The sequence below is a fragment of the Sphaerisporangium rufum genome (assembly GCF_016863395.1).
Classification (GTDB): Bacteria; Actinomycetota; Actinomycetes; order Streptosporangiales; family Streptosporangiaceae; genus Sphaerisporangium; species Sphaerisporangium rufum.
Map to the genome: position 1 here is coordinate 1 of NZ_BOOU01000080.1, position 56,587 is coordinate 56,587.

Consider the following 56,587-nt stretch of genomic DNA (forward strand, 5'->3'; position numbering starts at 1 on the left):
GCGCGCGGGCCGCGCACCGGCGGCGGCACCCCGGCGCCGGGGCCCCAGCCGGCCGGCACGCCCGGCGGCAGGGTCTTGCGGCGGCTCGGCGACCCCTGGCCGGACTCGCCCGGCTCCTTGGCCCCCGGCCACGGCCGGGCGACCCGCGCGGCGAGCACGAAGTCCTTGCGCAGCGGGTGGCCCTCGAAGCCGTCCGGCAGCAGCAGCGGGACGAGGTTCGGGTGGCCCGCGAAGACCACGCCGAACATCTCGAAGGTCTCCCGCTCGTGCCAGTCGGCCCCCCGGTACAGGCCGGTGGCGGTGGGCAGCCGGGGGTCGGCGCGCGGCACCCGGGTGCGGGCCAGCAGGTGCCGGCGCCGCGCCGGGTCGAACAGGTGCGCCACCACCTGGAACCCCTCCGGCGGGTCGTCCACCCCGGTCAGCCAGTCGAAGAAGGCGAAGCCGAGCTCGTCGCGGGCGAAGGCGAGCATGTCGAGCCAGCGGGCCGCCACGACGTCCACGGTGGTCTCGCCGAACGACTCGGTGATCTCGGCATCGGAGCCGAACCGCCCGGCCAGCGCCGCCTTCACCGGCCCGCCTCCGGCCGGCGATCGCCGGCGGGCGCGACCGCGATCTTGTCCTGGAGCTTCATGATGCCGTGCATCAACGCCTCCGGCCGGGGCGGGCAGCCGGGGACGTACACGTCGACCGGGATGAGCTGGTCCACGCCCTTGGTGACGCAGTAGGAGTCCCAGTAAGGGCCGCCGGAGTTGGCGCAGGCACCGAAGGAGATGACGTACTTGGGGGCCGGCAGTTCCTCGTACAGGCGGTGGACGGCGGACGCCATCTTGTCGGTCACCGTGCCCGAGACGATCAGCAGTTCGGCCTGCCGGGGGCCGCCGGCGAACGGCAGGACGCCGAATCTCATGAAGTCGGGCCGGCTCGTCGAGGTGGCGACGAACTCGACGGCGCAGCAGGCCAGCGCGAAGTTGAAGACCCACATCGAGTAGCGCCGCCCCCAGTTGACGACGAAGCGCATGGGCCGGGGCGCGAGCTCGGAACCCGGGCCCACGGTCGGCATCGGAAGGTCGGTGGCGGCCACCCGGCCATTCTCCTCCCTCCGCCGGACCGGATCGCATCCAGGCGGCCCGCGCCGGAGGCGCACCGGCTGCCGGACGGGCCGGCCGGACGCGCGTCCCGGCCGGCACGGCGGGCCGTCGCCCGACCAAGTGCTGACAGATCTCTGACAGCACCAGTCCCTCCAGGGGTACATCTTCGTCACCTTCTACCGCCCGCCGGCACGCGACGGCGGCGATCGGGGAAGGTATCCGGGCACGTCGAGGGGGATACCACCGGAACACCAGACGGCCACGATGGGCCCGGCGCATGCTCTGGGTGACATGTGACACCCTGATTCATCGGAGGAAGGAACGTATAGTTGGGCAGCGTGACCAGGAACGTGCTCTACTCCCGCTTGCACGTTGATCTGTGCCGCCTCGCCGGAGGGCTGTGTAGCTCGGGCCGCCTTCGACGGTGACCCGGGACGCCCCCGATCTCGGCCCGGGCATGCCACGCCCGGGCGCCGTCGCCCCGCCGGGACCCCCGACGACGTGGGAATCTCCGCGCGACCGAGATGGTTGCACCACGTCGGGAGACCGGCCCGCCCCCTGTTCGACGCGCATGCGTAAAGAAGCCCGCGCAGCCCTAGGGATCTAGCATGGAAATGTACATGTGCCACGAGCGACGGCGCCCAGACGCGTCGAGGAGGACCGAGCTGTGACCAAGCAGGTTCAGCAACTCGACCGCGTGATCATCCGATTCGCGGGCGACTCCGGCGACGGCATGCAGCTGACCGGTGATCGCTTCACGGCGGAGACCGCGGAGTTCGGGAACGACGTCTCCACCCTCCCCAACTTCCCGGCCGAGATCCGCGCCCCGGCCGGCACCCTGCCCGGCGTGTCCAGCTTCCAGCTGCATTTCGCCGACCACGACATCCTCACCCCCGGTGACGCGCCCAACGTCCTGGTGGCCATGAACCCGGCGGCGCTGAAGGCCAACCTCGGCGACCTGCCCCGCGGCGCGGACATGATCGTCAACACCGACGAGTTCACCAAGCGCAACCTGCAGAAGGTCGGCTACGCCGCCAGCCCGGTCGATGACGGCTCGCTCGCCGAGTGGCGGGTGCACGCGGTGCCGCTGACCTCGCTGACGGTCAAGGCCCTCGAGGGCTTCGACATCTCCAAGAAGGACGCCGAGCGGGCGAAGAACATGTTCGCGCTCGGCCTGCTGTCCTGGCTGTACCACCGGCCGACCGAGGCGACGGTCAAGTTCCTGCAGGGCAAGTTCGCCAAGAAGCCGGACATCGCCCGGGCCAACATCGCGGCGTTCCAGGCCGGGTGGAACTACGGCGAGACCACCGAGTCGTTCTCGGTGTCCTACGAGATCAAGCCGGCCAGCCTCACCCCGGGCGTGTACCGCAACATCTCCGGCAACCAGGCGCTGGCCTACGGCCTGATCGCCGCCTCGGTGCAGTCGGAGCTGCCGCTGTTCCTCGGGTCCTATCCCATCACCCCGGCCTCCGACATCCTGCACGAGCTGTCCAAGCACAAGCGGTTCGGCATTCGCACCTTCCAGGCGGAGGACGAGATCGCCGGGGTGGGCGCCGCGCTCGGCGCGGCGTTCGGCGGCGCGCTCGGCGTCACCACCACCTCCGGGCCGGGCGTGGCGCTGAAGGCCGAGACCGTCGGCCTGGCGGTCACCACCGAGCTGCCGCTGATCGTGGTGGACGTGCAGCGGGCCGGCCCGTCGACGGGCATGCCGACCAAGACCGAGCAGACCGACCTGCTGATGGCGCTGTACGGCCGCAACGGCGAGTCACCGGTGCCGGTGATCGCCCCGGCGACCCCGTCGGACTGCTTCGCCGCCGCGCTGGAGGCGGCGCGGATCGCCGTCAAGTACCGCACGCCGGTCATGCTGCTGTCGGACGGCTACCTGGCCAACGGCTCCGAGCCGTGGCGGCTGCCGGAGATCGACGACCTGCCGGACCTGCGGGTGGAGTTCACCACCCAGCCGAACGGCGACGACGGCGAGACCTACCTGCCGTTCAAGCGCGACCCGCGCACGCTGGCCCGGCCGTGGGCGGTCCCCGGCACGCCCGGCCTGGAGCACCGGATCGGCGGCATCGAGAAGGCCGACGGCTCCGGCAACATCTCCTACGACCCGGACAACCACGACCTGATGGTCCGGCTGCGCCAGGGCAAGATCGATGGGATCGCCCGGGACATCCCGGCGCTGGAGGTCGATGACCCCGACCGCGACGCCCGGGTGCTGGTGCTCGGCTGGGGCTCCACCTATGGGCCGATCGCCGCGGCGGTGCGCCGGGTGCGGCGGGCCGGCGGCAAGGTCGCCCAGGCCCACCTGCGCCATCTGAACCCCCTGCCGGCCAACACCGGCGAGGTGCTCCGCTCCTACGACAAGGTCCTACTGCCCGAGATCAACCTCGGCCAGCTCGCGTTGCTGCTGCGGGCGCGCTTCCTGGTCGACATCATCAGTTACAACCGCGTGCGCGGCCTTCCGTTCAAGGCCGAAGAGCTGGCCGGAGTGATCCAGGACGTGATCGACAGTGAGTGATATCGCGACGAACGGGCTCCGTTACGTGACCCCCAACGGGGGCACCGGGCTCACCCTCGTCCCCCGTACCGACGAGAAGCAGACGCTCAAGGACTTCAAGAGCGACCAGGAGGTCCGCTGGTGCCCGGGGTGCGGCGACTACGCCATCCTGGCCGCCGTGCAGGGCTTCCTGCCCGAGCTCGGCCTGCGGCGGGAGAACATCGTCTTCGTCTCGGGCATCGGCTGCTCCTCCCGGTTCCCCTACTACCTGAACACCTACGGGTTCCACTCGATCCACGGTCGCGCGCCGGCGATCGCCACCGGGCTGGCCGCGTCCCGGCCGGACCTGTCGGTGTGGGTGATCACCGGTGACGGCGACGCGCTGTCCATCGGCGGCAACCACCTGATCCACGCGCTGCGCCGCAACGTCAACCTGAACATCCTGCTGTTCAACAACCGGATCTACGGGCTGACCAAGGGCCAGTACTCGCCGACGTCCGAGGTCGGCAAGATCACCAAGTCGACGCCGATGGGGTCGCTGGACCGGCCGTTCAACCCGATCTCGCTGGCGCTCGGCGCCGAGGCGAGCTTCGTGGCCCGCACGCTCGACTCCGACCGCAAGCACCTGCAGTCGGTGCTGCGCGAGGCGGCGGCGCACCGGGGCGCGAGCCTGGTCGAGATCTACCAGAACTGCAACATCTTCAACGACGGCGCCTTCGACCAGATGAAGGACCCGGCGCTGCGCGACGACATCACGCTGCGCCTGGAGCACGGCCTGCCCATCGTGTCGGCGTCCAAGGCGGTGCGCCGGGCGGCGAACGGCGGCATCGAGGTGGTGGACCGCGCGTCGGTGGCCGAGGACGAGATCCTGGTGCACGACGCGCACAACCCCGACCCCTCGGTGGCGTTCGCGCTGTCCCGGCTGGACGAGCCGGCGTTCGAGCACGTGCCGCTCGGCATCTTCCGGTCGGTCGACCGGCCGGCCTACGACACGCTGATGGCCGAGCAGCTGAAGGAGGCCGAGGGCACCCGCGGCCCGGGCGTGCTCGGCGACCTGCTGCACGGCGGCGACACCTGGCGCGTCGGCTGACGATGCGGATGGGAAGGGCCCGCCACGGACGACCGTGGCGGGCCCTTTCAGTTCAGTCCATCAGCCGCCGGCGGGGACGGGCTTGCCGTCCTCCCAGACGTTGCCCGACCACTCGTTGCCGGAGCCGTTCTTGTCCCAGTAGGCGACCGGGCCGTTGTAACCGCCCTTCGGCCACACGTCCTTGCTGAACACGTTGCCGACGACCTTGATGTTGGCCGAGGTGCCCTTGCTGCCGCCGCCGCCGTACAGCGAGTAGCCGCCGCCGGCCAGGAAGTTGCCCTCCACGGTGACGTTGCGGACCACGCCGAAGTCCTGGAACAGCGCGATGGCGCCGGTCTGCTCCAGAGTGTTGATCACCGTGTTGCCGCGGATGACCAGCTTCGCGCCGGACGGCGGGCCGCTGGTACACATGATCATGTCGGTGTGGTCGCCCGAGTAGTACTTGGGATCGTGGAGGTAGGAGTCCTCGATCAGGCCCTGCTCGGTCAGGATGCCGTTGCTGATCGTGTGGATGTCGACCCGCCGGACGGTGAGATCGCCGCCCTGGTTGATGATGCCGAACTGGGTGCGCTGGCGGCCGTTGCCGAAGATCTCGCTGTTCTCGACCTTCAGCCCGCTCTTGCCCTGCCGCTGGATGATGCCCCATTCGCCGGGCGCGGCGGCCACCCGGGTGTTGCGGATGGTCACGTTGTCGGCGGCGACGTTGATCTCGCCGCGGACGTCCATCCCGTCGATGACCGTGCCGTCCTTGGTGATGGTGATCGACTCGCTCGACTTGAGCGAGGTGCCGGCCGGCACCCCGGTGTCGCCCGGGCCGGGGAAGTCGCCGGTGGAGGGCGGCGGGCCGGACTGGGTCGGCTTGGCGGTGGGGGTCGGCTCGCGGGTCGGCTGCTTGGTGGGGTCGGCCGTCAGCGAGGGACGCGGCGAGTGGCTGGGGGTCGCCGTCGGCGTGCGGTCCGGCGCGCGACTGGGCGTCGCCGACCGGCTCGGCGTGACCGGCGCGCTCGGGGTGGCGGGCCGGCTGGGCGTGGCCGACCGGCTGGGCGTCACCGGCGTGCTGGGCGTCGCGGTCACCTCACCGGTGGCGCTCGGCGTCGGCCCGGTGGACGGGGTGCCCGCCGCGTCACCGGTGGGCGTCACGGTGGGCGTCACAATGGGCGAGGCGGGGCCGGTGGTCGGCCGGTGGCCGTGGCGGCGCTCCCGGTGCCGGAAGATCACGTCGACGAAGTAGTTGACCCGCTTGCGGTGCACCCGCGAGGGGAAGGCCGTCCGGCCGGAGGCGTTGAACACGCCCGCCTCGGCGGTCAGCGGCCCCGCGGTGACCGGCCGGTCGAACCCGCCGGGCGCCGCGACGTACCCGCCGCGGGAGGTGTGGTAGGAGACGGTGTAGGTGCGGCCCGCGGTGATCGGCACCGGCCGGTCGAACATCGCCTGCTGCCAGCCGCTGCGGCTCTCGCCGGTGAAGGCGACCTTGGCCAGCAGCCGGCGGTCGGCGTCCCACAGGCTGCCGCGGTGCCCGCCGGTCTCGCCGGCCGGCTTGTAGAAGCGGACGCCGGCCACCTCGCCGTCGCGGCTCGCGGTGAACCGGGTGCCGAGCTCCAGCGGGGTGTTCTCCACCCGGGCCTGGGCCTTGACCTTCTTCGACTTCCACAGGCTGGTCTGCAGGGTGACGTCGGCGGCCACCGGCGCGGCCAGGACGGGCCCGGCGGCACCGCGCGGCTCGTCCCGGTTCAGCAGCACCACCGTGCCGGTCGCACCGAGGACGCCGGCCGCGGCCACCATGGACAGCTTGCCGATCAGGGGAACGCGGGCGGGGGCTCCGGATCGGGAACGCGAGGACGCCGCGCGGCGTCGTGCGCGCGGCTCCTCCGGATACCGGGGGTTGCTCACTGGTACAGCCTCCAGGTCCGGCCGCGCTCGCCGGACTTCGGTCGTGTTTCAGCGCGAGGCCATTGTTGCGGTTGGGAAACGACGCGACAACCGCAACCCCGTTATTTATCTGGTAATCGGTGAAATTGGGTATGGTGAGTCAGTTTTTTTCGGCTTTTATCGGCCGATCGTGTGGACCAGAACCGCGGCTCAGCCCACCGGCGCGGAGCCGGCCGCGCCGGCGTAGAGCGCGAGGCAGTCCTCGTATCGGGGAAGCACCCCCAGCGCCACCGCCTCGGCCAGGTTCGGCGCCGCCGCGTCCTTCGCCGACAGCACCGGTGCCACCTCGGGTGGCCATTCGATGCCGAGGGCCGGGTCCAGCGGGTGCACCTCGTGCTCGCGGCCGGGTGCGTAGGACGTCGAGCACAGGTACATCACGGTCGCCTGGTCGGTGAGCGCCATGAACGCGTGGCCGAGCCCTTCGGAGACGTACAGCGCGTGCCGCGACTCGTCGTCCAGCCGGACCGCCTCCCAGCGGCCGAACGCCGGCGACCCCACCCGCAGGTCCACCACCACGTCGAGCACCGCGCCGCTCACGCAGGTGACGTACTTGCCCTGGCCGGGCGGCACGTCGGAGAAGTGCACCCCGCGCAGCACCCCGCGCCGGGAGACCGAGCAGTTGACCTGCGCCGCGTGCAGCGGGCGGCCGGCCACCTCGGCGAACCGGCCGGCGTGGAAGACCTCCAGGAACGTGCCGCGGTCGTCGCGGTGCAGGTCCGGAGTGACCAGGTAGGCGTGCGGGACGCTCAGTTCCTTCATGGGGCCAGGGTGCCACCTTCCGGTCACGGTGCGCTATCGAAGGCACCGCGCCGTGCGCAGCCGTGAACTCCGTCTGAGATAGTTGTGCCGTCTCGTTGGAACGTGCCGACCCCGCCGAGGCGCCGCCCCCCGCTCTCCGCCTAGGAGTGACATGAGCCGCCTGAACGCGCTGCGCAGCCGCTTCGTCGACGCCCCCGACTCCCTCGGGGCCAAGGCCAGGGCCCGCCGCTGGCAGTGGTTCGCCCAGAGCTTCCCCGACCTCGAGAGCATGTCGGTCATCGACCTCGGCGGCACCGCGAGCGCCTGGCTGCGCGCGCCGGTCCGCCCGGCGCACGTGCAGATCGTCAACCTGGAGAAGCCGCCGGCCGACCTGCCCGGCTGGCTGCGGGCCGACGTCGCCGACGCCTGCGACCTGCCCGAGCGCATCGCCGCCACCCGATACGACCTGGTGTTCTCCAACGCGGTCATCGAGCACGTGGGCGGGCACCTGCGCCGCCGGCTGTTCGCCGACGCGGTGCACCGGCTGGCCCCGCGCCACTGGGTGCAGACGCCGTACCGCTACTTCCCGGTGGAGCCGCACTTCCTGTTCCCGTTCTTCCAGTACCTGCCGATCGCCGCGCGCACCACGCTGCTGCGCCGCTGGCCGCTGGTGCACACCCCGACCTCCGACCGGGAGGCGGCGCGCGACATCGTGATGGAGGTGGAGCTGCTCAGCATCACCGAGATGCGGCACTACTTCCCGAGCTCGGAGATCCGGTTCGAGCGGCTCGGCGGCCTGGTCAAGTCGGTCATCGCGGTGCGGAAGAGGTAGGACGGCGTGACCCGCGGGCGTCAGGTTCGATTACAGCTGTGACGCAGGGGGTTTCCCAGGTAAACCGGGGTCGCGGGCCGCACGTCGATTCGTCGGGACCACGCTCGTGCGTGAGCACCACCGGGGACCACCCCCCTGTCCTTCCAGCACGTGGGAGCACCATGAAACCGCGCAACGCCGCGCGCCGGCATCGGTCGGCCATCGCCGCGGCAGCGTTGACACTGGCCGCGCTACTGTCGGCCCCCGCCGCCCCCGCACAGGCACTCGGCCCGTGCGACGCCGGCGGCAATAAGATCACTTGTGAGAACAGCCTGACCGGCAACGACCGCAGCGAGTGGGACACCGACCCGCGCGGCACCGTCGAGGGCTACGCGGACCAGATGAGCGTCAACCTCGGCCAGACGGTGAACTTCAAGATCCGTTCGGCCGCGCTGAACCTCCAGGTCGACATCTTCCGGATGGGTTACTACGACGGGAAGGGCGCCCGGAAGATCACCTCGGTGCCGGCCACCACCTCGGTCTCCCGCAACCAGCCGAGCTGCCCGGTCAACGCCACCACCGGCGAGGTCGCCTGCTCCTGGGGCACCGTCGCGAGCTGGACCGTTCCGCCGACGATGGTGTCGGGCATCTACTTCGCCCACGTGGTCCGCCAGGACACCGGGGACGACACGCATGTCGTCTTCGTCGTCCGCGACGACGCGCGCCAGTCCGACCTGCTGTTCCGCACCTCCGACAGCACCTGGCAGGCGTACAACTCCTGGGGCGACATCCCCGCCACCGAGGACAACCCGAACAAGGTGCTCAACAGCCTGTACCGCGGCGACAGCGTCGCCGCGCCCGGCCGGGCGGTCAAGGTCAGCTACAACCGGCCGTTCAACACCCGCGAGTCGACGCCCTGGGGCCGCGACTTCGTGTTCGCCAACGAGTACCCCATGGTGCGCTGGCTGGAGGCCAACGGCTACGACGTGGCCTACCAGGCCTCGCTGGACGCGGCCCGGGCGCCGGGCGCCCTGCTCGGCCACAAGGCGCTGCTGTCGGTCGGGCACGACGAGTACTGGTCGGGCGAGGAGCGCGCCGCCTTCGAGGCGGCCCGCGACAACGGCGTCAACCTCGCCTTCTTCAGCGGCAACGAGGTCTACTGGAAGACCCGCTGGGAGAGCTCCTACCGCACGCTGGTCTCCTACAAGGAGACGCACGCCGGCGCCAAGATCGATCCGGCGCCGAACGTGTGGACCGGCACCTGGCGCGACCCGCGGTTCAGCCCGCCCGCCGACGGCGGCCGGCCGGAGAACGCGCTCACCGGCCAGCTGTTCACCGTCAACTGCACCACCTCCGACAACGGCTGCCAGGCGATCGGGCTGACCGTGCCCGCCGCCGACGGCAAGATGCGCTTCTGGCGCGGCACCGCCGTCGCCGGGCAGGCGACCGGTTCGATGACCATCCCGGGCGTGGTCGGCTACGAGTGGGACGAGGACCTGGACAACGGCTCCCGGCCCAGGGGCCTGGTGCCGCTGTCCACGACCACCTCGATGGCCGAGCAGCGGCTCATCGACTGGGGCACCAACGTGGCCGCGCAGAACGCCACGCACCGGATGACGCTCTACCGGGCGCCGAGCGGCGCGCTGGTCTTCGGCGCGGGCACCGTGCAGTGGAGCTGGGGGCTGGACGGCGAGCACGACTCCTACGACGAGACCGACTACTCTGACATCCGGATCAAGCAGGCCACGGTGAACCTGTTCGCCGACATGGGCGTGCAGCCCAAGTCGCCGGCCGCCGGGCTGAGCGCGGCCACCAAGTCGGCCGACGCCACCGCCCCCACCGCCGCGATCACCTCGCCGGCCGCCGGGGCCACCGTGAACAACGGCTCCACCGTCACCGTCAGCGGCACCGCCGCCGACACCGGTGGCCAGGTCGGCGCGGTCGAGGTGTCCACCGACGGCGGCACCACCTGGCACCCGGCCGCCGGCCGGGCGAGCTGGACCTACTCCTGGAAGGTCACCGGGGCCGGCGCCACGACCCTCAAGGTCAGGGCGGCCGACGACAGCGGCAATGTCGGCGCCGAGACCTCCCGCGCGGTGACCGTCGAGTGCCCGTGCGGCCTGTTCGCCGGCGCGACCGTCCCGGCCAACCCCGCCGAGAACGACGGCAGCCCGCTGGAGCTCGGCGTGCGCTTCGTCCCCTCGGTGAACGGCTACGTGACCGGGGTGAAGTTCTACAAGGGCACCGGCAACACCGGCACGCACACCGGCACGCTGTGGAAGTCCGACGGCACCCCGCTGGCGACCGGCACCTTCTCCGGCGAGAGTTCCACCGGGTGGCAGAAGCTGGAGTTCGCCTCGCCGGTGCGGGTCGCGGCGGGCACCGAGTACGTCGCCTCCTACTTCGCGCCGAACGGCCACTACGCGGCGGATGCGGACTTCTTCCGCTACCGGCCGCTGGTGAACGCCCCGCTCACCGCGCCGGCCACCACCGCGTCCGCCGGCAACGGGATCTACCGGTCGGGGGCCGGCTTCCCCGACCAGACCTACAACGGCGGCAACTACTACGTCGACGTGGTGTTCACCGTCAAGGACATCTACCCGCCGGCGGTCACCGCGGCGGCCCCGGTGCCCGGCTCGTCCAGCGTGCCGCCCGCCGTCCAGCCGAAGGTGACCTTCGGCGAGCCGGTCCAGGCGGGCACCACGACGTTCACCCTGAAGGACGCCACCAACGCCGTCGTCGCGGGCACCGCGTCGCTGGACGCGAGCCGCACCACGCTCACGTTCGCGCCGGCCGGGCCGCTCGGCGCGGGCGAGCGGTTCACCGTCGCGGTGACCGGTGCCAAGGACGACGCGGGCAACACCATGACCCAGCCGTACACCTTCGCCTTCACCACGGCGAAGACCTGGACGGCCGGGGTGTGCCCGTGCACGGTCTGGCCGGACGTCACCGTGCCGGACGTGCCGGCGGTGAACGACGGCGGCTCGGTCGAGGTCGGGGTGAAGTTCCAGGCCTCCTCGGACGGCTTCATCGAGGGCATCCGCTTCTACAAGGGCCCGGGCAACACCGGCACGCACACCGGCACGCTGTGGTCGGGGACCGGCGCCGAGCTCACCTCGGCGACGTTCAGCGACGAGTCCACCCAGGGCTGGCAGGAGGTGTACTTCGGCACGCCGTGGCCGGTGACCAAGGACACCACCTACGTCGCGTCCTACCACGCGCCGAACGGGCGGTACGCGGCCACCTACAACGGCCTGGCCGGCGCGGTCCTCGCCGCCCCGCTGCGCACGCTGCCCGGCACCACCGGCGGCGGCAACGGCGTCTACAAGTACGCGGCGACCAAGGCCTTCCCCGACCAGTCGTGGGCGGCCACCAACTACTGGGTGGACGTGATCTACACAAAGCTCGCCGACACCACCGCCCCGTACATCACGCTCAAGTCCCCCGACCACGGCGGCACCGGCGTGGCGACCGGCACCGCGGTGACCGCGACGTTCAGTGAGGAGATCCAGGCCGGCACCGCGGCGATCACGGTGAAGAACGCCGCCAACCAGGCGGTGGCCGGGACCGCGTCGCTCAATGCGGCGCGCACCCTGCTGACCTTCACCCCGAACGCGCCGCTGGCGCAGAGCACCACCTACACGGCCACGGTGACCGGCGCCAAGGACGACGCCGGCAACACCATGACCACCACCTCGTGGTCCTTCACGACCGGCGGCCCGGCGAGCTGTCCCTGCTCGATCTGGGCGAGCAACGCCGTGCCCGCCAACCCCTCGACGGCGGACTCCTCCGCGGTCGAGGTGGGGGTGAAGTTCACCGCCGAGATGGACGGCAAGGTGACCGGGGTCCGCTTCTACAAGGGCGCGGGCAACACCGGCACGCACGTCGGCAACCTGTGGGGCGCCACCGGCACCCCGCTGGCCACCGGAGTGTTCCAGAACGAGTCGGCCTCCGGCTGGCAGACGCTGCAGTTCGCCGTCCCGGTGGACGTGGTGGCCGGCCAGGTGTACGTGGCCTCCTACCTCGCGCCGAACGGGCACTACGCGGGCGACGGCGGCTACTTCAACACCGGGCCCACGGTCAACTCGCCGCTGAGCGCCCTGGCCAACGGCGGCCCGGCCGGCGGCAACGGCGTCTACCGGTACGGGTCGGACTCCGGTTTCCCGGCCGCCAGCTACAACGGCGCGAACTACTGGGTCGACGTGCTGTTCACCCCGGCGAGCTGATCCGGCCACCGCCGGGTGCCACGATCGCCGCACCGACGAGAGGAGAAGAGAGTGACGCCGACCGGCCTTGCCGTCATCGGGGCGGGCTACTGGGGCCCGAACCTGGTGCGCAACGCCATGGCCACCCCCGAGCTTCGGCTGGAGTGGCTGTGCGACCTGGACCAGGAGCGTGCCAGGGCGGTGCTCGGCCGCTACACGACGGTGCGGCCGACGGCGTCGGTGGAGCAGGTGCTCGCCGACCCGGCGGTGCAGGCGGTGGCGATCGCCACCCCGGCGCGGACCCATTTCGACCTGGTCCGCGCCGCGCTGGACGCCGGCAAGCACGTGCTGGTGGAGAAGCCGCTCACCCCGACCTACGCCGAGGGCGCCAAGCTGGTGGCCCTGGCCGAGGAGCGGGGCCGGGTGCTCATGCTGGACCACACGTTCTGCTACACCCCGGTGGTGGGCCGGATCCGCGAGCTGATCGCGTCCGGCGAGCTCGGCGACGTGCAGTTCGTCGACTCGGTGCGGATCAACCTGGGCCTGGTCCAGCCGGACGTGGACGTGCTGTGGGACCTGGCGCCGCACGACCTGTCCATCCTGGACTTCGTACTGCCCGCGGGGGTGACGCCGGTCGCGGTGGCCGCGCACTCCTCCGATCCGATCGGCGCCGGCCGGCCGTGCCTGGCCTACCTGACGCTGTGGCTGTCCACCGGGGCGATCGCGCACGTGCACGTGAACTGGCTCAGCCCGACGAAGATCCGCACCACCGTGATCGGCGGCTCGCGCCGCACGATCGTGTGGGACGACGTCAACCCGGCGCAGCGCCTGGCGGTGTACGACCGCGGGGTGGACCTGTCGGCGGCCGGCGAGGACGAGCGGCGGGCCGCCCTCATCTCCTACCGGACCGGCGACGTGGTGGTGCCGGCGCTGCCGGAGCGGGAGGCGCTGCGCGGCGTGATGGCCGAGTTCGCCGCCGCCATCCGGGAGGGCCGGGCGCCGCTCACCGACGGGCGGTCCGGCCTGCGGGTGCTGGCCCTGCTGGAAGCGGCCGGGCGAAGCATCCAGAATGACGGCATACGTATTGAACTGGGGGGTTCCCTGCGATGATCAACAACAGCCGGTGCCTGGTGACCGGCGGCGCGGGCACGATCGGCTCGACGATCGTGGACCAGCTGCTGGCCGCGGGCGCCGCCGAGGTGGTGGTGCTGGACAACTTCGTCCGCGGCCGCCGCGCCAACCTGGCCGCCGCCGAGGCCGCGGCCGGCGGGCGGCTGCGGGTCGTCGAGGGCGACATCCGCGACACCGCCCTGGTCCGCTCGGTCACCGCCGGCATGGACCTGGTCTTCCACCAGGCCGCCATCCGGATCACCCAGTGCGCCGAGGAGCCGCGGCTGGCGCTTCAGGTGCTGGTGGACGGCACCTACGAGGTGGTGGAGGCCGCGGCGGACGCCGGAGTGCGCAAGATCGTCGCCGCGTCGTCGGCGTCGGTGTACGGCCTGGCCACCGAGTTCCCCACCCGCGAGGACCACCACCCCTACGACAACGACACCCTGTACGGCGCGGCCAAGACCTTCAACGAGGGGCTGCTGCGCAGCTTCGAGGCGATGCGCGGCCTGCCGTACGTGGCGCTGCGCTACTTCAACGTGTACGGCCCGCGGATGGACATCCACGGCCTGTACACCGAGGTGCTGATCCGCTGGATGGAGCGTATCGAGGCCGGGCAGCCGCCGCTGATCCTCGGCGACGGCCTGCAGACCATGGACTTCGTCTACACCGAGGACATCGCCCGCGCGAACCTGCTGGCCGCCGCGGGCGACGCCCGCGGCGAGGTCTTCAACATCGCCTCCGCCACCGAGACCAGCCTGCGCGGGCTGGCCGAGACGCTGATGGCCGTGATGGGCCGCAGCGACCTCGGCCTGGAGTTCGGGCCGCCGCGCGCGGTCAACGGGGTGACCCGCCGGCTGGCCGACGTCTCGGCCGCCGCCGACCGGCTCGGCTGGAAGGCGGAGGTCGACCTGGAGGAGGGCCTGCGCCGGCTGGTCTCCTGGTGGCGCGCCGAGCGCGACCGGTGAGGGACCTGCTGGTCTACGCGGGCGGCACCCGGTACGACGGGGTGGCCGGCACCGATCGGCACATGGCCGACCGGCTGGCCGCGAGCACCGACGTGCTGTACGTGGACCCGCCGCGGCCGGTGCGCGGCGGGCTGCGCGACCCGGAGACCGGGCGGTACGGGCACGTGCTGCGGGAGGTCCGGACCGGCCTGTGGCGGCTCGGCCCGGTGGCCCCGCCGGCCGCCTACCGTCCCGGCGTGGACGTGATCACCGCGGCGATGGCCCGGCGGGCGGTCCGCGCCGCCGCCCGGCGGACCGGCCACCGGATCACCTCGGTGGTGGTGGCCGGGTCGCTGGACCTGACCGGCGTCGCCCCGGGCGCGCGCACCGTGCGGTACGCCACCGACGACCTGGTGGCCGGGGCGTCGCTGATCCGGATGTCCGCCGCCCGGCTCGCCGCGACCGAGCGGCGGATGGTCGCGCGGGCGGACGCGGTCGCCGTGGTCTCCCCCGGCCTGGCCGACCGGATGGCCGCGCTCGGCCGGGAGGCGGCGCTGGTGCCCAACGGCTGCGACGTGGCCGCGTACGCGGACATCGACACCGGCGCCGAGGCGGCGCCGCCGCCGGCCGACCTGCCGGCGCTGCCGGCCGGGACGCCGGTGGCCGGGTTCGTCGGGCACGTCAACGCGCGCATCGACATCGCGCTGCTGGAGGCGGTGGCCGGCACCGGGCTGACACTGATCATCGTCGGCCCCCGGTCCGCCGGGTACGAGCCGCGGCGGTGGCCGGCGCTGACCGCCCGGCCCAACGTGCACTGGGTCGGCGCCAAGCCGTACCCGGAGCTGCCGTCCTACCTGCGGTACGTCGACGTGGGCCTCACCCCGTACGCCGCCACGGCGTTCAACCGGGCGAGCTTCCCGCTCAAGACGCTGGAGTACCTGGCGGCCGGGCGCGCGGTGGTCTCCACCGCGCTACCGGCCACCGAGTGGCTGGACGCCGGCGACCTGGTCGCCGTCGCGAGCACGCCCGCGTCCTTCGCCGCCGCGGCGGCCGAGCGGGCGCGGCGGCCGCGTACCCCCGAGCTCGCCGCCCGGCGGCGGGCGTTCGCGGCCCGGCACGACTGGCAGGAAAGGGTCCGCCTGCTGGCCGGGCTCCTCGGCATCGAGATCAGGGAGGTGGCCGGGCGATGATCCCGGTGATGCGGCCGTGGTTCGGCCCGGAGGAGGAGGCCGCGGTCCAGGAGGTCATCGCCTCCGGGTGGGTGGCCCAGGGGCCGCGGGTGGCCGAGTTCGAGCGGGAGTTCGCCGCCTTCGTCCAGGCGGGCCACGGGGTGGCGCTGTCGTCGTGCACGACGGCGCTGCACCTGGCCCTGGTGCTGGCCGGGGTCGGGCCCGGGGACGAGGTGGTGGTGCCGTCGCTGTCGTTCATCGCCACCGCCAACGCCGTCCGCTACACCGGGGCGACGCCGGTGTTCGCCGATGTCGACCCGGCGACCGCCAACCTGACCGCCAAGACGGTCGAGGCGGCCCGCACCCCGCGCACCCGGGCGGCCATCGTGGTCGACCAGGCGGGCGTCCCGGCCGACCTGGACGAGATCCGGGCCGCGCACCCGGAGCTGGCGCTGGTCGAGGACGCCGCCTGCGCGGCCGGCGCCACCTACCGCGGCCGGCCGGTCGGCGCCGGAGCCGAGCTGTGCGCGTGGTCGTTCCACCCGCGCAAGCTCCTCACCACCGGCGAGGGCGGCATGCTGACCCTCGGCGACGCCGAGGGCGCGGCCCGGGCGCGCCGGCTGCGCGAGCACGGCATGAGCGTCAGCGCCGCCGACCGGCACGCGACGGGGTCCACCGCGCCCGAGCGGTACACCGAGGTCGGGTTCAACTACCGGATGACCGACCTGCAGGCCGCCGTCGGCCTGGTCCAGCTGCGCCGGCTGCCCGAGCTGATCGCCCGCCGCCGCGCGCTGGCGGCCCGCTACCAGGAGCTGCTGGCCGAGGTGCCCGGCATCGGCACGGTCACCGACCCCGACTACGGCACCACCAACTACCAGTCGTTCTGGATCACCCTGCCGGGCGACTTCCCGATGGACCGGGACGCGCTGCTCGCCTTCCTCGCCGGGCGGGGGGTGTCGGCGCGCCGCGGCATCATGGCCGCCCACCTGGAGCCGGCCTACGCCGACCTGCCCACCCCGGACCTGCCCGCCACCGAGTGGCTGACCCGCAACTCGCTCATCCTGCCGCTCTTCCACACGATGACCGAGGCCGAGCAGGACCAGGTCGTCGCCGCCGTGCGCGCCGCCGCGGAGGGCTGATCGGTGCGCGTCCTGGTCTACCCGCACGCGATGGAGGTCGGCGGCAGCCAGCTCAACGCGGTGGAGCTGGCCGCGGCCGTCCAGCGGCTCGGGCACCGGGTCGGCGTCATCGGCGAGCCCGGCCCGCTGGTCGAGTACGTCACCGGCGCCGGGCTGGAGCACCTGCCGCTGGACCCGGCGCGGCGCCGCCCGTCGGCCGGCACGGTGCGCCTGCTGCGCGAGCTGGCCGCCACCCGCGGGCTGGACGTGATCCACGGCTACGAGTGGCCGCCCGGCGTGGAGGCGTTCTACGCCGGGCTGCGCGGGCCGGCCGCCGCGGTGTGCACGGTCATGTCGATGGCGGTGGCGCCGTTCCTGCCGCCGTCGCTGCCGCTGGTCGTCGGCACCCGGGAGATCCAGCGGCAGGCGTCCCCCGGCCGGCGCCGGGTGCACCTGATCGAGCCGCCGGTGGACGTCGAGGCCAACGCCCCCGGCCACCCGGTGGACGGCTTCCGCCGCGAGTTCGGCCTGGAGCCGGGCCCGCTGGACATCGTGGTGGTGTGCCGGCTGGTCGCCGAGCTGAAGCTGGAGGGCCTGCTCACCGCGATCGACGTGGTGGGCCGGCTGGCCGCCGAGCTGGACCTGCGCCTGATCGTGGCCGGTGACGGGCCGGCCCGCGACCAGGTCGAGCGGCGGGCCGCCGCCGCCGACGCCGCCGCCGGGCGGCGCGCCGTGGTGCTCACCGGCCAGTTGCTGGACCCGCGGCCGGCCTACGCCGCGGCCGACGTCTGCCTGGGCATGGGCGGGTCGGCGCTGCGCTCGCTGGCCTTCGCCAAGCCGCTCGTCGTGCAGGGCGAGCGCGGCTTCTTCGAGCTGCTCACCCCGGACACCGAGCACCTCTTCCTCGCCCAGGGCTGGTACGGCCTCGGCCTCGGCCCCGAGGACGGCGCCCCCCGGCTGGAGGCCCTGCTGCGCCGGCTGCACGCCGACCCGGGCCTGCGCGCCCGGCTCGGCGAGTACGGCCGGCGGCTGGTCGCCGACCGGTTCAGCCTGGACCGCGCCGCCCGGGTCCAGGTGGAGATCTACCAGCAGGCCGTGGACGAGCGGCCCGCCGCCCGCGACGCGCTCGGCACCGCGGCGGGCGTGCTCGGGCACAAGCTCCGCCGCCGCTACGCCCGGCTGCGCGGCACGCACGCCCGCGACGACTTCAACGCCGTCGCCAAGGGCCGCCGATGACCGGCGTGGACACCTCGTCGCTGCGGGCCAGGGCCGGCCGGGCGCTCGGCTGGAGCCTGGTGAGCACGCTGGCCGCCCGGTTCGGCACCCTGGCCATCGGGATCACCCTGGCCCGGGTGCTCGGCCCGGCGGAGTTCGGCACCTTCGCGGTCGCGCTGGTCGCGCTGCTGGCCATGCTGAGCATCAACGAGCTGGGCGTCAGCCTGGCCATCGTCCGGTGGGCCGACGACCCGCGCGCCATCGTGCCGACCGTGGCCACGATGGCGCTGGCCTTCAGCGTGCTGGTGTGCGGGGCGTTCATGCTGGCCGCCCCGGCGTTCGCCGCCGCCCTGGGCAACCCGGCGGCCACCGGGCCGGTGCGGGTGCTGGCGATCAGCGTGGTCACCAACGGGCTGGTGTCCACCTCGGCCGCGCTGATGCAGCGCAACTTCATGCAGGGCCGCAAGATGATCGCCGACCAGGTGGACAACTGGCTCGGCGCGCTGGTGTCGCTGGCGCTGGCCCTGCTCGGCTGGGGGGCGATGAGCCTGGCCGTCGGCCGGGTGTGCGGGTCGATCGCCGGCGGCGGGCTGCTGGTCGCCTTCGCCCCCGGGCGGCCGCGCTTCGGCTTCGACCCGGCGGTGGCCCGCCGGCTGCTGCGGTTCGGGGTGCCGCTCGCCGGGTCGTCGCTGCTGGTCTTCGCGGTCGGGTACGCCGACCAGATCGTCGTCGGGCACCTGCTCGGCTCCACCGCGCTCGGCTTCTACGTGCTGGCGGTGAACCTGTCCGGCTGGCCGGTCGCGGTGTTCTCCCAGCCGGTGCGGGCGGTCGCCCCGGCGGCGTTCGCCCGCCTCCAACACGACCGGCCCACCCTCAACCGGTCCTTCGTCGCGGTGGCCGGGCTGCTGACCGGGCTGACGCTGCCGCTGTGCCTGCTGCTCAGCGGCGCCGCCCCGGCGGTGATCCGCTTCGTGTACGGCGAGCAGTGGGTGCCGGCCGCGATCGCGCTGGCCGGGCTCGGCGTGCTGGCCGGGCTGCGCATCTTCTTCGAGCTGGTCTACGACTACCTGGTGGTGCTGGAACGCTCGCGGGCGGTGCTGGCCGTACAGGCGCTGTGGCTGGCGGTGCTGGTGCCGGCGATGTGGTTCGGCGTGCGGCTAGGCGGCCTGCGCGGCGCGGCGATCGCCCTGGTGGCGGTGGCGGGCGCCGTGGTGCTGCCCGCCTACCTGACCCGGCTGGCCGGCGCGGGCGTCGCGCTCGGGGCGCTGGCCCGGGCGCTGTGGCCGCCGGTGGCGCTGGCCGCGGCGGCGGGCGGCGTCGCGGTGCTGGCCACCCGGACCATCCCCGCCGACCTATGGGGCCTCGCCGTGGCGGGCACGTTCACCATGCTGCTCGTCGGCCTGTTCGGCCACCGCAGGCGCGGCGTGCTGCGCGCCGTGAAGGAGACCGCATGACCGCCCCGATCCCGCTGCTGATCGTCGGCGCCGGCGGCTTCGCCCGGGAGACCGCCCAGGCGGTGCACGCGGTGAACGACGCCGGGCCCGCCTGGGAGCTGCTCGGCCACCTGGACGACGACCCGGCGCGGCACGGCACCGTGGTGGACGGGGTGCCGGTGCTCGGCCCGGCCGCCCTGGCGGCGGCCCGGACGGACGCCCGGCTGGTCGTCTGCACCGGCAGCCCGCGCGACTACGCCAGCCGGGCGCGGATCGTCGCCCGCCTCGGCCTGCCGCCGGAGCGGTACGCCACCGTGGTCCACCCCGGCGCCTCCGTGGCGCGCAGCTGCTCCCTCGGCCCGGGTACGGTGGTGCTCGCCCAGGCGGTGCTCACCGCGGCCGTCACCGTCGGGGCGCACGTGGCGGTGATGCCGCACGTCACCCTCACCCACGACGACGTGGTGGGCGACTTCGCCACGCTGGCGGCCGGCGTGCGGCTGGCCGGCGGCGTCCACGTCGAGCCGGGGGCCTACCTCGGCGCCGGGGCGCTGGTCCGCGAGTCCCGGACGATCGGCGCCGGCGCGCTGGTCGGCATGGGCTCGGTCGTCACCCGGGACGTCCCGGCCGGCCAGGTCTGGGCCGGCGTCCCCGCCCGCTTCCTCCGTCCCGCACCCGACCCCACCGGAGTCCCGCAGTGACCTCCCCCGTGATCCCGTTCGTCGATCTGCGTGCCGCCCATGCCGAAGTGGCCGAGGAGGTGCGCGCCGGCTTCGACCGGGTGCTCGCCGACACCTCGTTCGTGCAGGGCCCGGACGTGGCCGCCTTCGAGGAGGAGTTCGCCGCGTTCTGCGGCGTCCCGCACTGCGTCGGGGTGGGCAACGGCACCGACGCCATCGAGCTGGCGCTGCGCGCCTCCGGGCTGCCGGCCGGTGCGGGCGCGGTGCTGCCGGCCAACACGTTCGTGGCCACCGCCGAGGCGGTGGTGCGCGCCGGCCTGCGCCCGGTGCTGGCCGACTGCGACGACGAGCACCTGCTCCTCGACCCGGTGTCGGCGGCGGCGGCGTCCGGCCCCGGCACCGCGGCGATCCTGCCGGTGCACCTGTACGGCCAGCAGGCGCCGATGGCCGCGGTGCACGACCTGGCGGCCCGGCACGGGCTGGCCGTCGTGGAGGACGCCGCCCAGTCGCAGGGCTCGGCCCAGGACGGCCGGCCGCCGGTCGGGCTGGCCGCCACCAGCTTCTACCCCGGCAAGAACCTCGGCGCCTACGGCGAGGCGGGCGCGGTGCTGACGTCGGGGCCGCAGGCCGCGCGGGCGGTCCGCCTGCTGACCAGCCACGGCAGCGAGGTGAAGTACCGGCACGAGACGCTCGGCTTCAACTCCCGGCTGGACACCCTGCAGGCGGTGGTGCTGCGCGCCAAGCTGCGCCGGCTGGCCCGCTGGAACGAGCTGCGCCGCGCCGCGGCCGCCCGGTACGCCTCGCTGCTGTCCGGCGTCGAGGGGGTCCGGCCGCCGCGCGAGACGCCGGGCAACACCCACGTCTGGCACCTGTACGTTGTCCGGGTGCCCGAGCGGGACCGGGTGCTGGCCGGGCTGCAGGCCGCCGGGGTGCAGGCGCAGATCCACTACCCGGTGCCGGTGCACCTGCAGCCGGCCTTCGCCTTCCTCGGCCACGGCCCCGGCGACTTCCCGGTCGCCGAGCGCGCCGCCGGCGAGATCCTCTCGCTGCCCATGCATCCCCACCTCACCCCCGCCCAGCAGGAGCGCGTCGCCGAGACCCTGGACAAGGTCCTGCGCCAGATCTGAACCGCCGGCCGGCATGGATCACTCTTGCCGGCCCTCTCCCGACCGGCACCGGGCGGTTGGCGGCACGCCCCCGGCCGGGTGGGACGAACGTCTCTCCTGCAAGCGCCGGCGTCGCCGATGGGACGGGACGCAGGAACGTAAGTGGTCGATTACCGGAAGCGGACGGTCAGCGGCCCACCAGGTGAAGCGGCGGTCCAGGCCGTAGACTTGGCTGTGGTGTCGGTCCGATGGGAGGCTGGGTATGGCGGAGCCACTGCCCGACTGGTTCTATCCGCCGCCGCGCGGCTGGATGGCGGAGGATCTCGACCACCTGCCGCCCGAGGCGCCGCGTCACCTGGAGCTCGTCGATGGAGCGCTCATCGTGATGTCGCCACGGACCAAGTTCCACATGCGGGTGATCGACCGCCTCAGCCGGCAGCTCTCCGCGGCCGCTCCTGACGACGTGGACGTGGTCCGGGAGATGACCGTCACACTCGCCCGCCGGACCCGCCCGGAACCGGACATCATGGTGGTGCGGGAGCGGCCTGGTGAAGGCATGGACCGGACTACTTACTGGCCCGCCGAGGTCGTACTCGCCGTCGAGGTGGTCTCCCCCGACTCTGAGGACCGTGACCGCCGGGTCAAGCCGGAACGATACGCGGAGGCCGGCATCCCCCACTTCTGGCGGATCGAGAACGAGGATAACCACCCTGTGGTCCATGTCTACGAACTCGACGACACGACCGGCGGCTACGTCCCGACGGCCATCGAGCGCAAGCGGCTCCGGCTGATGGTCCCGTTCGACATCGACATCGAACTGCGCGATCTCGTCGGCTGACGATGGCCGCCGCCTGCGCCGCCGGAGCTAGCCGTGCCCCTGGGCGGAGGTGGTCTGCAGGCGCCAGAGGGCGCCGGTGAGGCCGAGGAGCAGGAACATCAGGTTGGTGATCATCGGGAAGCTGAACGCGTCGAAGGTGCCGAACCCGAACACCGCGACCGCGGCGGAGGCGGCCAGGCACTGGGCCAGGTGGCGGGTCTCCTCGTCGGCGGCGGCCCGCCGGGCGCGGCGGGCCAGCATCCAGCCGGAGGCCAGGAAGACCAGCAGGGCCAGCAGGCCGAACAGGCCGGTCTCCAGGGCGGACATCAGGTACTGGTTGTCGATCACCCGGTAGACGCGTGGCAGATAGGTCGCGAAGCCCTGGCCGAACAGCGGCCGCTGCGACACCGCCTGGACGACCGCGTCGTAGTCGCCGGTGCGGGTGGTGGAGTTCTCGTCCGAGCCGATCACCGAGATCAGGTTCACCACGGTGCCGATCAGCCCGGGGATCAGCACCCGCATCACAATGGACGCCGCTCCGAAGATCAGGATGGCCCGCAGCCGCCATTCCGGCCGCCAGGTGGGCAGCAGCACCACCATCGCGACGAACAGGCCGAGGATCGCCGACCGGGACACGCTCATCGGCAGCGCGCCGGCGATGAGCACCACCATCATCCAGCGGCGGCGGCGCCGTTCGGGGATCCGGCAGTAGATCGCGCCGTGCAGCGCCAGCGGCAGCACCGCGGCCAGCACCACGCCGAGCTCGATGGGGTGGGTGGCGGTGCCGGACGGCCGGAAGAAGCCCTCCCGTTCGAAGAGCACCGACGCGCCCTTCTCCACCAGGCCGGGCAGCGCCATGTAGCTGGTGACCTCGATGCCGGTGAAGAACTGGATCATCGCGATCAGCGCGGGGAAGGAGGCGCCCAGCACGATGCGGTGCCGCAGCGTCTCCAGCCGGTCCATGTCGGGGACGCCGTCCGCGGTGACCAGGGCGATGCCCGCCCAGCCGGCGACCAGCACCAGCCCGAGGTCGGCGGCGTTCAGCTCGTCGCCGGACAGCGGACGGGTCGTCGCGGCGACGTAACTGGCGAGCACGGCCAGCGCGAACAGCACGACGACCAGGCGCACCGGCTGCCGGCCGCGCAGCGGGGTCCAGCGCGGGGACAGCGTGGAGAACAGGTACCAGACCAGCAGCAGCACGGCGACCATGGAGGAGGGCGACCCGGCGCCGCCCAGCGGCCCGACGACGTACCGGGCCGGCATGACGAACAGCACGATCAGGAAGAACGACATGATCGACACGGGGTCGATCCGCGTGCGCGGCAGGCGGCCCCGGCGGGGCGCCCGCCGGCGGGCCGGGGCGTGCGCCCGCTCGGCGGCCGGTGCGGTCGTCACCGCCCCGGCCTGGTCGGGTCGAACACCACGTAGGGCTCGTCGTCGGGGTCGGCGTCCCGCGCGGAACGCCGGTCGCCGCCGGTGCGGCCGCCGCGGCCGGACGAGGAGCGGCCGCCGTTCGCCGTGCGGCCCCGGGCGTCGGTGCCGGCGGGGAGTTCGGTCTCGACGGTGCGGTCGGTGTCCGCGGTGCCCTCGCCACCGGCCGCGCGGGGCGACCGGCCGTTCGGCGAGGAGGACAGGCCGCCGGCCCTGGCGGACCGCGCCGCCGGGCCGCCGGAGCTGGTGGCGCCGTTCGGCGGGTCCTGGTCGCCGGACCAGACGTACAGGTCGTCCTCGGCGGAGATGGCCTGCATGGGGGCGGTGTAGCCCTCCTCGACGGCCTTGTCGTCCCACGGGTCGCGCGGCTCGGCGGGCGGGCGGTGCTTGGCGAGCCCGCCGGCCGGCGGGCGGCGGTCCTGGCCGCGCGGTTCGGCCGGCCGGGCGCCGCCGGAGCCGGCCGGGCGGGCGGCTCCGGGCTCGGCCGGGCGGGACGGGCGCGGCTCGGCCGGGGTCTCGGACCGGGGTAGGCGGGCGGACGATCGGGCCCGCGGCACCGCGGAGCCGCCCGGCCGCGGCGGGCCGCCGGCCGCGGGGCGCGGCCCGGCGGACGCCGGGCGCGGCGGCCGCGGCGCACCCGGCGGCTGGCCGGTGCGGGCCACCGTGTGCTCGGCCTGGGCCTGCTGGCGGCGCTTCTGGGCCAGCGACTCCAGGAACAGCGGCACGCCGATGGTGAGCAGCATGCCGCCGGCGAAGATGATGACCAGCAACCGGATCTTCTTCTCCGGGGTCAGCTCGGCCTTGTCGGTGGCGGTCACCAGCTCGGCGCGGATGGTCGCGTCCGGCAGGATGGCCGACTTGCGCTGCATCTCGGTGAGCCGCTCCTGGCTGAGCCGGGCGAGCGTCTCCATGGTGGCCTGCGCGATCTTCGGATCCGGGCCGGTGGCGGTGATGTCCAGCAGCGGCCCGCGCGAGTCCTGGGCCAGGCCCACGGTGTACTCGGCGGTGTTGCCCTGGCTCTTGAGGGTCTGCAGGGTGCGCTCGTCGCTCATGCCGCGGGAGATCACCTCGGCGGTGATGGTCAGCGAGGCGTCGAACGCCAGCCAGGGGTTGCCGCCGACCGGCTGGGAGCCTTTCCGGGAGGAGAGGAAGACCACGGTGGCCGACGACTCGTACTGCCAGGGGATCACCACGGCCGCGCCGACCGTGGCCGCGATGGTGGCGAGAAGCAGCGTCACCGTCAGCGGCCACCGCCGGAGCAGCGCACGCAGCGAATCAAGCAGGTCCATAGTGTCCCTTCACCCCCGCCCGGCCGGTGCGGTCATGATTTCCACTCCGCCGAGCCGCCCCCATAGGACGCCCGAACGCCTCCGCGCGTTGTCATCGCCCTCAAGTGTTTCCTCTGCCGTCATTCTTGGCCAGGCCCGCTCCAAAACTCGTCGCGCCTGTGCCACGATGTGTCGGTGCGAAGGCGACTGGTCGTGCGGTGCTGCTGCCTGGCGCTGATCTTCCTGGTCGCCGCCGGTTCGGTGTTGTGGGTGCGATACCGCTCACCCCTGTACCAGAGTTCGGTCACGGTGGCGTTCGTCACCAAGACGCAGAACTTCCGTGGCGAAGTTTACGACCACTTCACCGACAATCACATTTTCATGGCACTGGCGACCGGCCGCTTTTTCGACAACCCCGGCACCCGCGATCAGTTGCGCCGGATGGGCGGCACCGCCGCCTTCGATTACCGGGTCGCGCACTGGGGCAACGAGGAGCTGCCGGTCTACGGCCAGCCGTACGCCACCATGCAGGCCCTGTCCGACGACCCGGTGGAGACCCTCGAGACGGTGAACCTGGCGCTGCGCCTGCTCGGCCAGAAGACGCAGCGGCTGCAGGCCGGCGCCGGGGCGAGCGGCAAGGTCATGATCAAACCGGAGATCATCGGCTCGATCATCGGCCCGGAGCGGCAGGGGCTGCAGAAGACCCGGGCGACGGTGGGCGTCGGCCTGATGGCGCTGCTCGCCATGGTGGGCGTGCTCACCGTCACCCGCGACCGGCGGCGCGAGCCGCCGGTCGGCCCGGCGGCGGCCCGCGGCGGGCGGTGGCGCGGCGCGGGCCTGGCGACCGGCGGCCACCCGTCATCGTGATCCTCCACAGGCGACCCCGCTCCCGGCCGGGCCGGTCATGGAGCGTTCCGAAACCCGATGACCAGGAGCCCGGCATGCCCTTCCCCCGCTCGCCCCGCCGCCTCGCGCTCGCCGCGGTCTTAGCGCTCGCCCCGGCCGCGCTCGCGGTGGCCGGCTGCTCCGGCCGGGACCAGGCCGGTCCGCGCGAGCCGGCACCCGGGCAGACCCGGCAGCCGGACGCCCGGCCGAGCGACGGGCAGGGCGACGGGCAGGGCGACGGGCAGGGCGACGAGACGTACGGCGGCTTCCCGTCGGCGGCCACCACCGGGGTGCGCCCGGGCGTCACGCTGCGCAAGGTCGGCGAGGTCACCGTGCTCAAGCCGGGCGCCGTGGTGGAGAACCTTGAGGTGCACGGCAAGCTCAACATCAAGGCCGACGACGTGACCGTCCGCAACGTCCGGGTGATCGGCGAGGGCGACTGGTCGGTCATCCAGGCGCAGGGCGCGTCCGGCGCGGTGATCGAGGACTGCGAGATCTCCGGGAACGGGGTCGTCAAGGCGCAGTGGGGGGTGCTCAACCAGGGCGGCGAGATCACCGTGCGCCGGGCGAACATCCACACCGTGCCGAACGCGGTGGGCACCGACCACGGCCTGATCGAGGACTCCTACATGCACGACTTCAAGGAGTGGCCCGGCGACCACGTGACCGGCCCGCAGTCCAACGGCTCGCCGCGCAAGGGCCTTTCGCTGACCATCCGGCACAACACCATCCTCAACCAACTGACCCAGACCTCGGCCATTTCGATATACCAGGACTTCAGCCGGGCGCACGACGTGCTCGTCGAGCGCAACCTGCTCGGCGGCGGCGGGTACGCCATCTACGGCGGCGAGGGGAAGTTCGGCGCGGCGACCGGTATCCGGATCGAGCGGAACGTGTTCACCCGCCGCCTGTTCCCCAAGGGCGGCTACTGGGGGCCGGTGACCTACTTCGACCTCAAGGGCAAGGGCAACACCTTCACCGGCAACGTGTGGGAGGACACCGGCGAGAAGGTCGCCCCCTGACGTCCGCCGCCGCCCACCGGCCGGCCCTCTGACGGTCCCTGACGTCCGCCGCCGCTCAGCGGCCGGTCGCGGGCGGCGCCGGCACCGGCGAGTAGGCGTCGCGCAGCACCAGCCGCGGCCGGCCGGTGCCGTCGGCCGGCACCGCCCACACGTCGGAGCTGTCGCCGCGCAGCCGGGCGTAGCCCACCGTGCGGCCGTCCAGCCAGACCGCCTGGTCGTCCACGTTGGCCGGCTCGGCGAGCGCCGTCTCCCGGCCGGACCGCAGGTCCAGCACGTGCAGCCGCCAGGGAGCGGCGTCGCCGCCGGTGCGCTTCTTGTACACCACCCGGGTGCCGTCGGGGGACAGCGAGGGGCATTCGGCGTTCTCCCGCAGCGTCCGCATCCGGCGGGCGGCCAGGTCGCCCTGCACCAGGTAGGTCTTCCCGGCGGTGGAGACCGTGGCGTAGAACCGGTTGTCGTCGGCGGCGAAGGTCACCCCCCAGTAGTTCACATCGACGGCGCGGTAGGGGCGGCCGTCCTTCTCCAGGGTGAACTTCTCCAGGTCGGCGACGAGCGCGCCGGTGCGGGTGTCCAGCACGCCGGCCCGGGTGGAGAAGCCGACGCCCAGGTAGGAGTCGCCGGAGACGAAGAACGTCCAGGCCGCCATCCGGCCGTCGGCCGACAGCCGGGCCCGGCTGGGGATGCCCGGCAGCGCGACCCGGCGGACCTCGCGCAGCCCGGCGTCCAGCACGACCGCCTCCGCCCGGGTGGTGAGGCCTGGGGTCACCCGCAGGCACAGCCCGGTGCCGGCCGCGGCGTAGAACCGCCGGCAGCTCAGCCCGGTGGCCCGCGGCACCCCGGTCCCGCCGGCGGGCGCGGCGAGCACCGTTCCGCTGCCCGCGGCGGCCCCGGCGCCGACGTACATCAGGCCGCCGGCGGGCAGCCCGGGGGCCCGCGGCGCCGCGGCGGGAGCGGCCCCCGGTGCCACGGCCGGCGCGGGCCCGCCGCGGCCGGCGAGCACGTAGCCGGTCGCCGCGCCGGCGAGCAGCAGCACCCCGCCGGCCAGCACGGCCACCCGCGCCCGCCCGGAGAGCGCGGCCGTCCTCACGCCGGGCCGCCCGGCGGTCCGGCGGCGGCGTCCAGGCCGCCGGCCCGGCCACCACCGTCGCGGCCACCACCGTCGCGGCCACCACCGTCGCGGCCACCACCGTCTCGACCGGCACCGTCTCGACCGGCACCGTCTCGACCGGCACCGTCTCGACCGGCACCGTCGGCGGCACCGTCGCGGGCGGGTTCGCCCTGGTCCGGGCCGCTCTGGTGGCCGCTGTCACGATCGAGATCCCGGTCGGCGGGCTCCGGCCCGTCCGGCCCGGACAGGACGCCGTCGCGCTCGGTGTAGCACTCGCCGGTGCTCGGGCAGCGCCACCGGCCCGGGCCGTCCGGCCGCAGCGTCACCCCGGCCCGGCCGACCCAGCCGACCCGCCGGGCCGGCACCCCGGCCACCAGCGCGAAGTCGGGCACGTCCCGGGTGACCACCGCGCCGGCCGCCACCAGGGCGTGCCGGCCGATCGTGCGCCCGGCCACCACCACCGCCCGGGCGCCGACCGAGGCCCCGGCCCGGACCACCACACCCTCGGCGGTCCAGTCGCCGTCCCGCTTCAGCGCGCCGTCCACGTCGGTCGAGCGCGGGTAGACGTCGTTGGTGAGCACGGCGGCCGGGCCGACGAAGACGCCGTCCTCCAGCACCGCCGGCTCGTAGACCAGCGCGTAGTTCTGCAGCTTCACCCGGTCGCCGATCCGCACCCCCGGCCCGACGTACGCGCCGCGGCCGAGGACACAGCCCGCGCCGAGCACGGCCTTCTCCCGTACCTGCGCCAGGTGCCAGATCTGGGTGCCGGCGCCGACGGCGGCGCTCGCATCCACATCGGCGGTGGCGGCTATTCGTGGTTCTGTCACCTGCGACTCCAGTTCAGGAGGGATACTACGGAACTATGCCAAGCGCGAGCGTCATCATCCCGGCCCACGACGAGGCCAAGGTGATCGGCCGGCTCCTCGCGGGCCTGCTGGAGGAGGCGGCGGACGACGAGTTCGACGTCCTGGTCGTGGCCAACGGCTGCGCGGACGACACCGCCGCGGTGGCCGCCGGGTACGGCGTCCGGGTGCTGGAGACCCCGGTGCCGTCCAAGCGCGAGGCGCTGCGCCTCGGGGACGGCGCGGCGCGCGCCCACCCGCGCGTCTACGTGGACGCGGACGTGGAGCTGCGCACCGCCGACCTGCGCGCGCTGCGGGACGCCCTGGCCGGCGGGGTGCTGGCCGCCGCGCCGGAGCGGGCGCTGGCGCTGGCCGACCGCCCGTGGCCGGTGCGCGCCTACTACGCGGTGTGGACCCGGCTGCCCGCGGTGCGCGAGGGCCTGTTCGGCCGGGGCGTGATCGCGGTGTCGGCGGAGGGCAACCGCCGGCTGATGGCGCTGCCCCCGGTCATGGGGGACGACCTGGCGGCGTCGCTGGCGTTCGCCGCCGGCGAGCGCCGGGTGGTGCGCTCGGCACGCGCGGTGATCCACCCGCCGCGCACGCTGGCCGACCTGCTGCGCCGCCGGGTGCGCGCGGTGACGGCGGTGGCCGAGATCGAGCGGGGCCCGGTGGCCGGGCAGGAGGCCCGGACCGGGCCGCGCGACCTGCTCGGCGTCGCCGGCCGGGCGCCGTGGCTGCTGCCGCACCTGGCGGTCTTCCTGGCGGTCACGCTGGTCGCCCGGGCCCGGGCGCGGCGCGCCGTCCGGGCCGGCGACTACACCACCTGGCTGCGCGACGAGAGCAGCCGGACCTGACCGCGCACCCGGTGCACCGGACCGGCCGGCCGGACCGCGGGCGCCGGACCGGCCCGACGGACCGGACGGGCCGCAGGCGCCGGGCTCGCCTGGCGGACCAGGCGAAGTGGGCGGACCGGGTGAAGCGGATCGGCCGGGCGGGCCGGGCTCAGCGGCCGCGACGGGCCTGGACGTACTCCTTCACCACCATCACGGCGAACCGCGTGTTGGTCGACAGGTAGCGGGGGCCCAGGCGCAGCGGCTCCTGCAGGAACCGGTAGAGCCACTCCAGGCCGAGCCGCTGCCACGCCGCGGGCGCCCGGCGGACCTTGCCGGCGAACACGTCGAACGACCCGCCCACGCCGTGGATCACCCCGGCGCGGATGTCGGCGGCGTACCGGGCGCAGAAGATCTCCTTCTTCGGCGAGGTCATGCCGAGGAACAGCAGGTCGGGCTTGGCCTCGCCGATCCGCGCGGCGACCTCGGGGGCCTCCTCGTCGGTGAAGTAGCCGTCGCGGGCGCCGGCCACCTCCAGGCCGGGGTGGCGGGCGCGCACCTCGGCGACCACCCGGTCCAGCACCTCGGGCCGGGCGCCGAGGAAGTAGGCGCGGTACCCGCGGCGCGCCCCCTCGGCCAGTAGCGCGGTGAACAGGTCGATGCCGGCCACCCGTTCCGGAAGCGGGCGGCCGAGCAGCCGCGAGGCCCACACCACGGCCTGCCCGTCGGCGACGACCAGATCGCAGGACGTCACCGAGGCGCGCAGCACCTCGTCGTCGCGCATCCGGACGGCCTTGGCGGCGTTGACCACGCCGATGGTGAGGTTCTCCCGGCCCTCCACCGCGGTGACGCACCGGGCGACCGCCTGCTCCATGGTCACCGCGTCCAGCTCGACGCCGAGCAGCGCCCGGCGCGGCGCGGCGGCGCTCACCCGCCGGCCCCGGGGTGGTCGCGCGGCAGGGTGAACAGCCAGGCGTACAGCAGCCAGCCCAGCTCGTAGGGGCGGCACTCGCGGTCCACCGCGACCGGCGGGTAGACGCGGTCCAGCACGGCGATGCGGGCGCGCGGGCTGACCGCGGTGGCGACCGCCCGGGCCCCGCGGACGATCTTCTTGGGGTCGTCCCGGGCCGCCTTGCGCCAGGTGAGGTCCAGCTCCTCGACGATCAGCTCCTCGTCGGTCTCCGGCCGGGAGGTCATCCAGTGCAGGCCGCGGGCGATCTCCGCCAGGTAGGACGTGCCGCCGGCGTCGGCGAGGTCCAGCAGCGCCATCGGCGCCATGGACAGCTGGTGGACGCTGTAGACCGGATACCCCTCGACCACCTCGCCGGTGCGGGCGTCGTAGTGCCACCACCACTGGCCCTGCGGGCCCTGGGCGGCGCAGATGCCGGCGGCGATCCGCTCGGCCGCGGCCAGCGCCTCGGCGTCGCCGGTGCGGGCGTGCAGGCGGGCCAGGGCCTGCAGCGGGTACACCTGGTCGGCGAAGCAGCCGACGTGCGCCCGGTACCAGGAGGCGGGGCCGATGACGTGCCGGTAGAGCCGGTCGGTGCCAAGGCCGCCGAGCAGCCGGTCGCGGGCGTGGGCGACCCGCCCGGCCAGGTCCGGCGCGCCGGCGCCGGCCCGGTCGGCGGCGACCAGCGCGGCCAGCGCCCAGGCCGCCTCCACGGTGTACACCGGGTCACCGGGGGTCAGGCGGGCCTCCAGCTCGGCGAGCCGGGCCAGCGCGGTGCCGGTCTCCGGATGCCCGGACTCGGCCGCCGCCCAGGCGATCAGCGCGGCGTCTCCGAGGTTCGCGACGTCCGGCAGCCCCTTGACCAGGGCGCCGACCAGGTCGTGCACCGTGTCGCCGGCCAGCGCGGCCCGCCGTCGCTCCGGTGGCAGCGTGGCGACGCCGAGGGCGACGATGGCGGCGTAGCGCACGCTGCGTCCCTCGCCGGCGGCCGTCCACCGCCCGTCGGCGCCGCGCCGGCCGCGCCGGGTGAAGACGAAGCCGCCGCCGGTGTATCCCGGGGGCAGCCCGCGGACCGCCAGGTCGACCATCCGGTCGACCAGCTCGGCGGCGGACGCGTCGATCCCGGCGAGCGCGCCGGGACGACCCTGTTGGCGAGTCATCGCTCACCCTTCCGTGTCTGGTGGAGTCCTGTCGAGGTCAGGTGCGGGCCGGGGGCGGTCACGGCGGGGACGCCGGCCGCGCGGGCCGGGGCGGGGTGCCCGGCCGGGTCATGGGTCTCATGTCCGGCGGGCGTCCCAGCCGCCGGACCACTCGCGCCGCCGCCGCCACAGCTCGGCCCAGTCGGCGCCGCGGGCGGTGGGCCGGCCCTGCCGGGCGGCGCCGGGCGACGCCACCCGCCGGCTCAGCGTGCCGCGCAGCAGCACGCCGGCAAGCAGCAGGACGACGCCGGCCGCGCGTAGGCCGGGCGGCAGGTGCCGGCGGACGACGGTCGCCTTCCCGGTGAACAGCAGCATCAGCTTGCGCATGCTGGAGGACGACATGCCGCCAGGATGCACGAACACCGCCTGGTCGGTCACCACCGGCCGGTACCCGGCGGCCCGGGCCCGCAGGCACAGGTCGGCGTCCTCGCCGTACATGAAGATGCGGGTGTCGAACCCGCCGACCCGGTCCCAGGCCGTCCGGTCGACCAGCATGAGCGCCCCGGTGACCACCGGCACCCGGCGGTCCCCGGTCCAGATCCTCGGGGACTCGGGGTCCAGCAGCCGGCTGCCGGGGAACGCGGTGGACGCTCCGGTGGCGAAGCACAGCAGCGACCACAGGGTGGGGCGGCCCCACCAGGACCGCGGATCGTCCTGGCCGGTCTCGGTGACGCAGCGGCCGCCGACGATCCCGGCCCGGGGGTGGCGGCCGGCGCACTCCAGTAGCCGGGCGAACGCCTCCGGCCGCACCTCGGCGTCGGGGTTGACGAAGACCAGGTACTCGCCGCACGCCACCTGGGCGCCGGCCACGCATCCTTCGGCGAAGCCGCCGTTCTCCTTGCGGGCGAGCACCCGGGCGAAGGGCGCGGCGGACCGGACCACCTCGACGGTGTCGTCCGGCGAATCGTTGTCCACCACGATCACCTCGGCGTCCAGGCCCTTGGTGGCGCGCTCCACCGCGGCCAGGCATCGGCCGACGTAGCCGGCGCTGCGGTACGTCACGATGATCACGGAAAGTCTCATCGGGGTGTCCTCCTCAGCAGCGGGACGGCGATCGCGAGCGCCGCGCACAGCGCGGCGGCCATCACCTGGACGGCGGCCCGCGGACCGGCGGCCGTCCACAGCAGGCCGAAGGCCCAGGACGCGGCCATCGTGCCGAGCGCCTGGCCGGTCTGCACGACGGCCAGGCCGCTCGCCCGCCGCTCCTCGGGCAGCAGCGGGCCGGCCAGCGCGCTGACCACGCCGTCGGTCGCCGCGTACGAAAGGCCGCGCAGCACCAGCACCGCCGCCACCGCGGCCGGGCCGGCCGGCCCGGCGGGCACCAGCAGCAGCAGGTAGCAGGCCAGCAGTGCGGCGTATCCGCCGATCACCACCCGGCCGCGGCCCACCCGGTCGGCGAGCCGGCCGAACGGCACCGCGGCCAGCAGGTAGGCGGCCGCGACGCCGACCGGCAGCAGCGGCAGCGCGTTCGCCGGGAGATCGTGCCCGCGCTGCACCATCAGGTACAGGAACGCGTCGCTGATCGTGGCCAGGCCCAGCGGTGCGGTGCCGAGCAGCACCCGCCGGTAGCCGCGGTCGCGCAGCAGCGCGGCGGCGTCCCGCAGCCGGACCGGGGCCCGCCGCGCCGCGGTCCCGGCGTGCTCGCGGACGAACAGCACCAGCACCAGCACGCCGGCCGCCGCGACGCAGAAGCTGACCACGAACACCGCGTCGAAGGCGCCGGCCGCCGCGGCCAGCACGCCGAACGCGACGAGCGGCCCGGCCAGCGCGCCGGCGGTGTCCATCGCCCGGTGCAGCCCGAACGCGCGGCCCTGCGCCTCGGGCGCGGCGCTCAGCGAGATCAGCGCGTCGCGCGGCGCGGTGCGCAGGCCCTTGCCGGCCCGGTCCAGGCCGATGGCCAGGCCGATCAGCGGCACCGACCGGCCGGCGGCCAGGAAGCCCAGCTTGCACACCGCCGAGATGCCGTAGCCCAGGCCGGCCACCAGCTTGCGGCGGCGGAAGCGGTCGGCGACGTGTCCGCCGGCCAGGCGCAGCACGGCGGTCGCGCCGGTGTAGACGCCGTCCAGCAGGCCGAACACGGCCGGGCTCAGCTGTAGGCCGTACACCAGGTAGAGCGGCAGGACGGCGGTCACCATCTCGGCGGACACGTCGGTGAGCAGGCTGACCACGCCGAGCGCGACGACGTTGCCGGTGATGACCGCCCGGCGGGTGCCCGTGCCCGGCCGCGGGTCCATGCCCGGCGGCGGGGCCATGTCCGGGGGCGGGGCCATGTCCCGCGTCGGGCCGATGCCCGGCGGCGGGTCCGCGCCGGGCGTGAGGTCCGTGTCCCGTGGCGGGTCCGTGTCCCGTGGCGGGCCGGGCGCGGGCGGGCGGGCCGCCGCGCCGTCGGCGCCGCGCGTCTCCGACAGGTACATCAGCCGGTGCCTCCGGCCAGCTCGGGCCAGGCCGCGCGCAGCGCGTCGCGCCAGTGCCGGATCGGCGGCAGCCCGGCCCGGGCCCAGCCGTCGTGGCCGAGCACGCCGTAGCCGGGGCGGGTGGCGGGCCGGGGCACCGCGCCGGTCGGGACCGGCCGGACCCGGCCGGGATCGGCGCCGAGCAGCGTGAACACCTCGCGGGCCAGCTCGTACCAGCTCGCCCGCCCGCCGCTGGTGGCGTGGTAGACCCCGGGCGGGGCGTCGATCTCGGCCAGCCGCAGCAGCCGCGCGGCCAGGTCGCCGGTCCAGGTCGGCTGGCCGAACTGGTCGTCGACCACCTCGACGGTGTCCCGGGTGCGCTCCAGGGCGATCATCGTCCGGACGAAGTTGCGGCCGCCGGCGCCGTACAGCCAGGCGGTGCGCACCACGTAGCCGGTGGCGGGCAGCAGTTCCAGCACCGCGCGCTCGCCGGCCAGCTTGGTGCGGCCGTAGGCGTTGACCGGCCCGGTGGGGGCGTCTTCGGGGTACGGGGTGGTCGCGGTGCCGTCGAAGACGTAGTCGGTGGAGATCTGGAACAGCCGGGCCCCGACGTCGGCGCAGGCGAGCGCCAGCGCGCGGACCCCGGCGCCGTTGACCGCCAGCGCCGCGGCCTCGCGGGCCTCGGCGTCGTCGACCGCGGTCCAGCCGGCGCAGTTGACCACGGCGTCCGGCTTCTCCTGCCGGATGACGTCCAGCACCTCGGCGGGGCGGCACAGGTCCAGGCGGTCGCGGTCGAAGGCCAGCACGTCCGGGGCGTCCGGGCCGGCCGGCACCGCGGCGACCAGGGCTGAGCCGAGCATGCCGCGGGCGCCGGTGACCAGCAGGCGGTTCACCGGGCGTCCTTGAGGTGCTTCCACCAGGAGGGGTTGTCGGCGTACCAGCGCACGGTGGCGGCCAGGCCCTCGTCGAAGCCGACCGCCGGGGCGTACCCCATGGCGCGCAGCCGCCGGTCGTCCAGAGAGTAGCGCCGGTCGTGGCCCTTGCGGTCGGGCACCCGCTCGACCATGTCCCAGCCGGCGCCGAGCTCGGCCAGCAGGCGGGCGGTGAGCTCGGCGTTGGTCAGCTCGGCGGTGCCGGCGATGTGGTAGACCTCGCCCGGCGCGCCGCGCTCGGCGACCAGCTGGATGCCACGGCAGTGGTCGTCCACGTGGATCCAGTCGCGCACGTTGCCGCCGTCCCCGTACAGCGGGACCTTGCGGCCCTGCAGGAGGTTGGTGACGAACAACGGGATGACCTTCTCCGGGTACTGGTAGGGCCCGTAGTTGTTGCCGCACCGGGTGATCGACACCGGCAGGCCGTGGGTGACGGCGTACGCCTGGGCGATCAGGTCGCCGCCGGCCTTGGCCGCCGAGTACGGCGAGCGGGGGCGCAGCGGCGCGTCCTCGGCCCACGAGCCGGTCTCGACCGACCCGTAGACCTCGTCGGTGGACACCTGGACGACCCGGGGGGTCCCGGCGTCCAGGCAGGCCTGCATCAGGGTCTGCGTCCCGAGCACGTTGGTGCGGACGAAGTCGGCGGCGCCGGCGATGGACCGGTCGACGTGCGACTCGGCGGCGAAGTTGACCACCAGGTCGTGCCCGGGCACCACCTCGGCGAGCAGGGCGGCGTCGCAGATGTCGCCGTGCACGAAGTCGTGGGCGCCGGCGACCGGCTCCAGGTTGGCCGGGTTGCCGGCGTAGGTGAGGGCGTCCAGCACGGTGACCCGCGCGCCGGCGAGCGCCGGGTACCCGCCGCCGGCCAGGGTGCGGACGTAGTGCGACCCGATGAAACCGGCACCGCCGGTGACCAGCACTCTCATGAACTGATCTGCACCTTGCTGTGATCGCCGAGCACCAGCCGGTGTGCTCTGGGGGTGTTGGGAGCGGGCGTGACCTCGACGTCGTGCCCGATCAGGGACGCCTCGATCCGGCGGACCCCATGAATGGACGCGCGGCGCAGCAGGATCGAGTACTCGATCTCGCTGTCCACAACCTGACAGTCCTCGGCGATCGAGGTGAAGGGCCCGACGTAGGAGTCCCGCACCTGCGCGCCGGCCCCGACGACGACCGGCCCGACGATGCGCGAGCCGGTGACCCGGGCCCCGGCCTCCACCACCACCCGGCCGATGATCTCCGAGCCGGGGTCCACCTCGCCGTCCAGCCGCTGCTCGACCGTCTCCAGCAGCAGCCGGTTGACCTCCAGCATGTCGGCGACGTTGCCGGTGTCCTTCCAGTATCCGGAGACCACGGTGGACTCCACCCGCCGGCCGGCGTCGATCAGCCACTGGATCGCGTCGGTGATCTCCAGCTCGCCGCGCCAGGACGGCTTGAGCGCGGCGACCGCCTCGTGCACCGCGGCGGTGAACAGGTAGACGCCGACCAGCGCCAGGTCGCTCTTGGGCTCGCGGGGCTTCTCCTCCAGCCCGACGACCCGGCCCGTGCCGTCCAGCTCGGCCACGCCGAACTGCCGGGGGTCGCCGACCCGGGTGAGCATGATCTGCGCGGCCGGGCGGTCGGCGCGGAACCGCCGGACCAGCGGCTCGATGCCGCCCACGATGAAGTTGTCGCCGAGGTACATGACGAAGTCGTCGTCGCCCAGGTACTCGCGGGCGATCAGCACCGCGTGCGCCAGCCCGAGCGGCGCGTCCTGGCGCAGGTAGGTGACCGACAGGCCGAACGCCGACCCGTCGCCGACGGCGGCCTCGATCTCCCGGTGGGTGTCGCCGACGATGATGCCGACCTCGCGGATGCCCGCCGCCGCGATGGCCTCCAGCCCGTAGAACAGCACGGGCTTGTTGGCCACCGGGACCAGCTGCTTGGCCGAGGTGTGGGTGATCGGCCGGAGCCGGGTGCCGGACCCGCCGGCGAGCACGAGCGCCTTCACTAGTAGGCCCCTCCACCGCGGGTCACCGCGGACCAGGTCTTCCACAGGATCTGCAGGTCGAGGATGAGCGACCAGTTCTCCACGTAGCGCAGGTCGAGCCGGACCGACTCCTCCCAGGACAGGTCCGAGCGCCCGCTGACCTGCCACAGGCCGGTCATGCCGGGCTTGACGACCAGGCGGCGGCGCACGTCGGTGCCGTACTGGGCGACCTCGTCGGGCAGCGGCGGGCGCGGTCCGACCAGCGACATCTCGCCGCGTACCACGTTGAGGAGCTGGGGCAGCTCGTCCAGCGAGTAGCGGCGCAGGAAGGCGCCGACCCGGGTGACGCGTGGATCGTTCCGCATCTTGAACAGCACGCCGTCGAACTCGTTGGCGGCCAGCAGCTCGGTCTTGAGCTTCTCGGCGTCGCGCACCATCGTGCGGAACTTGAAGACCGGGAACTCCCGGCCGGCGCGGCCCACCCGGGTCTGCCGGAACAGCGCGGGCCCCTCGCTGGTGGTCCGGACCAGGATCGCGATCACCAGCATCGGCACGGCGAGCACGGTGAGCGCGGCGGTGGCGACCAGCCGGTCGAACAGGCTCTTGGCCACCTGGCGGGCCCCGTCGAACTCCGGGTGCTCCACGTGCAGCAGCGGCATCCCGGCGACCGGCCGGATGCTGGTGCGCGGGCCGGCCACGTCCATCAGCGCGGGGGCCACGAACAGCTCGGTGCCCTTGGTCTCGATGCTCCAGGCCAGCCGGCGCAGCGCGGCGCCGTCCAGTTCGGGGCAGGCCAGTACGGCGACCGCGTCCGCGGAGACCTTGTCGGCGACCGTGGCGACGTCGGCGAAGTCGCCGTAGACCGGGACGCCGTCGATGTCCAGGCCGTTGCCGGGGAACTGCCCGGGCGGCAGGCAGGCCGCGACCACGCGCATGCCGTGGTAGGGCTGGCGGCGGAACTGCATGACCAGGTCCAGCACCGCGGTGCGGTGCCCGACGGCGACGACCCGCCGCAGGTACTCGCCCTCGGCGCGGCGCCGGTGCAGGCGCTTGCGCATCCGCCAGCGGAAGACCAGCGTCAGCACGGTCGCCAGCGGCAGCATCGCCATGACGTAGCTTCGCGCGATCATGGTCTGGGTGGCGTAGGCGCCGATCGCCACCGCCGCGGTGAGCCCCACCCCGCCGTCGAAGACGGCGCGGAACTCCTCGCTGCCCTCGCCGTGGCTGCGCTCGCGGTACACCCCGGCCAGCGCCATGGCCGCCGGCCAGACCAGCGCCAGGCCGAAGCCGAACAGCAGCTCCGACCACGGAATGAAGGCGCCCAGCCACAGCCGGACTCCCATGACCCCTTCGCAGGCGATCATGGCGCACGCCACGTCGCCGGCGACGAGGGCCCGCATATAGGAACGCGTCCAGATGCTGGACGCCTTCAGCGGGCCCGTGTCGAGGACCGCGGCATCGCGCTCCCCCAACCCCACCCTCATGCCTGTCCCTACCCTGCTCCCGCCGGACCGTGCAGATACCAGACGGCCCATGGGGCGCTTTGGTTGACACATTGCCCCGAAACATCAGGAGCCCGAGTACCGGTTCAAATACTAAAGATCGGCCTATCCCAGTGAAATAGTGCGGCAATGGCCACAATCGGCCGGTCATCGGGGCAGGCGAGTCCCTTGACGGAACGGTCCAATGCTATGTATGCGGGGCTTGGCCCGATACCTCCGCCGGGTCAGTCGTACTCGAGGTCGGGTAGCGGGGCCGGCGGGTCGGGGCTGCGCCACACCACCACGTAGGCGGCCCGCGCGGCGGTGACCGCCTCGCTCAGCCGCTCGAGGTCGAAGTCGGGCAGGTAGCGGAGCCGGGCGAGGAACGTCGCGTCCGTCGCCGACCGCGGCACCACGCACCCCTCACCGTCGCGGTCGAGCAGGACGATGAGGACGTCGGAGTCGGTGACGCCGCCCACCCGGACCTCGACGACGTCCTCCCACGCGAGGGCCTCGACGCTCCCGTCCGCGTAGTGGCGGGTGACGCCCTCTTCGGTGACGTATACATAGGTGTCCGGCACTGAGTTGCCGCGCATGGGCGCGATTGTGACGACTGACCAGCGGTCGGTGCAAGAGAGGCCGGCAATCAGCACCCCAGGTGTGACGGCTTCGTCCCGGTCCGGGCGGTCCACCGGCCGCCGGCGTGCGGCGCGGCCGGCATCCGGGGGATGCCGACCGTTATCTACCGTCTACCGGGAATGGGATCGTTTGTTGATGGAATGGCCTGGTTAGCCGAGCGCCCCGTTGGTACTGTTTCGCCACTGGTAACCCGGGTGTAACAAGGCGGTTCCCCTGCGAGGTCACATGGGCCGGCGTGCGAAGTCCATCAAGTTCAAGCTGCTCACCATGGTGCTGGTGCCGCTGATCTCCCTGGTGGGCATCTGGATGTACGCTGCGGCGACCGCCGTCAAGACCGGTCTGGACGTGCTGAACGTCAAGGCGATCTACGACGACGTCCTCAGCCCCACCGACCGGCTGCTGGCCGCCGTCCAGCAGGAGCGCTACCTGTCCCTGCAGTACCTCGGCTCGCGGACCGCCGACCGCGCCGAGCTGGACGCCGCCCGGGCCCGCACCGACCAGTTCCGCGCCGCCGCCGAGCGGCTCGCCTACGCCGATCCGGCGCTGTTCGACGACCGCGACGTGCTGCTGGACCGGGTGAACCGGTTCCACGCCGTGCTGCGCCGGCTGCCGGAGATCCGCTCCCGGGTCGATTCCGGCAGCCTGAGCAACCTGGCGACCCTGGACGCCTACCGGCTGCTGACCACGGCCGCCGGCCAGATCTACGACAAGGTGACCTCGGTCGAGGACGCCGAGGGCGAGAACGCCCGCGGCCTGATCCTGATGGACCGCAGCCGGGAACTGCTCAGCGAGGAGGGCGCGCTGCTGGCCGCCGTCTACGCGGCGGGCACGGTGAAGGCGGAGGAGCAGGTCGCCTTCAACCAGGCGATGATCAAGCGGCGGCTGATGTGGGACATGGGGTTCGACCGGCTGGAGGAGGACATGCGCCGGCCGTTCGCCGCCCTGCAGTACTCCGACGCGTACACCCGGTTCGTCGCGGTCGAGGACGACATGGTGCAGGACGTGCGCCCCGGCCGCCCACTGCCCGGCGCCTCGGTCAGCTGGGGCTCCACCGTGCAGCGGCTCGGCAAGGCCTGGGCCGACCAGAACACCGCCGCCGCGACCACGCTCACCGACCGCACCATTCCCTTCGTCATCAGCGTGGTGTGGCGCATCGTCCTGGCGGGCGGCCTCGGCCTGATCGCGGTCGGCGTCTCGGTGTTCATCTCGGCGCGCTTCAGCCGCCGGATCAGCGACGAGCTGCAGGAGCTGCAGCGCGCCGCCCTGGAGCTGGCGCACCGCCGGCTGCCCGCGATCGTGCGCCGGCTCCGGCAGGGCGAGGACGTCGACGTCGCCTCCGAGACGCCGCCGTTCGCCACCGGCTCCACCGAGGAGGTCGTCAACGTCGGCCAGGCCTTCGACTCGGTGCAGATCACCGCGGTCGAGGCGGCCGTCGGACAGGCCGAGATCCGCAAGGGCGTCGGCAAGGTCTTCCTCAACCTGGCCCGCCGCAACCAGTCCCTGCTGCACCGCCAGCTGTCGATGCTGGACGCCCTGGAGCGGCGGGTCACCGACCCCGAACTGCTGGACGACCTGTTCGGCATCGACCACCTGACCACCCGCATGCGCCGGCACGCCGAAGGCCTGATCATCATGTCCGGGGCGACCCCCGGACGCGGGTGGCGCAACCCGGTGCCGCTGTACGACGTCGTCCGGGCGGCGGTGGAGGAGGTCGAGGACTACCTGCGCGTCCAGGTGAGCATGCCCGACGACACCGCCCTGATCGGCGCGGCGGTCACCGACGTGATCCACCTGCTGGCCGAGCTGGTGGAGAACGCCACGATCTTCTCCCCGCCGCACACCCACATCGAGGTGCGCGGCGAGGCGGTGGCCCGCGGTTTCGTCATCGAGGTGGAGGACAGGGGTCTCGGCATGAGCCCCGAGGAGATGGAGCAGGTCAACATCCGGCTGGCCGATCCGCCGGAGTTCGACTTGGCCGACAGCGACCGGCTCGGCCTGTTCGTCGTCGGCCGGCTGGCCGCCCGGCGGGACATCCGGGTCTCCTTGCGCCCCTCGCCTTACGGCGGCACCACGGCGATCGTGCTGCTCCCCGAGACGCTGGTGACGACCGCCGACCCGGTCAGCGCGCCCCGGGCGCAGCACACCGTGGAGCGGGTCGCCGCCCTGGAGGCCGCACCGGCCGGCGGGCCGCTCGGCCTGGCCGGCGGCCCGAGCGTGGCCGAGCGGCTGCGCGAGGTGACCGCCCCGGCCGGCGCGGACGACGTCCCGGCCGCTCCGGCGGGCGCCGGCACGGCGGGCGGCATGGCGGGCGGCATGGCGGGCGGCATGGAGACGACCGTCCAGGCGGACGGCGGGCGGGACCGCGCGAACGGGTCGGGGACGCGGCGTGGCGCCGGCCTGCCGCGACGGGTGCGGCAGGCGAACCTCGCCCCGCAGCTCCGGGAGAACGGGGCCGGGCCGGCCGGCGGCGCTGCCCGCCCGGCGCCGGGCGGCGATCCGCCGGCCGGCGCCGAGCCGCCGCAGGCCCCGCAGCCGTCCCCCGATATGTTCACCTCGTTCCGAGCCGGCTGGGAGCGCGCGAACGAGGGCGAGGAGAAGACGCCATGAGCGAGTCGGGTGAACGCTGGCTGGACCAGGAGGCGGGTCCGCTCATCCGCCCCTACACCGTCACGCGCGGGCGCACCCGGCCCTCCGGGCCGGCGTTCGACATGGTGGCGATCGTCCGCGCCACGCCGGGAGCCCGGCCGGTGCCGGGCCTCGGGCCCGAGCACGCGCGCATCCTGGAGATGTGCGGCGAGCCGATGTCGGTCGTCGACCTGGCCTCGGACAGCGGGCTGTCGCTCGGCGTCGTGCGGGTGCTGCTCGGCGACCTGCGCGATCAGCGGCTGGTCACCGTGCGCCCGCCCGCGACCGTGTCCCAGCTACCCGAGGAACGCCTGCTGCGCGAGGTGATCCAGGGCCTGCAGGCTCTCTGACCACGGGGCCGCCCACCAGCGGAAACGTAAAGAGTTGGTCGCGATTTGGGCGCAATGGGTACCGATGTGGGTATTTATCCCGTTATTTGGTATTGATGGGTTGAGGTGTCCTCGTCCTGCGGGCAAAGTACCGCGGCCGGGGGCGGCAACCGAAAGAGCGACGGATTCAGGTGTCAGCCATGTGTCACCACCACCCGAAGTGCCCGGCGGCGGACGCCGCCGATCACGAGGCGGCCTGCCTGGTGGCCTTCCACCCCGAGCAGGGCTGGGGACTGCTGTGCAACGGCGTGGTCGTCTTCGACGACACGGGCGAGCTGCTGCCGGACGGCCGGAGCGTGCCTGTCCACCGCGCCCCCTGCGGGCGGGCCGCGTGACCACCGCCCCCGGCGGCGACCGCCGCCGGCCGGCGGATCTCCCGCCGGTCCCGCGGCGGCGGCTCCGGCGGCGCGGGAAGGGCCACCGGGCCCGCCTGGCGGCCCTGGCGGGCGGCCTCGACCTGCGCACCCCCGCCGGCCGCCCGCTGCCGTACTGAGCCCCTTGGCCCCTTGAGCCCTTGCGCCACCCGGCCCGTGCGGCCCGCGGCCCCGGCGCCGCGGTCGCCGGCCCGCGGCGGGCGCCGAGGCCGGCGTCGTGATCGGCCCCGTGATCGGCCGCTGATCGGCGCCATGATCTGCTGGAAAAGGCGACATCGGTTGTCGTCTTTCGATGCCAGCATCAGCGCATGACATCCACCGAACGCCCGCTGAACGGCAAGGTCGCCCTGGTCGCCGGGGCCACCCGCGGCGCCGGGCGGGGCATCGCGCGAGAACTCGGCGCCGCCGGCGCCACCGTCTACGTCACCGGGCGCAGCACCCGCGCCGGACGCTCGGAGATCAACCGGCCGGAGACCATCGAGGAGACCGCCGACCTGATCACCGAGGCCGGCGGCACGGCGGTGGCCGTCCAGGTCGACCACCTCGACCCGGCCCAGGTCCAGGCCCTCGTCGAGCGGATCGACCGCGAGCGGGGCCGGCTGGACATCCTGGTGAACGACATCTGGGGCGCCGACCACCTGGTCCAGTGGCACACCCCGCTGTGGGAGCACGACCTGGACGCGGGCCTGCGCCTGCTCCGGCTGGCCGTGGAGAGCCACCTGGTCACCGGCCACCACGCGCTGCGCCTGCTGGTCCGGCGGCCCGGCGGGCTGCACGTCGAGATCACCGACGGGGTGCCGGAGTACAACGACGGGCACTACCGGCTCACCACGTTCTACGACCTGGCCAAGACCTCGGTCGTCCGCCTCGCCTACGCTCTGGGCGAGGAGCTGCGCGGGCACGGCTGCACCGCCGTCGCCCTCACCCCCGGCTTCCTGCGCTCGGAGGCGATGCTGGAGACGTTCGGCGTCACCGAGGAGAACTGGCGCGACCACGCCGCCAAGGAGCCCGCCTTCGGCGTCTCGGAGACCCCGTCCTACGTCGGACGGGCGGTCGCCGCGCTCGCCACCGACCCCGGCGTCGCCCGGTGGAACGGCCAGGGCCTGTCCAGCGGCGGCCTCGCCCAGGTCTACGGCTTCACCGACCTGGACGGCAGCCGCCCGGACGTCTGGCGCTACCTCGCCGAGGTGGAGGACGGCGGGCGGCAGGCCTCGCCGGACGAATACCGCTGACCCCGGGGCACAATCACCGGATGAGGGCGTCGCGGCTGATCTCCCTGCTGCTCCTGCTGCAGTCCAGGGACACCATGACGGCGGCCGAGCTGGCCGCCGAGCTGGAGGTGTCCGAGCGCACGGTGGCCCGGGACGTGCTGGCGCTGTCGGCGGCCGGCGTGCCGGTGTACGCCGAGCGCGGCCGGCGCGGCGGCTACCGCCTGCTGGGCGGGTATCGAACCCGGCTGACCGGGCTGAGCCGCCCGGAGGCGGAGGCGCTGTTCCTGTCCGGCCTCGGCGGGCCGGCCAGGGACATGGGCCTGGCGGACGCCGTGTCGGCCGCCCGGCTCAAGGTGCTGGCCGCGCTGCCGCCCGCGCTGCGGGACGCGTCCGCCCGGGCCGGGCAGCGCTTCCACCTGGACGCGCCGGGCTGGTTCACCCCGTCCGGGCCGCCGCCGCTGCTGGCCGAGCTGGCGCGCGCGGTCTGGCGGGACCAGGTGGTCGAGCTGCGCTACCGGCACCGGCGAGAGGTGAGCCGGACCGTCCAGCCGTACGGCCTGGTGCTGAAGAACGGCGTCTGGTATCTGGTGGCGCGGGTTGCCGGCGACTTCCGCACCTACCGGGTGGACCGCGCGGTCGCCGTCACGCCGGCCAATGCCGGTTTCACCCGGGACGAGAGCTTCGACCTGGTGGCCTACTGGGCCCAAGGCGTGGCCGACTTCCTGGCCGGCCTGCTGGCCGAGGAGATCACCGTGCGGCTGAGCCCGGACGGGCTGCGCCTGCTCCGCTGGGTGGCCGAGCCGCCGGCCGTCCGGCGGGCCGGGGAGGCCGCCGGCCCGCCGGATCCGGCGGGGTGGGTGGTCACCCGGCTCCCGGTGGAGTCGCTGGACGTCGCCTACGGCCAGCTGCTCCGGCTCGGGCCCGAGGCGGAGGTGCTGCGGCCGGCGTCGTTGCGCGCCCGGCTGGCGCGGGCCGCGGCCCGGATGCACGACCGCTACCGGCGCGCCGGGCCCGCCGGCTGACCGACCCGACGGGCCGGCCGGCCGACCCGACCGGATAAGCCGACGGGACGGGCCGACGGGACGGGTCCGCCCGGGCTCGCGCTATCCGGTCAGCCGCCGGGCGGCCGGGCGCGGACCGGCCGCCCGCAGCCGGCGCCGGTAGGCCGCCGGCGGGATGTCGTAGGCGTCGCGGAAGGCCCGGGTGAAGTGCGACTCGCTGGGAAACGCCCAGCGGGCGGCGATCGTGCGGACCGGCAGGTGGTCGTGCGCCGGGTCGGCCAGGTCGCGCCGGCAGCGTTCGAGCCGGCGGCACCGGATCCAGCCCGCCGGGCCGGCCCCCTGCTCCTGGAACAGCTTCTGCAGGTGCCTGGTCGAGATGTGGTGGGCGGCCGCGATGCGCGCCGGCGTCAGCCCGGGATCGCCCAGATGGTCCTCGATGTAGGCCTTGATCCGCAGGATCAGCGCCTGGCGTCCCCCGTCGATCATCAGCGGACGATCCTCCTCGTGGGTCAGGACGGCGGCGAGCAGGTCCAGCACGATGCCGGACAGCCGCATCCCGTCGGCCGCGCTGAGCGACTCCGCCTGGTCGAGCGACTGCCTGAGCAGCCCGGAGAGCAGCGCGCCGACCCCGGTGGCAGCGGGCAGCGGCCGGACGAGCCGGCGTTCCAGCAGCGCGGCGGGAACCGGCAGCAACTCGTGCGGGAACTGCAGGACCAGACCGTCCGTCAGCGCCCCCGGGTCGTCGCGGCCCGTCCCGTCGGTCGACCACGCCAGAAACGGGCGCGAGGTGTCATAGAGCACCATGTCCCCCGGCACTAGCGTGGCCGCGTGGCCGTCCTGGCGCAGCCCCGAGCGGCCGTCCAGCGCGATGGACAGCTGGTAGAGCCCGGATTCGGACCGGCGGATGCGCTGGCGGGTGCGCCGCGCCTCGAACGGCGAGCACCGTACCCGGGACACCTGGACCAGGCCCAGGTCGACCATCCGCATCTCCGCGGTGAAGTGGTCGGCGTGCCGGCTGCGCGCGTCCACCGAGACCACCGAACGCCCTACCGCCTCCCACCAGAAGGCGAACCGCTCATCGGCCGGCAGATCGTCCAGCCGTATCGTCTGAGAAAGCACGCTCCTGCCCCCTAGGACCGTCCCGTCGACCGAGGCCAGGACGACCGCCGGATGCGCGTCCTCATCCGGACGGCCGCCCATGGCCGCGAGTCTCGGCGGCGCCACCCGTCGCCGCAACACCTTTCAGTACTGCCTTAAACCCCATGATGAACGATGTCAAACCCCATGATCAATAATGAAATGGTGTCGCGTGCCACGGCGTCACGTCAACGCGGGCGGCGTGCCTCCGTCCCTGGCCGGGCCGCCGGCGCCGGTGAAGGTGCGGGCCAGGTGGCGGCCGATGTCGTCCAGGGCTCGCCGGGCGGCCGACAGGGCGCCGGGGAAGTTCAGGAACGCGTGCATCGTGTCCGCGTACTCGACGTACTCCACCGCCACCCCGGCCTCGCGCAGGCGCCGGGCGTACTCGCGGGCGTCGTCCCGCAGCGGGTCGCGCCCGGCGCCGAGCACCAGCGCCGGCGGCAGGTTCCGCAGGTCCGCGGCGCGCAGCGGCGCCGCGTGCGGACCGGCCGCCCGGCCGGCCAGGTACTGGTCGCGGTACCACTCCGCGGTCCGGGAGCTTAGGAACACCCCCTCGAAGAGCCGCCACGACTCGGTGCCGGCCCGGAAGTCGAGCCACGGATAGCACAACACCTGGGCGGCCACCCGCGGCCCGCCGCGCTCCCGGGCGAGCAGGCAGGCCGCGGCGGCGAGGTTGCCGCCGGCGCTCTGCCCGCCGATCGCGATCCGCCCGTCCCCGCCGAGCGCGCCGCCGTCCCCGGCCAGCCGGCACAGCGCGTCGAAGGTGTCGTCCAGCGCCGCCGGGAACGGGTGTTCCGGGGCGAGCCGGTAGTCCAGCGAGACCACGACGCACCCGCCGCGCCGGGCCAGGGCCGCGCAGGCCGCGTCGATGTCGTCCAGCGTGCCGCCGACGAAGCCGCCGCCGTGCAGCCACAGCAGCAGCGGGAGCGGCCGCGGCGGGCCGTCCCGGTAGACCCGGACCGGGACCGGCGGCGCGGCGCCGCGCGGCAGCAGCAGATCCGCGCGGACGGCGACCGGCTCCGGCCGGCCGGCGAGCGCGGGATCGGCCCGGCCGGCCCGGGCGGCCCGCAGTTTCTCGTAGGTCATGGGCTCGCCGTCGTCCGAGCCGAACCCGGCCAGCAGCGCGTCGGTCTCCGGACCGAACCGCGGGTCGTCCAGGACGCGGGTGCGCATCACGGTCACCGCCCGTCCGGCACGGCCGGGACGGCCGCCATCTCGGCCGACCGGCCCAGGTGGATCGCGGCGTGCCAGTACGGCACGGCACCCGGCACGGACATGGCGTACTGCGCCAGCGCCCCGAGGCTGGTCGCCCGCTCATGGTCGACGGCCGGCCGGGCGTGCCACTCCTCGCCGTAGCCGGTCAGCTCGGCCAGCAGCGCGTGCCGCACGGTGGTGAACCGGTGGCTCAGCAGCTCCAGCGGCAGCTCGCGGCCGGCCAGCACGCCGGACCGGTTCAGCAGGCGCCCCGCCTCCGGCGTCTCCCACCGGGCGGCCAGGCTCCAGTGCCCCCGCCCCAGACGCGCCTCGGTGAGCACCGACAGGTTGATCTCGTCCCACATCAGCACGTGCGCCACCAGGTCGTGCAGCGACTCGCAGAAGTCGCCGAGCGGGCCGGCCTCGACCTGGTAGGGGGCCGCCAGCTCGGCGGCCTCCCGGCCCGAGATCTCGGCCAGCAGCAGCTCCCGGTCCAGCCTGACCCGCCGGGCCGCCTCGCCCGCCGGCAGGACGCCCTCCCGGGTCTCCGTCCCGTGCTCCCCCATGATCGCTCCCTCCGGCCGGACGCGCGCGGTCCGGCCACCCCATGCAAGGGCACGGCGGCGCGGCGGCCGAGCGGGCTGACGAGATCCGGCAATCGTCCGCGGGGTTCAGCGGAGCAGCAGGCGGGCCAGGTCGGTGCCGAGCGCCTCCACCACGTCCAGGTCGACGACGTACCGCACGTACCGCCCCTGGCGCGCGGTGCGCACCAGGCCGGCGGCGGCCAGCGCGCGCAGATGCCGGGTGACCTGCGTGGGGTCCATCCGCCACAGCATCGCGATCTCCCCGGCGGTCCGCGGCTCGCCGGCGATCGCCCGGCACACCTCCAGCCGGCCCGCGTTGCCGAGCACCGCCAGCCGGTCCAGCACGTCGGCGGCCGGCGGCACCGGACCGGGGTCGGGCGCGATGCCGTGGATCAGCAGGACCGGCTCGCCCGGCACGTCGGCGACGTAGACGTGCGGGTGGACGAAGGTGCTCGGCGCGACGGCCAGCCCGCGCCGGCCCACGTCGTGCCGCTTGCTGAGCACCTTGGCGATCACCGCGCCGTCGCCGCGCGGCGTCACCGCCGGGCCGAGCGAGGCCAGCGCGGCGGCCGGCCCGAGCCGGTGCAGCGTGTCCTCGATCTGCCGGGCGCGGGCGACCAGCGGCGGCCGCGCGGCCCGCCACTCGTGGTCGAACCACTCCCGCCCGGCGTCCCGCAGGAAGTCCAGGAACCGGGCGGCCGCCTCGCCGGGCCGGTCGATCAGGTCGTCGACCAGCGCGCCCACCGCGGCGCCCCGCGACCTCGCCCACCGGCGGGCGACGGCGGGATCGTCCACCCCCGACACCGGCCGCAGCAGATCGCGGGCCAGCCGGCGGGCGGGGACGCGGCGCAGCCACTCCACCTGCTCGGCCAGGACGCCCGCGGCCGGGGTGCCCGCCCGGACGAACGGCGTGGCCCGGATGGCCTGCGTCGCCCAGGCCCAGGCCCGGGTGCGCTCGGCCAGGTCGGGGCTCATCCGGGCCCGCACCTCCGCCGCCCACCGCGCCCGCCCGTGATGCTCGGGCCCGGCCAGCACGTGCAGGGCCGAACCGAGCTCGACCAGCGGCGAGACGATCAGCTGGAAGCGGCCGGCCGGGAGCGCGGCCAGGCCGGCGAGAACCGTCGGCATGCCCTCATTCCACCGCACGCCCGGCCCGAGCCCGGCACCGGAGTCAGTCGCGCGGGATGGCCTCGATGGTCGCCATGTGGCGATGCCCCCAGTCGCCGAGCGGGATGAGGGCCTCGTTCAGCGACCGGCCGAACTCGGTGAGGGAGTACTCCACCTTGGGCGGCACCTGCCGGTGGACCTCGCGGTGCACCAGCCCGTAGACCTCCATCTCGCGGAGCTGCTGGATGAGCATCTTCTCGCTGATCCCGGAGATGCTCCGGCGCAGCTCGCCGAACCGCAGCGGCTCGCGATGCAGCGCCCAGAGGATCAGCGCCTTCCACTTGCCGCCCACCACGTCGACGGCCGCGTCCAGCCCGCAGTTGTACGTCCGCTTCTTCATCGAACCGCCGTCCTACTTACCAAAAGGTAGGTACCTGACTAAATAGTAGGTACTTGAGGTTATCGCAGCAGGACCGGCAGGATCGGGAACGTCCCGCCCGGGCCCGCCGGGACGTCCTTCACCCTGCTTTTCCTTCCGAACGGAGCAATGATGTCTGGCGAGAACCGCCCGCCGGTGACGGTCATCGGCCTGGGCGCGATGGGCACGGCGCTCGCGGGGGCGTTCCTGGACCGCGGCCACCCCACGACGGTGTGGAACCGGACCGGCGGCAAGGCCGCCCCGCTCGCCGCCCGGGGCGCGACGGTGGCCGCCACCGCGGCCGGCGCCCTCGCGGCGAGCCCGCTGACCGTGGTCTGCGTGCTGGACGACCGCGCCGTGCACGAGGCGCTCGATCCGGTGGCGGGCGCGCTGGCCGGTCGCACCCTGGTCAACCTCACCAACAGCACCCCCGAGCAGGCCCGGGCCACCGCCCGGTGGGCGCGGGAGCGCGGCGCCGGATACCTGGACGGCGGCATCATGGCCGTCCCGCCGATGATCGGCCGTCCGGAGTCCCTCATCCTGTACAGCGGTCCGGCCGCCACCTTCGACGCCCACCTGGCCACCCTTTCGGTCCTCGGCTCGCCGATGTACCTGGGCGAGGACGACGGCCGGGCCGCGCTGTACGACATCGCGCTGCTCGGCGCCATGTACGGCATGTTCGGCGGCTACCTGAACGCCGTCGCGCTCACCCGCGCGGCCGGCGTCCCGGCCACCGAGTTGACCCCGCTCATCGTCTCCTGGCTGCAGGCCATGCTCACCGGCCTGCCGCGGATGGCGAAGGGGGTGGACGCCGGCGACCACGCGGCGGCCGCCTCCAACGTCCGGATGCAGGCCCTGGGCTACGTCAACCTGCTGGACACCGCACGCGACCAGGGCGTCCGCACCGAACTGATGGCCCCCATGGGCGAGTTGCTGGACCGCGCCGTGGCGGCCGGCCGCGGCGAAGGCGACCTGTCCGGCCTGGTGGACCTGCTGCGCGCGCCGGAGGGAACCCGATGACGAACGGGAAACCCGCTCCGGTCACCGTCCTCGGCCTCGGCCCGATGGGCCGCGCGCTGGCCGGCGCCTTCCTGGCCGCCGGCCACCCCACCACGGTCTGGAACCGCACCGCGGCCCGCGCCGCCGAACTCGCCGCCCGCGGGGCCGCGACCGCGCCGACCGCCGCCGCGGCGGCCGCGACGAGCCCGCTGGTCATCGCCTGCGTGCTCGACTACGCCGCCATACACGAGATCGTCGAACCGGCGGCGGGGGCGCTGCGCGGGCGCACCCTGGTGAACCTCACCGCCGACACCCCCGAGCGTGCCCGGTGGACCGCGGGATGGGCGGCGGAGCACGGCGTCGGCTACCTCGACGGCGCCATCATGACCCCGGTGGCGAGCATCGGCGGGCCGGGCGCCGTCGTGCTCTACAGCGGGCCGGAGAAGCTCTACCAGGCGCACCGCGCGACGCTGGCGGCCATCGGCGGCACCGCCGCCCACCTCGGCGCCGACCCGGGACGGGCCGCGGCGCACGACGTGGCGCTGCTCGACCTGTTCTGGACGTCGATGAGCGGCCTGGTGCACGCCTTCGCCCTGGCCCGCGCCGAGGGCATCGCGGCCCGCGAGCTGGCCCCGCTGGCCAAGGGCATCGGCGCGCTGCTGCCGCCCATCATCGAGGAGTACGCCGGGCACGTCGACGAGGGCCGGCACCCGGGGGACGATTCGACCATCGGGTCCGCCGCGGCCGGTATCCGGCACGTCATCGAGGCGGCGGCGGCCCGCGGCCTGGACACCGGGGTGCTGGACGCCGCCGCGGCGGTCGCCCGCCGGGCCATCGACGCCGGCCACGGCACCGACGGCTTCTCCCTGCTGGCCGAGACCCTCACCGGGCCGCCGGCGGCCCCCCGTCCCGTCCCGGCCTGACCGCGGGCCCGGCCCGACCGCGGACCCGGCACGGCGGCGGGGACCGTTCTGTCGGTCGCCGCGGGTAGCGTTTCCGACCCTGAACCACCACCGCGCACATAGCGGTGGTCGAAAGGAGTCACCATGGCCGAGGTGCTGCTGTTCCACCACGCGCAGGGGCTGACGTCCGGCGTCCGCGAGTTCGCCGAGACGCTGCGGGCGGCCGGGCACACCGTGCACCTGCCGGACCTGTACGAGGGGCAGGTGTTCGACGACCTGGCGGGGGGCGTCGGATACGCACGGCGCACCGGCTTCGGCACGATCATCCAGCGCGGGCAGGCCGCGGCCGATGGCCTGCCCGGCGAGCTGGTCTACGCGGGCATCTCCCTTGGAGTGCTGCCCGCGCAGCTGCTGGCCCAGACCCGGGCCGGAGTCCGGGGCGCGCTGCTGATCGAGGCGTGCGTCCCGCTCGCCGAGTTCGGCGGCACCTGGCCCGCCGGGGTCCCCGCGCAGATCCACGGGATGGACGCCGACGAGTCGTTCGCCGCCGAGGGCGACCTGGACGCGGCCCGCGCCCTGGTCGAGGCGGTGCCGGAGGCGGAGCTGTTCCTCTACCCCGGCGACCGGCACCTGTTCGTCGACAGCAGCCTGCCCTCCTACGACAAGGCCGCCGCCACCCTGCTCGCCGACCGGGTGCTCGCCTTCCTCGACCGCCTCGGCCGGCCGTGAGACCACGAGAACTTCTGCGCCCGGCCCCGGTGGCCCGCGACGGACCGGCGGGCGCCCGTCCGCCAGGGCACGGTCAGCCGGCCTCCCCCAGCTCCTCGGCCAGCCGTGCCAGGCCGCCCCTGATCAGCCGCCCGTAGCCGTCGTCGGCCAGCACGCCGATCTCGGCCTGCGCCTTCCGCAGATACTCCCTGGCACGGTCGAGATCACCGAGCTTTCGATGGCAGTCCGCCACGTTGAGGTACAACGACGGATACAGGCCGGCCACCGAAAGCGTCACCCCGGCCTCGGCCGCCCGCTCGTCGGTGACCAGATCGGCGGCGGCCAGCGCGCGCAGGTCCCACATCAGCTCCTGCCGCACGTCGTCCTGCACGTCGGCCATCGAGTGCGCGAGCACGCAGACGTGCAAGGGGTCGCCCTGCTCGCCGCCGATGTCCTCCCAGATCCGCGCGAACGCCTCACGAGCGGCTTCGCGCTCGCCTTGCTGATGGTGTAACGCCACCGCCTCACCGATCCGGGCGAGCGTCGAGTCAGTGGTCATGAGCTACTCCATTCACCGGCGGACGGCCGCCTGCCACCCTACCGTCCCGCCCGGCCTGATGATCTTCAGCTGCCGGACCGGGCGCCGCCGCCGGGTCAGGCCGGCTTGTCCAGAGCGACGAGGTCGTCATGCCCGGCCGCGGCCAGGTGCTCCTCCAGAAGGGCAGGAGATGAGGTCCCCACGTCAAGTAGCCCAGGAGGGCGTGGACGCGTCCGCGCCGCGCCCACCCGCCCGCCACCCGATCCGGCGCCCGGCCGGCCGGCGGGATCGCCGGTCCGAGTCGCTAGCCTGGTGCGCGATGAACCTGATGAGGACGGCGACGGGCGAGTTCGAACTCGCCCGGTTCCCCGCGGACCCCCGCGACCAGCTGCGTGCCTGGGACGCCGCCGACGAGTATCTGCTGCGGCACCTCGCCGACATCGACGGCGAGCCCGTCGACCTGTCGGGCACCGTGGTGGTGCTGGGCGACCGCTGGGGCGCGCTGGCCACCGCGCTCGCCGCGCACCACCCCGTGCAGATCACCGACTCGTATCTCACCCAGGAGGCGACCCGAGCCAACCTGGCCCGCAACGGCGTCGCCCTGGACGCCGTCCGGCTGCTGACCACCCAGGATCCGCCGCCCGGCCGGATCGACGTGCTGCTCGTCCGGGTGCCCAAGGGGCTCGCACTGCTGGAGGACCAGCTGCGCCGCCTGGCACCCCACGTGCATCCCGGCACCCTGGTGGCCGGCACCGGGATGGTCACCGAGATCCACACCTCCACGCTGCGGCTGTTCGAGCGGATCCTCGGCCCGACCCGCACCTCGCTGGCCGCCAAGAAGGCCCGGCTCATCTTCTGCACCCCCACGCCCGGCGCCGCCCCGGCCGATGATCCGTGGCCGCTGAGCTACCCGCTGCCGCCGGACGTCGGCGTGGTCTCCGGCCGCACCGCCATCAACCACGCGGGCGTCTTCTGCGCCGACCGCCTCGATCTCGGCACCCGGCTGCTGCTGCGCAACCTGCCGCCGCTGGCCGGCCGCGGGCACGTCGTGGATCTCGGCTGCGGCAACGGGGTGATCGGCCTGGCCGCCGCGCTGGCCGACCCGGGCAACGAGGTGACCTTCATCGACGAGTCCCACCAGGCACTGGCCTCGGCGCGGGCCACGGTCCAGGCGAACGTCGATTCCGAGGTCAAGACGAACTTCCTGGCCGCCGACGGCATGTCCGGCGTGCCGGCCGGGTCGGTGGACCTGGTGCTGACCAACCCGCCGTTCCACACCCACCGGGCCCGCACCGACTCGACGGCCTGGCGCATGTTCAACGGCTCCCGCGCCGCGCTGCGCCGCGGCGGCGAGCTGTGGGTGGTGGCCAACCGGCACCTCGGCTACCACGTCAAGCTGCGCCGCCTCTTCGGCAACTGCCAGGTCGTCGCCGACGACCCCCGATTCGTCGTCCTCCGCGCCGTCAAACGCTGACCGCCCTGACCTGGAACCACACCGTGCGGTAGGTGTCGTCCTGGTGCACCCCCCATCGATGGGCGAGCGTCCGTACGATGCGCAGTCCACGTCCGCCCTCACCGAAATCGTCGTCGCGAATCTGTGGCGCCTCCGCGCCTCCCGCATCCACCACGTCGACGTGTATGAGACCAGGACAGACGGCCAGCGCCAAGGTGATCTTTCCGCCGTTCTGGGAATCCGAATGGACCACCGAGTTGGTGACCACCTCGGAGACCAGCAGGGCCACGTCGTCCAGCGCCGGGTGCGCCGGCCCGAGTTTCTCGGCGACGAAGATGCGAGCGGCTTTCGCGGACTCGGGATCACCTTTCAACTCGATGGCGCCCAGCAATCTACCTCTTCGCGGTCCATCGCCTTTTTCGTTCGCCGTGCTCCCGGCTCCTCCTGAAGACTTCACCCTCCCAGAGTGGCCACGGAAAGCTACGATCGGTCACGTTCGGTGCTCACCTAACGCCACATTTCATGTGAGCACACCAGTGAGCACAGCGAAATGCTGAGAAGGATGGCATTTGTCGATGACTAGAGCGCCTGATCCGCGTGAGCCACCTCGCGTGCTTTTCGCCGATGAGCTCCGGCGCCACCGAAGGGCGGCGAAGCTGTCCCAGCGGGCGCTGGCCTCCCGCATGGGCTTCTCGGATTCGCTGGTCGCCATGGTGGAGACCCTCAAACGGCCACCTACCGACGACTTCGCGAGAGCATGCGACAGGGCCTTGGGCTTGGGTGGCGCCATGTTCGGGCTGTACATCGCGACGACATGGGACAAGGCACCAGAACATCTCAGGCCTTGGCTGGAGGAAGAGGAGGAGGCCGAAGCACTGCGGAATTGGGAACCCAACCTCGTCCCGGGCCTTCTCCAGACGGAGGCTTATGCCCGCGCGATGTTCGGGACCGCTCCCGGCCTCACACCGGACGAGGCGGAAGAGCGGGTGGCCGCCCGCATCCGGCGGCAGGCGATTCTTCGCCGGAACAGGCCACCGATCGTCACGTTCATCATGGACGAGACGGTGATCCACCGTCGGATCGGCAGCATCGCGATCATGCGGGAGCAGCTGGCATATCTCCTGGAAGTCGCCCGGTACCCGAATGTGATCATTCAGATCGTTCCCCAGGACGCGGGGGAGCATTGCGGGCTGGCCGGGGGATTCATCATCGCCGAGCGCAACGGTTCCTGCTACGCGGCCTACTCGGACGCCCAACCGGCCGGGACGACGATCGACGACCGACACGTCATCTGCGAACTCGCCGCTCGATATGACGCGATCCGCGCGGAGGCCCTACCGTTTAAAGCGTCACTCCGCCTCATTCAGGAAGTGGTGTCGAAAATGAGTGACCTTTGTGACGAGGCGTGGCGTAAGAGCACCTACAGTACGGACAACGGCAACTGCGTTGAGGTCACCTCGAAACTGTCACGTCCCACCATCAGGGACAGCAAGCGGCCGAGCGGCCCGACCCTCACCTGCGGGCCGGGTGAGTGGTCGGCATTCGTCGCCGGGCTCAAGACCGGAGCGCTGGACAGCTGAGCCCGTCCCCCGGGTGGTCCGGCACCGGGCCGGGCCACCCGGGGCCGGCGAGGTCAGCGCAAGGGGGCGAAGAAGGCGCGCAGGTCGTCGGCGAGGAGCTTGGGGGCCTCCAGGGCCGGGAAGTGGCCGCCGCGCTCGAACTCCGTCCAGTGGCAGCCGGCCGGCGGGTCGATCAGCCGGCGGACGGTGGCGTCGGCGCCGAACACCGCGAACCCCTGCGGCGCGGCGGGCGGCGCGCCCCAGTCGGTGGAGTGGGCCTGCTCGTACAGGAAGTTCGCGGCGGAGATGCCGGAGCCGGTGAACCAGTAGAGGCTCACGTTGGTGAGCAGCCAGTCCCGGTCGTAGGGCAGGTCGGTCCAGCGCTCGACGCTGTCCGCGATCCAGCCGAGCTGGCCGACCGGCGAGTCGTTGAGCAGGTAGCCGATGGTCTGCGGCCGGCTGTTCTGGATCGCCAGGTAGCCGTTGCCGGCGCCGCGGAACTTCGCCATTCGCTCCAGGGCCGCCGCGTCCACCGGGTCGGCCGGGTCGAGCCGGTCGGCCATGCCCGGGAGGAAGGTGGCGGTGGCCGCGGCGGTCGCCGGGTCGGTGGTGACGTGCAACCCGGCCACGTGCTCGCCGGCCAGGCCGGCCACCGCGCCGGAGACGCCCGCGCCGATGTCGCCGCCGTGCACGCCGTACCGGTCGTAGCCGAGGCGGCTCATCAGCTCGGCCCACGCCCGGGCGGTGCGGCCCATCGCCCAGCCGTCCCCGCCGACCGGGGTGGAGAAACCGAAACCGGGCAGGGACGGCACCACCAGGTGGAAGTCCTGCCGCAGGTTCTCGATCACCTCGGTGAACTCGGTGAACGAGCTGGGGTAGCCGTGGGTGAGCAGCAGCGGCAGCGCGTCCGGCCGGGCCGCCCGGACGTGTACGAAGTGGATCCGCTGCCCGTCGATCTCGGTGGTGAACTGCGGAAACGCGTTGAGCCGGGCCTCGGCCGCCCGCCAGTCGTAACCCTGCGCCCAGTACACGGTCAGTTCCTTGAGAAAGGCGAGCGGGACGCCGCGCTCCCATTCCGCGCCGAGTGCCTCCCGCGGCCAGCGGGCGGCGGCCAGCCGGCCGGCCAGGTCGTCCAGGTCCGCCTGCGGGACGGCGATGGTGAACGGCTGAATGTTCATTGATTGCTCCTTCGAGGTGCGATGCCATCACGGTAGAAGCCAATGCGGAACGGTTCTTTCCGCGATCGGCGGCATACTCGAAGAATGTTGGAGACCTCCGCGAGGCTGCTGAAACTGCTGTCGCTGCTGCAGGTGCGGCGGGACTGGACCGGCGCCGAGCTGGCCGACCGGCTGGAGGTGACCACCCGCACCGTCCGCAACGACATGGAGCGGCTGCGCGCCCTCGGTTACCCGGTGCGGGCCACCCCGGGCGTGGCGGGCGGCTACCGGCTGGACGCGGGCGCCCACGTCCCGCCGCTGCTGCTGGACGAC

General features: G+C 73.9%; 54 protein-coding genes (1 of these 54 cut by a window edge). 29 read left to right on the top strand and 25 right to left on the bottom strand.

Annotation, left to right across the window (positions count from 1 at the left end; genetic code table 11):
• Both Sru01_RS28545 and Sru01_RS28550 read right to left on the bottom strand, forming a co-directional pair.
• Window positions 1–569: NADH-quinone oxidoreductase subunit C (locus Sru01_RS28545; protein WP_203991934.1), on the bottom strand; the 569-nt coding region annotated here is incomplete at its 3' end.
• On the bottom strand, window positions 566–1,081 hold the full coding sequence (locus tag Sru01_RS28550; protein WP_275412222.1) for an NADH-quinone oxidoreductase subunit B: 516 nt from the start codon (window positions 1,079–1,081) through the stop codon (window positions 566–568). The genes Sru01_RS28545 and Sru01_RS28550, both read right to left, overlap by 4 nt.
• A gap of 357 nt (window positions 1,082–1,438) precedes the next feature.
• Between Sru01_RS28550 and Sru01_RS36655 the strand changes: the two genes are divergently transcribed.
• The 3 genes from Sru01_RS36655 (at window position 1,439) to Sru01_RS28560 (ending at window position 4,678) form a co-directional block, all read left to right on the top strand.
• Complete coding sequence (locus Sru01_RS36655) at window positions 1,439–1,516, top strand: putative leader peptide (protein WP_373869552.1); 78 nt, start codon at window positions 1,439–1,441, stop codon at window positions 1,514–1,516.
• A gap of 239 nt (window positions 1,517–1,755) precedes the next feature.
• A complete protein-coding gene (locus tag Sru01_RS28555; protein WP_203991937.1) occupies window positions 1,756–3,609 on the top strand; it encodes a 2-oxoacid:acceptor oxidoreductase subunit alpha in 1,854 nt (617 codons plus the stop codon).
• A 25-nt stretch (window positions 3,610–3,634) separates the two neighbouring features.
• Window positions 3,635–4,678 (top strand): 2-oxoacid:ferredoxin oxidoreductase subunit beta, encoded by a 1,044-nt coding sequence (locus Sru01_RS28560; RefSeq protein ID WP_239137811.1) that lies wholly within the window; start codon window positions 3,635–3,637, stop codon window positions 4,676–4,678.
• 60 nt (window positions 4,679–4,738) lie between these two features.
• Here the strand turns inward: Sru01_RS28560 and Sru01_RS28565 are convergent, their stop codons facing one another.
• Together Sru01_RS28565 and rfbC are read right to left on the bottom strand one after the other, a co-directional pair.
• Window positions 4,739–6,568: a DUF4082 domain-containing protein gene (locus Sru01_RS28565; protein WP_203991941.1), complete on the bottom strand. Its 1,830-nt coding sequence runs from the start codon at window positions 6,566–6,568 to the stop codon at window positions 4,739–4,741.
• A gap of 189 nt (window positions 6,569–6,757) precedes the next feature.
• The gene (rfbC, locus tag Sru01_RS28570; RefSeq protein ID WP_203991943.1) at window positions 6,758–7,366 is read right to left on the bottom strand and encodes a dTDP-4-dehydrorhamnose 3,5-epimerase; all 609 of its coding nucleotides are present in this window, start codon (window positions 7,364–7,366) and stop codon (window positions 6,758–6,760) included.
• 151 nt (window positions 7,367–7,517) lie between these two features.
• Here rfbC and Sru01_RS28575 point away from each other — a divergent pair, with 151 nt between their 5' ends.
• The 11 genes from Sru01_RS28575 to Sru01_RS28625 all read left to right on the top strand — a co-directional run bounded on the left by Sru01_RS28575 (window position 7,518) and on the right by Sru01_RS28625 (window position 21,971).
• The gene (locus tag Sru01_RS28575; protein ID WP_203991946.1) at window positions 7,518–8,177 is read left to right on the top strand and encodes a class I SAM-dependent methyltransferase; all 660 of its coding nucleotides are present in this window, start codon (window positions 7,518–7,520) and stop codon (window positions 8,175–8,177) included.
• 161 nt (window positions 8,178–8,338) lie between these two features.
• On the top strand, window positions 8,339–12,382 hold the full coding sequence (locus Sru01_RS28580; RefSeq protein ID WP_203991949.1) for a DUF4082 domain-containing protein: 4,044 nt from the start codon (window positions 8,339–8,341) through the stop codon (window positions 12,380–12,382).
• A 51-nt stretch (window positions 12,383–12,433) separates the two neighbouring features.
• Window positions 12,434–13,471, top strand: a complete 1,038-nt coding sequence (locus tag Sru01_RS28585; protein WP_203991952.1) for a Gfo/Idh/MocA family protein — start codon at window positions 12,434–12,436, stop codon at window positions 13,469–13,471.
• Window positions 13,468–14,436 (top strand): NAD-dependent epimerase/dehydratase family protein, encoded by a 969-nt coding sequence (locus Sru01_RS28590; RefSeq protein WP_203991955.1) that lies wholly within the window; start codon window positions 13,468–13,470, stop codon window positions 14,434–14,436. The genes Sru01_RS28585 and Sru01_RS28590 overlap by 4 nt, the downstream gene beginning before the upstream one ends.
• Window positions 14,433–15,605 (top strand): glycosyltransferase, encoded by a 1,173-nt coding sequence (locus tag Sru01_RS28595; protein ID WP_203991958.1) that lies wholly within the window; start codon window positions 14,433–14,435, stop codon window positions 15,603–15,605. Before Sru01_RS28590 ends, Sru01_RS28595 begins: the two co-directional genes overlap by 4 nt.
• Window positions 15,602–16,723, top strand: coding sequence for a DegT/DnrJ/EryC1/StrS family aminotransferase (locus tag Sru01_RS28600; protein WP_203991960.1), 1,122 nt, complete (start codon window positions 15,602–15,604; stop codon window positions 16,721–16,723). The genes Sru01_RS28595 and Sru01_RS28600 overlap by 4 nt, the downstream gene beginning before the upstream one ends.
• A gap of 3 nt (window positions 16,724–16,726) precedes the next feature.
• Window positions 16,727–17,938 (top strand): glycosyltransferase family 4 protein, encoded by a 1,212-nt coding sequence (locus Sru01_RS28605; protein WP_203991963.1) that lies wholly within the window; start codon window positions 16,727–16,729, stop codon window positions 17,936–17,938.
• Window positions 17,935–19,371 (top strand): oligosaccharide flippase family protein, encoded by a 1,437-nt coding sequence (locus Sru01_RS28610; RefSeq protein WP_203991965.1) that lies wholly within the window; start codon window positions 17,935–17,937, stop codon window positions 19,369–19,371. The genes Sru01_RS28605 and Sru01_RS28610 overlap by 4 nt, the downstream gene beginning before the upstream one ends.
• Window positions 19,368–20,048 (top strand): acetyltransferase, encoded by a 681-nt coding sequence (locus tag Sru01_RS28615; RefSeq protein ID WP_203991967.1) that lies wholly within the window; start codon window positions 19,368–19,370, stop codon window positions 20,046–20,048. Before Sru01_RS28610 ends, Sru01_RS28615 begins: the two co-directional genes overlap by 4 nt.
• Entirely contained in the window at window positions 20,045–21,154 is a 1,110-nt protein-coding gene (locus Sru01_RS28620) for a DegT/DnrJ/EryC1/StrS family aminotransferase (protein ID WP_203991969.1), read from the top strand. Before Sru01_RS28615 ends, Sru01_RS28620 begins: the two co-directional genes overlap by 4 nt.
• Window positions 21,155–21,395: 241 nt before the next feature.
• Window positions 21,396–21,971, top strand: coding sequence for a Uma2 family endonuclease (locus Sru01_RS28625; protein ID WP_203991972.1), 576 nt, complete (start codon window positions 21,396–21,398; stop codon window positions 21,969–21,971).
• 27 nt (window positions 21,972–21,998) lie between these two features.
• Here the strand turns inward: Sru01_RS28625 and Sru01_RS28630 are convergent, their stop codons facing one another.
• Both Sru01_RS28630 and Sru01_RS28635 read right to left on the bottom strand, forming a co-directional pair.
• Window positions 21,999–23,345 carry an O-antigen ligase family protein gene (locus Sru01_RS28630; protein WP_203991974.1) on the bottom strand — a complete coding sequence of 449 codons (1,347 nt, stop codon included), beginning with the start codon at window positions 23,343–23,345 and terminating at the stop codon, window positions 21,999–22,001.
• On the bottom strand, window positions 23,342–24,670 hold the full coding sequence (locus Sru01_RS28635) for a hypothetical protein (RefSeq protein WP_203991977.1): 1,329 nt from the start codon (window positions 24,668–24,670) through the stop codon (window positions 23,342–23,344). Before Sru01_RS28635 ends, Sru01_RS28630 begins: the two co-directional genes overlap by 4 nt.
• A 174-nt stretch (window positions 24,671–24,844) precedes the next feature.
• Between Sru01_RS28635 and Sru01_RS28640 the strand changes: the two genes are divergently transcribed.
• Together Sru01_RS28640 and Sru01_RS28645 are read left to right on the top strand one after the other, a co-directional pair.
• Window positions 24,845–25,516 (top strand): hypothetical protein, encoded by a 672-nt coding sequence (locus Sru01_RS28640; protein WP_203991980.1) that lies wholly within the window; start codon window positions 24,845–24,847, stop codon window positions 25,514–25,516.
• A gap of 74 nt (window positions 25,517–25,590) precedes the next feature.
• Window positions 25,591–26,556, top strand: coding sequence for a right-handed parallel beta-helix repeat-containing protein (locus Sru01_RS28645; RefSeq protein WP_203991983.1), 966 nt, complete (start codon window positions 25,591–25,593; stop codon window positions 26,554–26,556).
• Between the two features lie 55 nt (window positions 26,557–26,611).
• On the opposite strand, the gene Sru01_RS28650 is transcribed toward Sru01_RS28645, so the two are convergent.
• Window positions 26,612–27,643, bottom strand: coding sequence for a TolB family protein (locus Sru01_RS28650; RefSeq protein ID WP_203991987.1), 1,032 nt, complete (start codon window positions 27,641–27,643; stop codon window positions 26,612–26,614).
• A complete protein-coding gene (locus Sru01_RS36380) occupies window positions 27,640–28,491 on the bottom strand; it encodes an acyltransferase (RefSeq protein WP_275412223.1) in 852 nt (283 codons plus the stop codon). The genes Sru01_RS28650 and Sru01_RS36380 overlap by 4 nt, the downstream gene beginning before the upstream one ends.
• A gap of 35 nt (window positions 28,492–28,526) precedes the next feature.
• Between Sru01_RS36380 and Sru01_RS28660 the strand changes: the two genes are divergently transcribed.
• Window positions 28,527–29,360, top strand: coding sequence for a glycosyltransferase (locus Sru01_RS28660; RefSeq protein WP_203991990.1), 834 nt, complete (start codon window positions 28,527–28,529; stop codon window positions 29,358–29,360).
• A gap of 148 nt (window positions 29,361–29,508) precedes the next feature.
• Here Sru01_RS28660 and Sru01_RS28665 read toward each other — a convergent pair whose 3' ends face one another.
• The 9 genes from Sru01_RS28665 to Sru01_RS28705 all read right to left on the bottom strand — a co-directional run bounded on the left by Sru01_RS28665 (window position 29,509) and on the right by Sru01_RS28705 (window position 38,855).
• Window positions 29,509–30,267 carry a WecB/TagA/CpsF family glycosyltransferase gene (locus tag Sru01_RS28665; RefSeq protein WP_203991992.1) on the bottom strand — a complete coding sequence of 253 codons (759 nt, stop codon included), beginning with the start codon at window positions 30,265–30,267 and terminating at the stop codon, window positions 29,509–29,511.
• The gene (locus Sru01_RS28670; protein ID WP_203991994.1) at window positions 30,264–31,445 is read right to left on the bottom strand and encodes a hypothetical protein; all 1,182 of its coding nucleotides are present in this window, start codon (window positions 31,443–31,445) and stop codon (window positions 30,264–30,266) included. Before Sru01_RS28670 ends, Sru01_RS28665 begins: the two co-directional genes overlap by 4 nt.
• Window positions 31,446–31,562: 117 nt before the next feature.
• Window positions 31,563–32,507 (bottom strand): glycosyltransferase family 2 protein, encoded by a 945-nt coding sequence (locus Sru01_RS28675; protein WP_203991997.1) that lies wholly within the window; start codon window positions 32,505–32,507, stop codon window positions 31,563–31,565.
• Window positions 32,504–33,754: an MFS transporter gene (locus Sru01_RS28680; RefSeq protein WP_203991999.1), complete on the bottom strand. Its 1,251-nt coding sequence runs from the start codon at window positions 33,752–33,754 to the stop codon at window positions 32,504–32,506. The genes Sru01_RS28675 and Sru01_RS28680 overlap by 4 nt, the downstream gene beginning before the upstream one ends.
• Window positions 33,755–33,897: 143 nt before the next feature.
• On the bottom strand, window positions 33,898–34,770 hold the full coding sequence (gene rfbD / locus Sru01_RS28685; protein WP_203992001.1) for a dTDP-4-dehydrorhamnose reductase: 873 nt from the start codon (window positions 34,768–34,770) through the stop codon (window positions 33,898–33,900).
• Window positions 34,767–35,735: a dTDP-glucose 4,6-dehydratase gene (gene rfbB, locus Sru01_RS28690; protein WP_203992003.1), complete on the bottom strand. Its 969-nt coding sequence runs from the start codon at window positions 35,733–35,735 to the stop codon at window positions 34,767–34,769. Before rfbB ends, rfbD begins: the two co-directional genes overlap by 4 nt.
• Window positions 35,732–36,799, bottom strand: a complete 1,068-nt coding sequence (locus Sru01_RS28695; RefSeq protein WP_203992005.1) for a glucose-1-phosphate thymidylyltransferase — start codon at window positions 36,797–36,799, stop codon at window positions 35,732–35,734. Before Sru01_RS28695 ends, rfbB begins: the two co-directional genes overlap by 4 nt.
• Entirely contained in the window at window positions 36,799–38,262 is a 1,464-nt protein-coding gene (locus Sru01_RS28700; protein WP_203992007.1) for a sugar transferase, read from the bottom strand. Before Sru01_RS28700 ends, Sru01_RS28695 begins: the two co-directional genes overlap by 1 nt.
• A gap of 242 nt (window positions 38,263–38,504) precedes the next feature.
• Window positions 38,505–38,855 (bottom strand): hypothetical protein, encoded by a 351-nt coding sequence (locus tag Sru01_RS28705; protein WP_203992009.1) that lies wholly within the window; start codon window positions 38,853–38,855, stop codon window positions 38,505–38,507.
• 268 nt (window positions 38,856–39,123) lie between these two features.
• Here Sru01_RS28705 and Sru01_RS28710 point away from each other — a divergent pair, with 268 nt between their 5' ends.
• The 6 genes from Sru01_RS28710 (at window position 39,124) to Sru01_RS28735 (ending at window position 44,519) form a co-directional block, all read left to right on the top strand.
• Window positions 39,124–41,505 carry a sensor histidine kinase gene (locus Sru01_RS28710; RefSeq protein WP_203992012.1) on the top strand — a complete coding sequence of 794 codons (2,382 nt, stop codon included), beginning with the start codon at window positions 39,124–39,126 and terminating at the stop codon, window positions 41,503–41,505.
• Window positions 41,502–41,873 carry a DUF742 domain-containing protein gene (locus Sru01_RS28715; protein ID WP_203992016.1) on the top strand — a complete coding sequence of 124 codons (372 nt, stop codon included), beginning with the start codon at window positions 41,502–41,504 and terminating at the stop codon, window positions 41,871–41,873. Before Sru01_RS28710 ends, Sru01_RS28715 begins: the two co-directional genes overlap by 4 nt.
• 179 nt (window positions 41,874–42,052) lie before the next feature.
• Window positions 42,053–42,247, top strand: a complete 195-nt coding sequence (locus tag Sru01_RS28720; RefSeq protein WP_203992019.1) for a DUF5999 family protein — start codon at window positions 42,053–42,055, stop codon at window positions 42,245–42,247.
• On the top strand, window positions 42,244–42,405 hold the full coding sequence (locus tag Sru01_RS28725; protein ID WP_203992022.1) for a hypothetical protein: 162 nt from the start codon (window positions 42,244–42,246) through the stop codon (window positions 42,403–42,405). The genes Sru01_RS28720 and Sru01_RS28725 overlap by 4 nt, the downstream gene beginning before the upstream one ends.
• Before the next feature lie 189 nt (window positions 42,406–42,594).
• Entirely contained in the window at window positions 42,595–43,518 is a 924-nt protein-coding gene (locus Sru01_RS28730; protein WP_203992025.1) for an SDR family oxidoreductase, read from the top strand.
• 20 nt (window positions 43,519–43,538) lie between these two features.
• Window positions 43,539–44,519, top strand: coding sequence for a helix-turn-helix transcriptional regulator (locus tag Sru01_RS28735; RefSeq protein ID WP_203992027.1), 981 nt, complete (start codon window positions 43,539–43,541; stop codon window positions 44,517–44,519).
• A gap of 81 nt (window positions 44,520–44,600) precedes the next feature.
• On the opposite strand, the gene Sru01_RS28740 is transcribed toward Sru01_RS28735, so the two are convergent.
• From Sru01_RS28740 to Sru01_RS28760, 5 genes are all read right to left on the bottom strand, one after another.
• A complete protein-coding gene (locus Sru01_RS28740) occupies window positions 44,601–45,617 on the bottom strand; it encodes an AraC-like ligand-binding domain-containing protein (RefSeq protein ID WP_203992030.1) in 1,017 nt (338 codons plus the stop codon).
• A gap of 201 nt (window positions 45,618–45,818) precedes the next feature.
• Window positions 45,819–46,808 (bottom strand): alpha/beta hydrolase, encoded by a 990-nt coding sequence (locus tag Sru01_RS28745; RefSeq protein WP_203992032.1) that lies wholly within the window; start codon window positions 46,806–46,808, stop codon window positions 45,819–45,821.
• A gap of 5 nt (window positions 46,809–46,813) precedes the next feature.
• Window positions 46,814–47,395, bottom strand: a complete 582-nt coding sequence (locus tag Sru01_RS28750) for a hypothetical protein (RefSeq protein ID WP_203992034.1) — start codon at window positions 47,393–47,395, stop codon at window positions 46,814–46,816.
• A 105-nt stretch (window positions 47,396–47,500) separates the two neighbouring features.
• Entirely contained in the window at window positions 47,501–48,541 is a 1,041-nt protein-coding gene (locus tag Sru01_RS28755; protein WP_203992036.1) for an ArsR/SmtB family transcription factor, read from the bottom strand.
• A 43-nt stretch (window positions 48,542–48,584) separates the two neighbouring features.
• On the bottom strand, window positions 48,585–48,920 hold the full coding sequence (locus Sru01_RS28760) for a winged helix-turn-helix transcriptional regulator (RefSeq protein ID WP_203992038.1): 336 nt from the start codon (window positions 48,918–48,920) through the stop codon (window positions 48,585–48,587).
• A 150-nt stretch (window positions 48,921–49,070) separates the two neighbouring features.
• Between Sru01_RS28760 and Sru01_RS28765 the strand changes: the two genes are divergently transcribed.
• From Sru01_RS28765 to Sru01_RS28775, 3 genes are all read left to right on the top strand, one after another.
• Window positions 49,071–49,958, top strand: a complete 888-nt coding sequence (locus Sru01_RS28765) for an NAD(P)-dependent oxidoreductase (RefSeq protein WP_239137812.1) — start codon at window positions 49,071–49,073, stop codon at window positions 49,956–49,958.
• Complete coding sequence (locus Sru01_RS28770; protein WP_203992043.1) at window positions 49,955–50,860, top strand: NAD(P)-dependent oxidoreductase; 906 nt, start codon at window positions 49,955–49,957, stop codon at window positions 50,858–50,860. Before Sru01_RS28765 ends, Sru01_RS28770 begins: the two co-directional genes overlap by 4 nt.
• 123 nt (window positions 50,861–50,983) lie before the next feature.
• Window positions 50,984–51,568 (top strand): dienelactone hydrolase family protein, encoded by a 585-nt coding sequence (locus Sru01_RS28775; RefSeq protein ID WP_203992046.1) that lies wholly within the window; start codon window positions 50,984–50,986, stop codon window positions 51,566–51,568.
• 73 nt (window positions 51,569–51,641) lie between these two features.
• Here Sru01_RS28775 and Sru01_RS28780 read toward each other — a convergent pair whose 3' ends face one another.
• On the bottom strand, window positions 51,642–52,106 hold the full coding sequence (locus Sru01_RS28780) for a tetratricopeptide repeat protein (protein WP_203992049.1): 465 nt from the start codon (window positions 52,104–52,106) through the stop codon (window positions 51,642–51,644).
• Window positions 52,107–52,404: 298 nt separating this feature from the next.
• Here Sru01_RS28780 and Sru01_RS28785 point away from each other — a divergent pair, with 298 nt between their 5' ends.
• Window positions 52,405–53,559: a methyltransferase gene (locus Sru01_RS28785; RefSeq protein ID WP_203992052.1), complete on the top strand. Its 1,155-nt coding sequence runs from the start codon at window positions 52,405–52,407 to the stop codon at window positions 53,557–53,559.
• Here the strand turns inward: Sru01_RS28785 and Sru01_RS28790 are convergent.
• Window positions 53,549–53,929 (bottom strand): ATP-binding protein, encoded by a 381-nt coding sequence (locus tag Sru01_RS28790; protein WP_203992055.1) that lies wholly within the window; start codon window positions 53,927–53,929, stop codon window positions 53,549–53,551. The two genes, Sru01_RS28785 and Sru01_RS28790, sit on opposite strands and share 11 nt — an antisense overlap.
• A 220-nt stretch (window positions 53,930–54,149) precedes the next feature.
• Between Sru01_RS28790 and Sru01_RS28795 the strand changes: the two genes are divergently transcribed.
• Entirely contained in the window at window positions 54,150–55,118 is a 969-nt protein-coding gene (locus Sru01_RS28795; protein ID WP_203992058.1) for a helix-turn-helix domain-containing protein, read from the top strand.
• Window positions 55,119–55,171: 53 nt separating this feature from the next.
• Here Sru01_RS28795 and Sru01_RS28800 read toward each other — a convergent pair whose 3' ends face one another.
• On the bottom strand, window positions 55,172–56,275 hold the full coding sequence (locus Sru01_RS28800) for an epoxide hydrolase family protein (RefSeq protein WP_203992061.1): 1,104 nt from the start codon (window positions 56,273–56,275) through the stop codon (window positions 55,172–55,174).
• Window positions 56,276–56,359: 84 nt separating this feature from the next.
• Between Sru01_RS28800 and Sru01_RS28805 the strand changes: the two genes are divergently transcribed.
• Window positions 56,360–56,587 carry the 5' portion of a helix-turn-helix transcriptional regulator gene (locus tag Sru01_RS28805; RefSeq protein ID WP_203992064.1) on the top strand. Its footprint extends 747 nt past the window's final position, so the window shows 228 of its 975 coding nt (coding positions 1–228); the start codon lies at window positions 56,360–56,362; its stop codon lies beyond the right edge, outside the window.

Coding starts and splice junctions, on each gene's coding strand:
- Sru01_RS28625 (WP_203991972.1), top strand. CDS start 21,396: ATGGCGGAGCCACTGCCCGACTGGTTCTATCCGCCGCCGCGCGGCTGG.
- Sru01_RS28720 (WP_203992019.1), top strand. CDS start 42,053: ATGTGTCACCACCACCCGAAGTGCCCGGCGGCGGACGCCGCCGATCAC.
- Sru01_RS28615 (WP_203991967.1), top strand. CDS start 19,368: ATGACCGCCCCGATCCCGCTGCTGATCGTCGGCGCCGGCGGCTTCGCC.
- Sru01_RS28745 (WP_203992032.1), bottom strand. CDS start 46,808: ATGCGCACCCGCGTCCTGGACGACCCGCGGTTCGGTCCGGAGACCGAC.
- rfbB (WP_203992003.1), bottom strand. CDS start 35,735: ATGAGAGTGCTGGTCACCGGCGGTGCCGGTTTCATCGGGTCGCACTAC.
- Sru01_RS28700 (WP_203992007.1), bottom strand. CDS start 38,262: ATGAGGGTGGGGTTGGGGGAGCGCGATGCCGCGGTCCTCGACACGGGC.
- Sru01_RS28590 (WP_203991955.1), top strand. CDS start 13,468: ATGATCAACAACAGCCGGTGCCTGGTGACCGGCGGCGCGGGCACGATC.
- Sru01_RS28755 (WP_203992036.1), bottom strand. CDS start 48,541: ATGCCGACGGTTCTCGCCGGCCTGGCCGCGCTCCCGGCCGGCCGCTTC.
- Sru01_RS28575 (WP_203991946.1), top strand. CDS start 7,518: ATGAGCCGCCTGAACGCGCTGCGCAGCCGCTTCGTCGACGCCCCCGAC.
- Sru01_RS28660 (WP_203991990.1), top strand. CDS start 28,527: ATGCCAAGCGCGAGCGTCATCATCCCGGCCCACGACGAGGCCAAGGTG.
- Sru01_RS28780 (WP_203992049.1), bottom strand. CDS start 52,106: ATGACCACTGACTCGACGCTCGCCCGGATCGGTGAGGCGGTGGCGTTA.
- Sru01_RS28710 (WP_203992012.1), top strand. CDS start 39,124: ATGGGCCGGCGTGCGAAGTCCATCAAGTTCAAGCTGCTCACCATGGTG.
- Sru01_RS28775 (WP_203992046.1), top strand. CDS start 50,984: ATGGCCGAGGTGCTGCTGTTCCACCACGCGCAGGGGCTGACGTCCGGC.
- Sru01_RS28610 (WP_203991965.1), top strand. CDS start 17,935: ATGACCGGCGTGGACACCTCGTCGCTGCGGGCCAGGGCCGGCCGGGCG.
- Sru01_RS28770 (WP_203992043.1), top strand. CDS start 49,955: ATGACGAACGGGAAACCCGCTCCGGTCACCGTCCTCGGCCTCGGCCCG.
- Sru01_RS28645 (WP_203991983.1), top strand. CDS start 25,591: ATGCCCTTCCCCCGCTCGCCCCGCCGCCTCGCGCTCGCCGCGGTCTTA.
- Sru01_RS28750 (WP_203992034.1), bottom strand. CDS start 47,395: ATGGGGGAGCACGGGACGGAGACCCGGGAGGGCGTCCTGCCGGCGGGC.
- Sru01_RS28735 (WP_203992027.1), top strand. CDS start 43,539: ATGAGGGCGTCGCGGCTGATCTCCCTGCTGCTCCTGCTGCAGTCCAGG.
- Sru01_RS28730 (WP_203992025.1), top strand. CDS start 42,595: ATGACATCCACCGAACGCCCGCTGAACGGCAAGGTCGCCCTGGTCGCC.
- rfbC (WP_203991943.1), bottom strand. CDS start 7,366: ATGAAGGAACTGAGCGTCCCGCACGCCTACCTGGTCACTCCGGACCTG.
- Sru01_RS28760 (WP_203992038.1), bottom strand. CDS start 48,920: ATGAAGAAGCGGACGTACAACTGCGGGCTGGACGCGGCCGTCGACGTG.
- Sru01_RS28785 (WP_203992052.1), top strand. CDS start 52,405: ATGAACCTGATGAGGACGGCGACGGGCGAGTTCGAACTCGCCCGGTTC.
- Sru01_RS28705 (WP_203992009.1), bottom strand. CDS start 38,855: ATGCGCGGCAACTCAGTGCCGGACACCTATGTATACGTCACCGAAGAG.
- Sru01_RS28715 (WP_203992016.1), top strand. CDS start 41,502: ATGAGCGAGTCGGGTGAACGCTGGCTGGACCAGGAGGCGGGTCCGCTC.
- Sru01_RS28670 (WP_203991994.1), bottom strand. CDS start 31,445: ATGACTCGCCAACAGGGTCGTCCCGGCGCGCTCGCCGGGATCGACGCG.
- Sru01_RS28600 (WP_203991960.1), top strand. CDS start 15,602: ATGATCCCGGTGATGCGGCCGTGGTTCGGCCCGGAGGAGGAGGCCGCG.
- Sru01_RS28800 (WP_203992061.1), bottom strand. CDS start 56,275: ATGAACATTCAGCCGTTCACCATCGCCGTCCCGCAGGCGGACCTGGAC.
- Sru01_RS28675 (WP_203991997.1), bottom strand. CDS start 32,507: ATGAGACTTTCCGTGATCATCGTGACGTACCGCAGCGCCGGCTACGTC.
- Sru01_RS28765 (WP_239137812.1), top strand. CDS start 49,071: ATGTCTGGCGAGAACCGCCCGCCGGTGACGGTCATCGGCCTGGGCGCG.
- Sru01_RS28580 (WP_203991949.1), top strand. CDS start 8,339: ATGAAACCGCGCAACGCCGCGCGCCGGCATCGGTCGGCCATCGCCGCG.
- Sru01_RS28680 (WP_203991999.1), bottom strand. CDS start 33,754: ATGGCCCCGCCCCCGGACATGGCCCCGCCGCCGGGCATGGACCCGCGG.
- Sru01_RS28635 (WP_203991977.1), bottom strand. CDS start 24,670: ATGGACCTGCTTGATTCGCTGCGTGCGCTGCTCCGGCGGTGGCCGCTG.